At 37.0% G+C, this 57671-nt stretch carries 62 protein-coding genes and 1 pseudogene (2 of these 63 running past the window's edge); 28 read left to right on the forward strand and 35 right to left on the reverse strand.

Features of this window, described 5'->3' with window-relative positions; genetic code table 11:
• From mfd to AC2G3J_RS10345, 7 genes are all read right to left on the reverse strand, one after another.
• Nucleotides 1-2771: the 5' portion of a transcription-repair coupling factor gene (gene mfd, locus AC2G3J_RS10315; protein ID WP_336951475.1), read on the reverse strand. It extends 691 nt beyond the left edge of the window; only the first 2771 of its 3462 coding nucleotides appear in the window; its start codon is at nt 2769-2771; its stop codon lies beyond the left edge, outside the window.
• A gap of 296 nt (nt 2772-3067) precedes the next feature.
• Nucleotides 3068-3424, reverse strand: coding sequence for a hypothetical protein (locus AC2G3J_RS10320; protein WP_336951332.1), 357 nt, complete (start codon nt 3422-3424; stop codon nt 3068-3070).
• Between the two features lie 106 nt (nt 3425-3530).
• Nucleotides 3531-4472, reverse strand: coding sequence for a Dyp-type peroxidase (locus AC2G3J_RS10325; RefSeq protein ID WP_419360420.1), 942 nt, complete (start codon nt 4470-4472; stop codon nt 3531-3533).
• Between the two features lie 183 nt (nt 4473-4655).
• Nucleotides 4656-5138: a DUF6678 family protein gene (locus tag AC2G3J_RS10330; RefSeq protein WP_419327504.1), complete on the reverse strand. Its 483-nt coding sequence runs from the start codon at nt 5136-5138 to the stop codon at nt 4656-4658.
• A gap of 50 nt (nt 5139-5188) precedes the next feature.
• On the reverse strand, nt 5189-5974 hold the full coding sequence (locus tag AC2G3J_RS10335; RefSeq protein ID WP_419327502.1) for a glutathione S-transferase N-terminal domain-containing protein: 786 nt from the start codon (nt 5972-5974) through the stop codon (nt 5189-5191).
• A gap of 42 nt (nt 5975-6016) precedes the next feature.
• Nucleotides 6017-6529: a ribonuclease E activity regulator RraA gene (gene rraA, locus AC2G3J_RS10340; protein WP_419360416.1), complete on the reverse strand. Its 513-nt coding sequence runs from the start codon at nt 6527-6529 to the stop codon at nt 6017-6019.
• A gap of 12 nt (nt 6530-6541) precedes the next feature.
• Entirely contained in the window at nt 6542-7207 is a 666-nt protein-coding gene (locus AC2G3J_RS10345; RefSeq protein WP_483769944.1) for a Rossmann-fold NAD(P)-binding domain-containing protein, read from the reverse strand.
• A 213-nt stretch (nt 7208-7420) separates the two neighbouring features.
• On the opposite strand from AC2G3J_RS10345, the gene rpsT reads away from it, so the two are divergent.
• The gene (gene rpsT / locus AC2G3J_RS10350; protein WP_004720657.1) at nt 7421-7687 is read left to right on the forward strand and encodes a 30S ribosomal protein S20; all 267 of its coding nucleotides are present in this window, start codon (nt 7421-7423) and stop codon (nt 7685-7687) included.
• A 153-nt stretch (nt 7688-7840) separates the two neighbouring features.
• Here the strand turns inward: rpsT and ispF are convergent, their stop codons facing one another.
• Nucleotides 7841-8332, reverse strand: coding sequence for a 2-C-methyl-D-erythritol 2,4-cyclodiphosphate synthase (ispF, locus tag AC2G3J_RS10355; protein WP_004720660.1), 492 nt, complete (start codon nt 8330-8332; stop codon nt 7841-7843).
• Nucleotides 8333-8432: 100 nt separating this feature from the next.
• Between ispF and AC2G3J_RS10360 the strand changes: the two genes are divergently transcribed.
• The 6 genes from AC2G3J_RS10360 (at nt 8433) to AC2G3J_RS10385 (ending at nt 12924) form a co-directional block, all read left to right on the forward strand.
• Nucleotides 8433-9083 carry an A1S_1983 family putative colistin resistance protein gene (locus AC2G3J_RS10360; RefSeq protein ID WP_004720662.1) on the forward strand — a complete coding sequence of 217 codons (651 nt, stop codon included), beginning with the start codon at nt 8433-8435 and terminating at the stop codon, nt 9081-9083.
• A gap of 26 nt (nt 9084-9109) precedes the next feature.
• Entirely contained in the window at nt 9110-9793 is a 684-nt protein-coding gene (locus tag AC2G3J_RS10365; RefSeq protein ID WP_483769945.1) for a hypothetical protein, read from the forward strand.
• 45 nt (nt 9794-9838) lie between these two features.
• The gene (locus tag AC2G3J_RS10370; RefSeq protein ID WP_224965442.1) at nt 9839-10438 is read left to right on the forward strand and encodes a hypothetical protein; all 600 of its coding nucleotides are present in this window, start codon (nt 9839-9841) and stop codon (nt 10436-10438) included.
• Between the two features lie 21 nt (nt 10439-10459).
• Entirely contained in the window at nt 10460-11098 is a 639-nt protein-coding gene (locus AC2G3J_RS10375; RefSeq protein ID WP_419327496.1) for a DUF4304 domain-containing protein, read from the forward strand.
• Between the two features lie 201 nt (nt 11099-11299).
• Entirely contained in the window at nt 11300-12340 is a 1041-nt protein-coding gene (locus AC2G3J_RS10380) for an AlbA family DNA-binding domain-containing protein (RefSeq protein ID WP_419327494.1), read from the forward strand.
• A 41-nt stretch (nt 12341-12381) separates the two neighbouring features.
• Entirely contained in the window at nt 12382-12924 is a 543-nt protein-coding gene (locus AC2G3J_RS10385; RefSeq protein ID WP_336951351.1) for a CbrC family protein, read from the forward strand.
• Between the two features lie 22 nt (nt 12925-12946).
• Here the strand turns inward: AC2G3J_RS10385 and AC2G3J_RS10390 are convergent.
• From AC2G3J_RS10390 to AC2G3J_RS10420, 7 genes and pseudogenes are all read right to left on the reverse strand, one after another.
• Nucleotides 12947-13553: pseudogene (locus AC2G3J_RS10390) on the reverse strand (GNAT family N-acetyltransferase).
• Between the two features lie 148 nt (nt 13554-13701).
• The gene (locus AC2G3J_RS10395; protein ID WP_336951353.1) at nt 13702-14310 is read right to left on the reverse strand and encodes a GNAT family N-acetyltransferase; all 609 of its coding nucleotides are present in this window, start codon (nt 14308-14310) and stop codon (nt 13702-13704) included.
• Between the two features lie 61 nt (nt 14311-14371).
• On the reverse strand, nt 14372-14803 hold the full coding sequence (locus AC2G3J_RS10400) for a hypothetical protein (RefSeq protein ID WP_336951355.1): 432 nt from the start codon (nt 14801-14803) through the stop codon (nt 14372-14374).
• A 64-nt stretch (nt 14804-14867) separates the two neighbouring features.
• Nucleotides 14868-15719 carry an EamA family transporter gene (locus AC2G3J_RS10405; protein ID WP_419327490.1) on the reverse strand — a complete coding sequence of 284 codons (852 nt, stop codon included), beginning with the start codon at nt 15717-15719 and terminating at the stop codon, nt 14868-14870.
• Nucleotides 15720-15835: 116 nt separating this feature from the next.
• A complete protein-coding gene (fba, locus tag AC2G3J_RS10410) occupies nt 15836-16873 on the reverse strand; it encodes a class II fructose-bisphosphate aldolase (protein WP_004720677.1) in 1038 nt (345 codons plus the stop codon).
• Nucleotides 16874-17001: 128 nt separating this feature from the next.
• Nucleotides 17002-17280, reverse strand: a complete 279-nt coding sequence (locus tag AC2G3J_RS10415) for a hypothetical protein (RefSeq protein WP_004821354.1) — start codon at nt 17278-17280, stop codon at nt 17002-17004.
• 148 nt (nt 17281-17428) lie between these two features.
• On the reverse strand, nt 17429-18616 hold the full coding sequence (locus AC2G3J_RS10420; protein ID WP_336951360.1) for a phosphoglycerate kinase: 1188 nt from the start codon (nt 18614-18616) through the stop codon (nt 17429-17431).
• A 139-nt stretch (nt 18617-18755) separates the two neighbouring features.
• On the opposite strand from AC2G3J_RS10420, the gene AC2G3J_RS10425 reads away from it, so the two are divergent.
• The 3 genes from AC2G3J_RS10425 (at nt 18756) to AC2G3J_RS10435 (ending at nt 21557) form a co-directional block, all read left to right on the forward strand.
• On the forward strand, nt 18756-19139 hold the full coding sequence (locus AC2G3J_RS10425) for a DUF2237 family protein (RefSeq protein ID WP_004720680.1): 384 nt from the start codon (nt 18756-18758) through the stop codon (nt 19137-19139).
• 21 nt (nt 19140-19160) lie between these two features.
• A complete protein-coding gene (locus AC2G3J_RS10430) occupies nt 19161-19754 on the forward strand; it encodes a Maf family protein (protein WP_419327545.1) in 594 nt (197 codons plus the stop codon).
• A gap of 639 nt (nt 19755-20393) precedes the next feature.
• Nucleotides 20394-21557: a ribosomal protein uL16 3-hydroxylase gene (locus AC2G3J_RS10435; RefSeq protein ID WP_483769946.1), complete on the forward strand. Its 1164-nt coding sequence runs from the start codon at nt 20394-20396 to the stop codon at nt 21555-21557.
• Nucleotides 21558-21837: 280 nt separating this feature from the next.
• Here the strand turns inward: AC2G3J_RS10435 and AC2G3J_RS10440 are convergent, their stop codons facing one another.
• Together AC2G3J_RS10440 and AC2G3J_RS10445 are read right to left on the reverse strand one after the other, a co-directional pair.
• Nucleotides 21838-22293: a DUF6896 domain-containing protein gene (locus AC2G3J_RS10440; protein ID WP_419327488.1), complete on the reverse strand. Its 456-nt coding sequence runs from the start codon at nt 22291-22293 to the stop codon at nt 21838-21840.
• A gap of 99 nt (nt 22294-22392) precedes the next feature.
• Nucleotides 22393-22608: a hypothetical protein gene (locus AC2G3J_RS10445; protein WP_336951366.1), complete on the reverse strand. Its 216-nt coding sequence runs from the start codon at nt 22606-22608 to the stop codon at nt 22393-22395.
• A gap of 186 nt (nt 22609-22794) precedes the next feature.
• On the opposite strand from AC2G3J_RS10445, the gene AC2G3J_RS10450 reads away from it, so the two are divergent.
• The 3 genes from AC2G3J_RS10450 to AC2G3J_RS10460 all read left to right on the forward strand — a co-directional run bounded on the left by AC2G3J_RS10450 (nt 22795) and on the right by AC2G3J_RS10460 (nt 25901).
• Nucleotides 22795-24465 (forward strand): FMN-binding glutamate synthase family protein, encoded by a 1671-nt coding sequence (locus AC2G3J_RS10450; RefSeq protein WP_419360402.1) that lies wholly within the window; start codon nt 22795-22797, stop codon nt 24463-24465.
• Between the two features lie 212 nt (nt 24466-24677).
• A complete protein-coding gene (locus tag AC2G3J_RS10455; protein ID WP_419360401.1) occupies nt 24678-25301 on the forward strand; it encodes a hypothetical protein in 624 nt (207 codons plus the stop codon).
• A 12-nt stretch (nt 25302-25313) separates the two neighbouring features.
• Nucleotides 25314-25901 carry a hypothetical protein gene (locus AC2G3J_RS10460; RefSeq protein WP_336951371.1) on the forward strand — a complete coding sequence of 196 codons (588 nt, stop codon included), beginning with the start codon at nt 25314-25316 and terminating at the stop codon, nt 25899-25901.
• Nucleotides 25902-25955: 54 nt separating this feature from the next.
• On the opposite strand, the gene prpC is transcribed toward AC2G3J_RS10460, so the two are convergent.
• Both prpC and prpB read right to left on the reverse strand, forming a co-directional pair.
• Nucleotides 25956-27092, reverse strand: coding sequence for a bifunctional 2-methylcitrate synthase/citrate synthase (prpC, locus tag AC2G3J_RS10465; protein WP_483769947.1), 1137 nt, complete (start codon nt 27090-27092; stop codon nt 25956-25958).
• Nucleotides 27093-27096: 4 nt separating this feature from the next.
• Complete coding sequence (gene prpB, locus AC2G3J_RS10470; RefSeq protein ID WP_419820463.1) at nt 27097-27981, reverse strand: methylisocitrate lyase; 885 nt, start codon at nt 27979-27981, stop codon at nt 27097-27099.
• A gap of 236 nt (nt 27982-28217) precedes the next feature.
• Here prpB and AC2G3J_RS10475 point away from each other — a divergent pair, with 236 nt between their 5' ends.
• From AC2G3J_RS10475 to ppk1, 4 genes are all read left to right on the forward strand, one after another.
• Nucleotides 28218-28871 carry a TetR/AcrR family transcriptional regulator gene (locus AC2G3J_RS10475; RefSeq protein WP_336951375.1) on the forward strand — a complete coding sequence of 218 codons (654 nt, stop codon included), beginning with the start codon at nt 28218-28220 and terminating at the stop codon, nt 28869-28871.
• 128 nt (nt 28872-28999) lie between these two features.
• Entirely contained in the window at nt 29000-29920 is a 921-nt protein-coding gene (argF, locus tag AC2G3J_RS10480) for an ornithine carbamoyltransferase (RefSeq protein WP_336951376.1), read from the forward strand.
• A gap of 95 nt (nt 29921-30015) precedes the next feature.
• Entirely contained in the window at nt 30016-30486 is a 471-nt protein-coding gene (locus tag AC2G3J_RS10485; protein ID WP_336951377.1) for a hypothetical protein, read from the forward strand.
• A 206-nt stretch (nt 30487-30692) separates the two neighbouring features.
• Nucleotides 30693-32798: a polyphosphate kinase 1 gene (gene ppk1 / locus AC2G3J_RS10490; protein WP_336951378.1), complete on the forward strand. Its 2106-nt coding sequence runs from the start codon at nt 30693-30695 to the stop codon at nt 32796-32798.
• Nucleotides 32799-32948: 150 nt separating this feature from the next.
• On the opposite strand, the gene AC2G3J_RS10495 is transcribed toward ppk1, so the two are convergent.
• The 3 genes from AC2G3J_RS10495 to AC2G3J_RS10505 all read right to left on the reverse strand — a co-directional run bounded on the left by AC2G3J_RS10495 (nt 32949) and on the right by AC2G3J_RS10505 (nt 37044).
• Nucleotides 32949-34178: a CaiB/BaiF CoA transferase family protein gene (locus AC2G3J_RS10495; protein ID WP_483769948.1), complete on the reverse strand. Its 1230-nt coding sequence runs from the start codon at nt 34176-34178 to the stop codon at nt 32949-32951.
• Between the two features lie 78 nt (nt 34179-34256).
• Complete coding sequence (locus AC2G3J_RS10500; protein ID WP_483769949.1) at nt 34257-35573, reverse strand: MFS transporter; 1317 nt, start codon at nt 35571-35573, stop codon at nt 34257-34259.
• Between the two features lie 247 nt (nt 35574-35820).
• Nucleotides 35821-37044 carry an acyl-CoA dehydrogenase gene (locus tag AC2G3J_RS10505; RefSeq protein ID WP_336951382.1) on the reverse strand — a complete coding sequence of 408 codons (1224 nt, stop codon included), beginning with the start codon at nt 37042-37044 and terminating at the stop codon, nt 35821-35823.
• Nucleotides 37045-37389: 345 nt separating this feature from the next.
• On the opposite strand from AC2G3J_RS10505, the gene AC2G3J_RS10510 reads away from it, so the two are divergent.
• On the forward strand, nt 37390-38343 hold the full coding sequence (locus AC2G3J_RS10510) for a LysR substrate-binding domain-containing protein (RefSeq protein WP_483769950.1): 954 nt from the start codon (nt 37390-37392) through the stop codon (nt 38341-38343).
• Between the two features lie 235 nt (nt 38344-38578).
• Here AC2G3J_RS10510 and AC2G3J_RS10515 read toward each other — a convergent pair whose 3' ends face one another.
• The gene (locus tag AC2G3J_RS10515) at nt 38579-38914 is read right to left on the reverse strand and encodes a hypothetical protein (protein ID WP_419327483.1); all 336 of its coding nucleotides are present in this window, start codon (nt 38912-38914) and stop codon (nt 38579-38581) included.
• Nucleotides 38915-39035: 121 nt separating this feature from the next.
• Here AC2G3J_RS10515 and AC2G3J_RS10520 point away from each other — a divergent pair, with 121 nt between their 5' ends.
• The 5 genes from AC2G3J_RS10520 (at nt 39036) to AC2G3J_RS10540 (ending at nt 43369) form a co-directional block, all read left to right on the forward strand.
• A complete protein-coding gene (locus tag AC2G3J_RS10520) occupies nt 39036-39464 on the forward strand; it encodes a guanosine-3',5'-bis(diphosphate) 3'-pyrophosphohydrolase (RefSeq protein ID WP_419360392.1) in 429 nt (142 codons plus the stop codon).
• Nucleotides 39465-39552: 88 nt separating this feature from the next.
• Nucleotides 39553-40452 (forward strand): LysR family transcriptional regulator, encoded by a 900-nt coding sequence (locus AC2G3J_RS10525; RefSeq protein WP_336951387.1) that lies wholly within the window; start codon nt 39553-39555, stop codon nt 40450-40452.
• Between the two features lie 161 nt (nt 40453-40613).
• The gene (gene trmA, locus AC2G3J_RS10530; RefSeq protein WP_419327482.1) at nt 40614-41696 is read left to right on the forward strand and encodes a tRNA (uridine(54)-C5)-methyltransferase TrmA; all 1083 of its coding nucleotides are present in this window, start codon (nt 40614-40616) and stop codon (nt 41694-41696) included.
• Nucleotides 41697-41938: 242 nt separating this feature from the next.
• Nucleotides 41939-42169, forward strand: coding sequence for a hypothetical protein (locus AC2G3J_RS10535; protein ID WP_336951389.1), 231 nt, complete (start codon nt 41939-41941; stop codon nt 42167-42169).
• 132 nt (nt 42170-42301) lie between these two features.
• On the forward strand, nt 42302-43369 hold the full coding sequence (locus tag AC2G3J_RS10540; RefSeq protein ID WP_483769951.1) for a hypothetical protein: 1068 nt from the start codon (nt 42302-42304) through the stop codon (nt 43367-43369).
• 13 nt (nt 43370-43382) lie between these two features.
• On the opposite strand, the gene AC2G3J_RS10545 is transcribed toward AC2G3J_RS10540, so the two are convergent.
• Nucleotides 43383-43736 carry a YnfA family protein gene (locus AC2G3J_RS10545; protein WP_004720731.1) on the reverse strand — a complete coding sequence of 118 codons (354 nt, stop codon included), beginning with the start codon at nt 43734-43736 and terminating at the stop codon, nt 43383-43385.
• A 220-nt stretch (nt 43737-43956) separates the two neighbouring features.
• Here AC2G3J_RS10545 and AC2G3J_RS10550 point away from each other — a divergent pair, with 220 nt between their 5' ends.
• Nucleotides 43957-44865, forward strand: coding sequence for an alpha/beta hydrolase (locus AC2G3J_RS10550; RefSeq protein ID WP_483769952.1), 909 nt, complete (start codon nt 43957-43959; stop codon nt 44863-44865).
• A 59-nt stretch (nt 44866-44924) separates the two neighbouring features.
• Here the strand turns inward: AC2G3J_RS10550 and clpA are convergent, their stop codons facing one another.
• The 5 genes from clpA to AC2G3J_RS10575 form a co-directional block, all read right to left on the reverse strand.
• The gene (clpA, locus tag AC2G3J_RS10555; protein ID WP_336951392.1) at nt 44925-47201 is read right to left on the reverse strand and encodes an ATP-dependent Clp protease ATP-binding subunit ClpA; all 2277 of its coding nucleotides are present in this window, start codon (nt 47199-47201) and stop codon (nt 44925-44927) included.
• A 9-nt stretch (nt 47202-47210) separates the two neighbouring features.
• Nucleotides 47211-47636, reverse strand: a complete 426-nt coding sequence (clpS, locus tag AC2G3J_RS10560) for an ATP-dependent Clp protease adapter ClpS (protein ID WP_004720737.1) — start codon at nt 47634-47636, stop codon at nt 47211-47213.
• A 21-nt stretch (nt 47637-47657) separates the two neighbouring features.
• Nucleotides 47658-48401 carry a DUF6776 family protein gene (locus tag AC2G3J_RS10565; RefSeq protein WP_336951393.1) on the reverse strand — a complete coding sequence of 248 codons (744 nt, stop codon included), beginning with the start codon at nt 48399-48401 and terminating at the stop codon, nt 47658-47660.
• 82 nt (nt 48402-48483) lie between these two features.
• Complete coding sequence (gene argC, locus AC2G3J_RS10570) at nt 48484-49533, reverse strand: N-acetyl-gamma-glutamyl-phosphate reductase (protein WP_483769953.1); 1050 nt, start codon at nt 49531-49533, stop codon at nt 48484-48486.
• Between the two features lie 135 nt (nt 49534-49668).
• On the reverse strand, nt 49669-50754 hold the full coding sequence (locus tag AC2G3J_RS10575) for a GGDEF domain-containing protein (protein WP_483771073.1): 1086 nt from the start codon (nt 50752-50754) through the stop codon (nt 49669-49671).
• Between the two features lie 332 nt (nt 50755-51086).
• Here AC2G3J_RS10575 and AC2G3J_RS10580 point away from each other — a divergent pair, with 332 nt between their 5' ends.
• From AC2G3J_RS10580 to AC2G3J_RS10590, 3 genes are all read left to right on the forward strand, one after another.
• Nucleotides 51087-51224 carry a hypothetical protein gene (locus AC2G3J_RS10580; RefSeq protein WP_336951395.1) on the forward strand — a complete coding sequence of 46 codons (138 nt, stop codon included), beginning with the start codon at nt 51087-51089 and terminating at the stop codon, nt 51222-51224.
• A 298-nt stretch (nt 51225-51522) separates the two neighbouring features.
• The gene (locus AC2G3J_RS10585) at nt 51523-52275 is read left to right on the forward strand and encodes an HD domain-containing protein (RefSeq protein ID WP_483769954.1); all 753 of its coding nucleotides are present in this window, start codon (nt 51523-51525) and stop codon (nt 52273-52275) included.
• Between the two features lie 3 nt (nt 52276-52278).
• Nucleotides 52279-53100, forward strand: coding sequence for an alpha/beta fold hydrolase (locus tag AC2G3J_RS10590; RefSeq protein ID WP_336951398.1), 822 nt, complete (start codon nt 52279-52281; stop codon nt 53098-53100).
• Here AC2G3J_RS10590 and AC2G3J_RS10595 read toward each other — a convergent pair.
• The 5 genes from AC2G3J_RS10595 to rpiA all read right to left on the reverse strand — a co-directional run bounded on the left by AC2G3J_RS10595 (nt 53090) and on the right by rpiA (nt 55875).
• Nucleotides 53090-53521, reverse strand: a complete 432-nt coding sequence (locus tag AC2G3J_RS10595; protein WP_336951399.1) for a GNAT family N-acetyltransferase — start codon at nt 53519-53521, stop codon at nt 53090-53092. The genes AC2G3J_RS10590 and AC2G3J_RS10595 overlap by 11 nt on opposite strands.
• A gap of 55 nt (nt 53522-53576) precedes the next feature.
• A complete protein-coding gene (locus tag AC2G3J_RS10600) occupies nt 53577-53999 on the reverse strand; it encodes a bleomycin resistance protein (RefSeq protein WP_336951401.1) in 423 nt (140 codons plus the stop codon).
• A gap of 29 nt (nt 54000-54028) precedes the next feature.
• Entirely contained in the window at nt 54029-54385 is a 357-nt protein-coding gene (locus tag AC2G3J_RS10605) for a VOC family protein (RefSeq protein WP_336951402.1), read from the reverse strand.
• 52 nt (nt 54386-54437) lie between these two features.
• Complete coding sequence (locus tag AC2G3J_RS10610) at nt 54438-55112, reverse strand: M48 family metallopeptidase (protein WP_336951403.1); 675 nt, start codon at nt 55110-55112, stop codon at nt 54438-54440.
• A 91-nt stretch (nt 55113-55203) separates the two neighbouring features.
• Nucleotides 55204-55875, reverse strand: a complete 672-nt coding sequence (gene rpiA, locus AC2G3J_RS10615; RefSeq protein ID WP_336951404.1) for a ribose-5-phosphate isomerase RpiA — start codon at nt 55873-55875, stop codon at nt 55204-55206.
• 115 nt (nt 55876-55990) lie between these two features.
• Here rpiA and ilvA point away from each other — a divergent pair, with 115 nt between their 5' ends.
• Nucleotides 55991-57529, forward strand: coding sequence for a threonine ammonia-lyase, biosynthetic (ilvA, locus tag AC2G3J_RS10620; RefSeq protein WP_336951405.1), 1539 nt, complete (start codon nt 55991-55993; stop codon nt 57527-57529).
• A gap of 81 nt (nt 57530-57610) precedes the next feature.
• Here the strand turns inward: ilvA and AC2G3J_RS10625 are convergent, their stop codons facing one another.
• Nucleotides 57611-57671, reverse strand: the 3' end of a protein-coding gene (locus tag AC2G3J_RS10625; RefSeq protein WP_336951407.1) for a hypothetical protein. 440 nt of this gene lie beyond the right edge of the window; the window shows 61 of its 501 coding nt (coding positions 441-501); the start codon falls outside the window, past its right edge; it ends in the stop codon at nt 57611-57613.

Raw genomic sequence — 57671 nt, forward strand, 5'->3', positions numbered from 1 at the left:
ATCGATGGCACCATCAAATATGCATAGGCTTGATGATGTGAACGTCCAACACGACCACGCAATTGATGTAATTGAGCTAGGCCAAGTTTGTCTGCACGTTCAATAATAATCGTATTGGCATTAGGAACATCAATCCCCGTTTCAATAATCGTTGAACAGACCAGCACGTTAAATTCTTTGTGATAGAACTGTTGCATGATTTGCTCAAGTTCACGTTCACGCATTTGACCATGTGCAACAGCGACACGAGCCTCTGGTACAAGTTGACGAATATTTTCCGCAGCACGCTCTATGGTATCCACTTCATTGTGCAATATATAAACCTGCCCACCACGTAACAATTCCCTTAGAATTGCCTCTTTCATGGTTTCATTGGTTTGTTCATTGACAAAAGTTTTAACGGCTAAACGACGTGCTGGTGGTGTAGCAATAATCGAGAGATCACGCATCCCACCAAAAGCCATATTCAATGTACGAGGAATTGGTGTTGCAGTTAACGTTAACATATCAACATCTGCGCGCATGGCTTTAATACGCTCTTTATCACGTACCCCAAAACGATGTTCTTCATCAACAATCATTAAACCTAAGTTTTTAAACTGCACATTTTCCTGAAGAATTTTATGCGTACCGATAACAATATCGACTTTACCATCGATTAAATCATCAATGATTTTGGTATGACTTTTATTAGTTCCAAAACGAGAAAGTACCTCTATACGAATTGGCCAATCGGCAAAGCGATCTTTAAATGATTCAAAATGTTGTTGCGCCAATAAGGTGGTAGGTACCAAGACAGCCACTTGCCTATTATTTTGAACAGCAACAAATGCCGCCCGCATCGCCACTTCCGTTTTACCAAAGCCAACATCACCACAAACCAGTCGATCCATTGGTTTGGCTTGTTGCATATCATATAAGGTCGCTTCGATGGCATTGGCCTGATCCAGTGTTTCCTCATAAGCAAAACCACTGGAAAATTGCATATATGCACTTTGATCCAACTCGAAACTAATCCCAGGTTTAGACTGACGACGTGCTTGGATATGCAACAATTCAGCTGCCACATCATGAATCTGTTCAAGTGCTTTACGTTTTGCTTTATTCCATGCATCTGTACCCAATTTATGTAAAGGCGCTAAATCAGGATCACCTCCACTAAAACGGCTAATCAGGTGTAAATTGGTCACAGGAACATACACTTTTGCATCATCTGCATAGTTTAATTGCAGAAACTCATAGTCTTGTTCATCAATATTTAAGGTAACTAAACCTGCATAACGCCCAACACCATGATCAATATGCACCACTGGCGCACCAATATTAAGTTCCGTCAGACTTCGAATAAGAAACTCTTCTGAAACCTCTTGTTGACGTTTTCTACGGCGCTGTACTACACGGTGTTCATATAGTTGGTTTTCAGAAATAACCGATAGATCATTGCTGATGACCAACCCACGATCCAAAGGTGCATTGGTGATCGCCACAGAGAAATTAGATTGTTGAAATACAGCAAAACTTTCGACAACTGGAATTTCACCTAAACTTGCACGTAAAGCATCTTTTAATGTTTCACGACGTCCAGCACTTTCAGCCACCAACAACACTGGATGATTGGCCTCATCCACGTACTGTTTAACGGCTTTAAATGGCTGCTCTTGTTTAGGGTCTACAGGCAATCTTGGCGGTAATTCAACCGACAAATTGATACAACCTGCTTTTAATTCAATGGCTTCTGTTGAGGCAATAATTCTTGAAAATTGATTTAAATATTCGAATAGTTGATTCGGTTGTATAAAAATTTCTTCAGGTGGTAATAACGGCTGATCAGCATTATGGCGTCGGTCTTCGTAACGACGAATTACATCTGTCCAAAAACTCAACAATCCTTCATCAATGTGCTTATCTGTAATGACAATAGAATTACTTGGGAAGTACGAAACCAAACAACTTTGTGTTTGCATGGCTTGCTTTGAGAAGAATAATGGGAAGTAGAAATCTAATCCCGGAGAAGCAATACCTTCTAACACATCTTGATAAATTGGATTTTTTTTAGGATTTGCTGTTGGAAAACTTTCGGCATAGCGATCACGAAATGTTGAACGCGCTTCTTTCAACGGAAATTCTTTTGCAGGAAGTACAGTAAAACGTTCTAACTTTGTCGTTGTTCTTTGCGTTTCAGGATCAAAGAATTTTAAACTGTCTATTTCATCATCAAATAAGTCAATACGAATGGGTGCATTCTGCCCAGAGGCATAAATATCCATAATACTACCACGTACCGCAAACTCACCATGGTCATAAACAGTATCAACCAAATGATAACCCGCTTGAACTAATTTTAATTTTTGTTGTTCTAAAGCAAATTTCTGACCAACACGGATATCAAAATGCTCACCCAATACCCATGATGTAGGGGCAACACGTTGTGCCAAAGTGGTTGCTGATACCAATAAAATACCTTTTTGTGGCATATTGGAAAGTATCGACAGTCTTTCAGAGACAATATCTTGGTGTGGAGATAAACGATCGTATGGCAATATCTCCCAATCTGGAAATATTGTTGGTTTTACCCCATAGAATTCTAATTCACTTTCCAACTGCCCTAAGTGCTGATTATTTTTCGCAACCAAAACAAAGAGCTGATCCGATTTCTCTGCAATCTCCTTAAACAATAAGGCAGCAGATGAACCGAGCATTGTGCCGATCCAGCGTTTTTCGCCTGCTTTCAGTTGTTTTAAATTGAGGTCAGAGATTTCTTGTTTAAACATAATCGCATAGGGTCTAAAAGACATGAGCAATAGTTTAACATGATGACTTTATTCAGTTGAGTGATTTTATTTATTCTATTTGTCTAAGTAATGACTCAACTACAGTATTTTTCCCATCAGAACAAAATCCACGCTTACTATAAGACAAACTAGCAGGATCACGAACCTGTGGAAGCTCTTGCCAAATGAGTTGCTAATAACCATTTAATAACAATTAAAAATCTAAGCAACATCACATATGATTCTTTGATGAAATATTCTGATTCCATCAAATATTATCCATGCCTTAAGTTGATTTATTTTTCTCGTTTAAATTGTTTATAATAATCATTGAGTTTTTGAATAATTTTTTTGAATTGTTTTAAATTTTCTTCTGTATTGCCAAGCCTTTGCACATAGTTGTTTGTTGCGATTTCTAAATCAATCTTTTCATTGATCAAAATTGTTTTATAAAACAAGGCCTTTAAATCATCAAAATTATTGAGTTTTCGGTTAGAAAAGTATTCCAGCCTTTCAGATAACTCACGATTTAAAACAATACCATCTACAATAAAACCGTGCTCAGCATCAATTTGAATATTATTTTCTTGTAGAAAAACTTGCTCAGGACCGTTTTTACTACCCTTAAATAAGGTCGCAATTTTATCAAACATCATTAAAACCCAATTAAATCAATGATTCATCATAACAAAGATGACTCAAGTTCGCAGTAAAAGGCCACTTTAAAGCGACCATTTACCTAAACATAAACCATCAGCGTTATTCGTCACCCAAATCATCTAAGAAATCGACAGTAGGCACAAAGAATAAAGTTCCTGTCACTGCTGTACTAAAATCTAATAAACGATCTAAATTACCCTCTTCATCACCTTGAAACATGTGCTCTAACATTTGTCGAGTCACACTAAATTTGCGTGCATAACCAATAAAGAAAGTACCATACTCATTTTTAGATGGATTTGAAAACGGCATATTTGCACGCATGATTTTAATTTCATTACCATCCGCATCATGTGCCTTACTTACTACATTGTGTGCTGTTTTAGGTTTTACATCATCACTCAACTCAAGATCATTAAACTTTTTTCGTCCGATGACTTTTTCTTGTTCTTCATCACTTAGCGCGCGCCACTTGTCCATATCATGCATATATTTTTGAATAAATGCATAACTGCCACCTTTAAAGTCTGGATCTTCATCACCCACTAGTGCATATTCAGCCGCAATTTCAGGCTCTGGGTTTTCGGTCCCATCGACAAAGCCAATAATCGCTCTACCGTCAAAATATCGAAAACCATTCACTTCATCTACTGGGTAACTTACAGCTTTTAATTCAGTATTGATCATATCTGCCATTTCAAAACACAACGCTTGGCGATCAGCGCGAATATGGAAAAACAAATCACCTTCCGTTGAAACAGCCGTATATTTTGGCCCTTTAATTTCTTTAAACTGTTCTAATTCTTGTGGTTTAGCCTGATCAGGAAATAAACGCTCCCACGCATTTGCCCCAAATCCCATGACCGCACTAAATTGTGCATCTGGATAACGGTTGGTTAAACTACGCGTCAATGCAGAAAAATTTGCCGCAAAATCAATTACTGTATCAATTACTTCAGCCCCAAGCCTTAATCCTAAAACAATAAATAAGGCATTTTCCCCTGGACGATTCATAACAGGTTGAATTCGAGTTGAAGTCATAATATATCTCAAAATATTCTATTGGTTACAATCTAACATAGGCTGTTTTAAAGCTTAAGTTTTTATCGTTAACAATCCACTAATTCACAATATTTATATCGATATAAATGTTATGGAAAATAATTAAAGCAATAAGTTTTGACTTATTTTGTTTAGGCACATCGATTGTAAGTATTTTTAAAACTACTTTAGGTGATAAGCATAAATTTTAAAATAACAGTCTTTCTGATCAAACACGATATTCAAATGCTGCAACAAAGTACGAAATTGATCTGTTTGATCTAAAATCAAATCACTGATCAATCTCCCCCTCGACTTGCTCAGCATAGGCTTTACAATTAAATATTCAATTCCAATAAATACAGGCATAGCATCGTGATAGAAAGGATGCCAATCACCTATATACCACGGAATTTTCTTCACAAATTTATCTTCAGCTTGTTGATCTTTATTTTCAGTCACCAATTTGACAATAAATGCAGGTGGAAAATCCAAGTCTTTCATTGCATGTAGAAGTTTGAGCCATTTTGAATCACTCATACAAGATACCAACTGCCGTTGATGCACGACCTGTTGAATTTTCAAAATATACTTTAAATAGGCTTGTTCAGTCTTTAAAGCATTTATATGATTTCGATATTCAAGATAATTTTCTTGTAAACCCATATTTATCCTTCAATTAAAAGCACCTGTTTAGATGCTTTTAATACATAGAGTTAACCATATTGTTTCTGTAAATAACGTACGATTACTGCTGACTCAAAGAGTTTTTCACCTGTATTTGGATCTTCTAAATAAGGCACTTGAATATCTTGCTTTGCACGCCCCATAACAGGAATAATTTTTTCACGTTTTCCGCCCACCAAAGCAACATATTTACCAGGTTTTAAACGCAAAACTGCTGGTCCTAGATCTTGCCAACACTCTTTAGCCACATTATGAAAGATAAATGGAATTTCTAATTCAGTTAACTCAGCACGCACAACACGTGTATAGGGACTTGCTTCAAACCCCCATAACTCCAATAATTGCGCTGGGCTTATACGATCAACAATTTTTTTATTTACCCAAACCCCTCGCGCACCATTAATAATAGTTCCCACCATGGCGACCGTTGGATATTTAGGATAATGAGAATATTTCTTTGGCGTTTTGCCGGTTTTACCATAGTGCTTAAATAAGTAATCAACAATCTTTTTTGATTCATACATTGCTGTTCCCGTGTTTTCATCAACGAAATACGGAAAACGCAATTTCCCCCCTTTTTCTTTTACAACCTGACGATATTTAGTCCCACCTTTAGGGCATGGATAGACTTCATAATCCAAATTGAGCAAGGTCATTACTTCTCGTACACGGCGGCAAAATGGTGAACCTTCAAACTCATATAACTTTAAGGCCTTTTCTGGCTGGTTTGGAAATGGTGTTCCAGTTACACCACGGCCTCCCTCAGTCAGTGATGAAGCCAAAGCTTGTACAACTTTAATTTGATGATGTACCATTTTATACCCCCTAGATGATTGTTTTCGCTTAAATAAAGCTTTTTATAAATCCACTAATTTTTCTTTTGAAACCACAATTCCATTGTTATCTACATAGATAAATTCACCAGAATTGAAAGTGACACTACCAAAATACACAGGAATATCGACCTCACCTATGCCTTTACGATTGCTTTTTTGTGGAATTGTAGCCAATGCATGAACGCCTAGATCAAGTTCAACTAGTGCATCTACATCACGTACACAGCCATAAATCACTACACCATTCCAGTGATGCTTAACCGCTGATTCAGCAATCATGTCACCCATCAAGGCACAACGCATGGATGCTCCACCATCGACAACCAAAACCTTGCCTGTTCCATCTGTAGCAAGTAACTCTTTCACTCGTGAGTTATCTTCAAAACACTTGACTGTCACGATTTGACCACCAAAGGTTTTACGAGCTCCATAACTTTTAAAAAATTTGCCATCGAGAGATGGAATCAGGGTTTGGATGTCTTGGTCTGGGTGATCATCTAATAAATCACAAGTTACAAAAGGTACTTTAGTCACGTTATCACTCCATTATTTGCTATTTTGTATACGTAAATTATCATAAATTTCAATTTTTTGAGTTTGTGCTTGAGCAGCCTCGACCATAGTATGAGCCACTTGTTGTGCTGTCACTGGCTTATATTTAAAAGAATTGGGTACCAAATGCGAAAATTTACCATATAACTTTTGCGCTACATCTTCCAAGAATCGCTTTTCATTCCGATTACCAAGGAGTAATGATGGGCGAATAATAGAAAAACGATATAAGTTCAACTTTTGTATATAGTCCTCAAGTTCACCTTTGACTTGATTATAAAAAATTGGCGAGCTGGCTTTTGCCCCCATCGCACTGACTAAAAGTAAATGAGTTTCAGTCATTTTAAATAAATCTGCAAAATGTGCATTGATCTCAAAATCAATATTATAGAAAGCTTCTTTAGAACCTGCCTTTTTAATGGTCGTTCCCAAACAACTGAATGCATGAGTGTAACCGCTGACATCTTGATCATTGAGTAGAAGTAAGTCATCCAATACAAATTGTTCAACTTTTTTAAATTTTGAAAAGTCTGGATTTTCTCGTCGCACAATAACTGTAATTTTTTCACAATCAGCCAATAAATTGAGCTGCTCAATGAGACGCTGTCCCACTAAACCTGTTGCTCCAATCACAATCGCATTTTTTATCGAATTAGTCATTTTTTAAACAATCTCCTAGATTTATTACTAATCTAACGTTTTATTTCAAATTTTTCTTCAACAAAAATGTTGTCAAAGCATGTCAACACTTGACTTTACTGGCCTCTTTAATCACAATATGGCACTTGTTTACGGGCTGGTGATAATCCTCTGATGTGGTTTTCAGATGTGGTTTCAGCCCGCCCAGACCCATCTAATTCAAGGAGTGCACGAGTGGCAAACTCTGCTCAAGCAAAAAAACGTGCTCGTCAAAACGTTAAAGCACGTAAACACAACGCAAGCTTGCGTTCAATGGTACGTACTTATATCAAACGCACAATCGCTGCTATCGCTACTGGTGAATATGCTGCCGCAACTGAAGCTTATAAAGCTGCAGTTCCAGTTATTGACCGTATGGCGGATAAAGGTATCATCCATAAAAACAAAGCTGCTCGTCACAAGAGCCGCTTGAATGCACAAGTTAAAGCGTTAGCTAACTAATTTTTGCATGTAAAAAGAGCCCTTTAAAGGGCTTTTTTTGTATGTAAAATTTGACTATAACGCTTTAAAATTAGAAAACATCAAAACTTATCTACCACTTCATCATTATTTCTCAGCAGATAGATAAGTAAGAGTTCTAAACTGTAAAAATAATTACTTTGCTAAATGTGAAATTAAGACTGTTGCAGTGGATAAAATACCTTCCTGACGACCAGTAAAACCCAATTTCTCTGTGGTTGTTGCTTTAACGCTAATTTGAGTCACATCAACATCTAACACATCTGCAATACTTTGACGCATTTCCAAATTGTGTTTGGCTAATTTAGGCCGTTCACATGCCACAGTAATATCGGCATTATTTAATTTATAACCACGGTCTAAAATTAATTGATAAACATGTTTTAAAAGTTTACGGCTATCCGCACCTTTAAATTCAGCATCTGTGTCTGGGAAATGCTGTCCAATATCCCCTAAAGCCAATGCACCCAATAAAGCATCACATAATGCGTGTAACACAACATCACCATCAGAATGTGCTTTTAAACCATGCGTATGTGGAATTTGAACGCCTGCCAAAGTTACAAAATCACCTTCTTCAAAAGCATGTACATCCATTCCCTGCCCAATACGAATCGGTATGATCATTCTTAGCTCCTTTTGCAGTTTTTAAAATTTAAAAATCTTGTATTCGTACTTTCTCTTTCGCTATAGTACGTATGCAAACATTGTGAAAGTATAAGCGATCATGCTGTTGAATACAGAATTTAATCAAATTAAAACACTCTTGTCTGGTCTCATTTTGAGCTGTATCAGTACATCAGCTGTTTATGCCCTGCCTCTTGACTGTAAGCATCAAGATTCATCACTTTTAAAAAAGTTATGTGGTTCACAGTATAGTGAACTACGCGCTCAATTGAATGAGAGCTATCTCACTGCATATCTGGTCACAGACGCACCAATACGCTTAATCAATGATACGCATCGTTTGTGGCTCAACCGTTTAAGCCAATGTAAAAGCAACGATTGTTTTAAACAACAGTTCGATATTCGCCTAGAAGACTTAAATTTTTACACCTCAATGAATCAAAGTTTAACCCAACATTTCATCAAATATGAACATGGTAAAATTTCGAAGCAACCCGCCCATTTACAAATCCATCAACTGACTAAAGATCGGATTAAAGTTGAAGGCATCGCCTATCGAAATCCCAATAACCGTAAAGATAGTCAAATCGTCTCATTGTTGGCTTACACCACGCCTGAAAAAAAGAATCAAATTTTGGACAATGAACATGACTGTAAATATGTGCTTAATTTCCAAAAAGCAATTTTGTCTGTGACAACAACACAAAAAGGCTGTGAGCGCTTTACTGGAATTTACCGTTTATATGATTAAGATTTATAATTAAATTTGGCAAAACCATGAGTACAAAACTAGCGTTAAGTGAAGAAAGATTAAAAATATTATCTGAATGTATGCAGAATTATGATGTGGGTGCTGATACAGATGAATGGCCTAACAATATTATTTCGCGCTTTACTAGCGTTTATAATGATGGTTCTATCTCAAAGCACAATATCCCATTGCAGCATGAAATTGATCCCGATGAATTAAAACTTTGTCAAAAACTAAGCGCTGAAATCGCCAATATCATGACAAATGTTGAAGTTGGTATGGATTCAAACTCGGGTGATTATTTTCAAGATTTTTATATCATGCATTCACAAAACTCAGCTAGCCAAAAAATTACGCCTCAGCTGATTCAACAATACTTTGCCAATACTATTTTTCCTTTGGCGAACATTACGACTGAACCGCTTACAACAAATACACAGTGGTGGAAAGAAGTTGAACAAGATGGTGAAGAATCTCCAGCAGAATATTTTCAGCCTTGGCACAAGATGATAAATTGGTTTGCAGCACAACACGATTTTATCGACTGTGCATTTGTTCGGATTGGAGACTCAGCACTTTTAGAACAAATCGATTCTGATGATTACCCGAAAGGAACAATCATTACAGGTTGTGTCTTGCCTCGACTTGCATTGGGCTTAACCCAGAATAGCAATTTGGTTGGAATCTTTGGATATGTTGTACACAGTTAAGATCTAACTAGCTTAATTAAAATATAAATAAAATAGGGAATAACAATGACTCAACTTTTAATTTTAGACCAAGTCTCACAACACCTTGATCAAACCTCTTTTGGTGGTCTTCCTGTTAAAACGATTGGCTTACAGGTTGAATGGCCTTGCTGCACAAATTGTGATGGTGCAATGCAATACCTTGGCAAAGTAAAAACTGATCTCGGTTTAGAATTGATCTTTATGTGTAGCCAAGATCCGGGGATGTGTGATGACTGGGATGCAGATGGTGGTGGTAATAAAGTGATTGTCATTACAGAGATTCATGCTCTTGAAAAATTCCAACCTTTAGAACCTGAAAATACCTTACGTGAAACGGAATATGGCGCCAAGATTTTCCAAGATTCGCAAGAAGAATATTCACAATCACGTGAACTTTGGCAAGGACCCAAGAGAGAAATTTTAGGTCAGCTTTCTGGCTCAGCTGAGTGGCTGCAAAATGATGAAACACCTGAATGTGATTGCTGCCAAAAGCCTATGCGCTTTGTTGCTCAACTAGAGACCGGACCTGATCATAGAACTGAGATGAATTTTGGTGGAGGAGGTTCCGCCTACCTATTTGATTGCCCTCAGGGTAAAACTGCTAAATTTCTATGGCAATGCTAGCCTCTACCATGGATATATCGAATGGATAAAAAAGTCATTTCCAAACTATTACAAAGCCAGTTTTATCCCATTTTAAAAGCACAGGGCTTTATAAAAAAAGGCGATGTATTTAGACAGGTTGAGGGGGAAGTTATTCGAATCGTCGATATACAACACTCCATTAAAAGACATTGTTTTCAAGTTAATCTCGGTATTCACCTCATCACATTAGGTGAATATGTTATGCGATGTACAGGTAACGCTTTAGATATTGAAAAAATGCGTGATTTCGATTGTGCATGGCGTAGTTCGATCCTGCCTTATTTGATCAATGATCATGACAACGACTGGTCATATACCTCAAATGAACAAGATGCCAACGAAATGGTGCAATTTCTAATATCTGAGTGGAATCGTCAAAGCCAAAATTTCTTTAATCAATTAGCACATTGGCCTGAAGATTTTCTCAAGAAAGCGCATCAGGCCTGTATAAATCCCTTACATCCCGCACACATGTGTACCCTCTGCTATGTGGCTGCTGCAGCTGGTGATTTACAATTGGTCAAGAGGCTCGCTGAGATTGCAATTGATGCTGTTCCTGAACGAGCCACCTCATTAAAAGAACGATTAGCATCATTTATCCAAAATCCAAGTTTAGCGATTCCGCAAATTATCGATTAATGACGAAATGAAGCAGTCAAATGCGCTATTCACCAAATTGAAATATTTGTTATATTTTCTAACAACTTTCACGATCCGATTTAAAGTTTTACGCTTTATTTCCTGACTTAATTAACTTATAAATAACTATATATAAATAGTCTGATGACATATTTGTTGTAAATACCGAACACCAAACAATAGAGGATCAAAGGTGTTGCTATGGATTTGAACATGTATCTCACCAATAAATTTAAGAATTTTAATGAGTTTCTAGAAACGCATTGGCATGACTACCCCAAGAAATACAAAGAAATCCAAACCCTGCTGTTTTTTCAAGCTTATACCACTAAGCCACTTTCTGAGAAATTTGAAATCAATATTGATCAGGCCTTAAAGTATCCAACCTTAAGATATTATTTCCAACAGATTGAAAAATATATCCATATACCGCCCAAGCAACTGTTTCCTAACTCATTTCATCGCCCTTATGAACATATTTTAAATGAGTTTAAATATTTAAGCTTTTACCAAGAAGCTTTTGAATTTCACAAAAATTTAGAAAAAATTAGAAATACTTTTAATAAAATTTCCATTCCAATTGCCAGTCATGCTATTTACACAGAAATTTTACAATATCTCAATTTGAGCTTTGAATACCTTGCTGATCCAAACTTAACAAACGATCTAAAGATTAAATTAATTTACCAATGGCAAGATATTCATAATTTAGAAACTGTTGCCGCATATAAATCATTAGAGAAAATTAAAACCACACTCAATCATTATCGGCAAAATTCCTGTTCAGAGTACTATTTTAATTTAATTCAACTGGGTGAAAATCAACGGATTGAATTTAAAGAACGTACCACAGACCTATTAACCAACCGCAAATCAGATAAATGGGTCAAAGCCTGCTTTGCATTTATGAATACCCGCAATGGCTATGTCTTTATAGGTATTGCTGATGATTTAACCATTGTAGGGATTGAAAATGAACTTGCGGAACACTTTAATAATTCACTCGACTTAATGAAGCGGAGTTTGATTGATAAACTGGCACACGAAAGTAACAAAATTTCAAATATTTATACCACACTAGAAGAAATACAGATTCAAGGAAAAACCATATTGGTCTTTAAATGTAATAAATCGGACCGTCCGTTGTATTACAAAGGCGAATTGTTTATGCGTACCAATGGACAAACAACACGCGTTCCACCTGAACTGATTGAAAGTTTTCGTGTAGAATTTTATTGTTAGCATTCAATACTTAAAAATCTTTACCTAGAAGAATCAAAAATATGGATTATCCTCAGTTTAAATATCATCCCAACGCATACACACTTGATCTGTTTAAAAAAGAAGACGGTATTTGTTCGATTTGCAATCAACAACGTGATTTAAAGTACGTAAGTTCTTTTTATAGTGTAGATGAACCCGAGTATATCTGTCCGTGGTGTATTGCCAATGGTGCAGCAGCGCAAAAATACGATGGAGAATACAATGACTATTGTGGCATTGAAGGTATTTCTTCAAACCCAAATGTTCCATCCGAAAAAATCAACCCTGAATTTTTAGATGAAATCTGCTTCAAAACGCCAAGTTATCATAGTTGGCAACAAGAAGTTTGGCTCGTGCATTGCAATGAACCATGTCAGTTCATCGCTTATGCGGATAGTGAAAGGCTTAAACCAATTTGGGATGAGGTTAAAGCCGATATCGAAGAAAATGGTTATCCAGTAGAGCTTATCCAAGATCACCTCAGTATCGACGGTGATTTAACAGGCTATCTGTTTCAATGCATTCATTGCCAACAACATCGCTTACATATAGATTGTAGTTAAATACATAATTAAACCTTATAAGTTAAAGCTTATAGCTTTGGCTAAGTAACTGGCTTAAATGCTGTTTAATGCCCTGCCATTTATCTTTGATTATGCTATATAACAGTATCTCGAACAGTTCCATCTTTTCGTAGCTCATCTTGATGTTGCACATCATCATAATGCGCACCTAGACGCTCAATGGCGCCTTGACTTTTAACATTGCGAATATCCGTCCTTAATACAACCGAGTTGGCTGGTAGTTTTTCAAATGCTTACTAAAGTAATAACAACTTACAACGGGTATTGATATGACTGCACTGTGCTGATTCTGCATACCATATATAGCCAATCTGACCACGGCGCACCTCCCAAATCAAATCGCGAAAACTGGTGGTTCTTACAATACGACCATTCCGCTGATTTAAAACAACAAAAGGTACGTGTATTCCCAAAGATTTTTGTTCAAGTGCCTTGGCAATATAATCCTTGATCTGAGAATAATGTGGAACTAATGTATATTCTAATTCCCACAATCGGCCATCTTTACATACCTCAATTAAAGCATTTTCATGTTCTATTTGTAGTGGTGAAAGCTGCACTTGATGGGTTTGTAATGATGTATGCGTTGAAAAGATATCTTGATTCATAGCAATTACACCATTGTAAAGAATGCTCCTCCATTGTCCGCTATGTTTGAAAGTTTTATGATCAAAATATGAAATCACCATGACGATCTTTCAAATGATTTCAAGGGCATTTGCATGCCCTTGAATCGAATAAAATTCAATAAAATAGTTATTTTTTATAGTGTGCCAACATGTCTTGTAAATGTGCTTTTACATTGTTCCACTCACCTTGAGCAATACTGTACAACACTGTATCTCGAATAGTGCCATCTTTACGCATTTGATCGCCCCGAATAATGCCATCTTTTTTAGCACCTAAACGTTCAATGGCTTTTTGGCTTTTAAAATTAAATTGGTCAGTCCGCAACGCCACGGTATTGGCTTGAAGTTGTTCAAAAGCGAAACCTAATAGTAATAGTTTACAAGTTGTATTGACATGAGTCCTCTGTACAGATTGTGCATACCATGTATAGCCGATTTCAAAACGTTTTACGTTTAATAAAATATCGTGATAACTAGTCGTTCCCAAGACTTTCCCTGAGCTTTGCTCTATGACAACAAAGGGATAACGACTACCTTGTGCTTTTTGTATTAATGCTTTTTCAATATAATTTTTAACTTCTGTGTAATGTGGTGTTGAGGTAATTCGTAGATTCCACAATTCACCATCACGACACGCTTCAGCAAGTCCTTGCTCATGTTCAAGAGATAATGGTACTAAGCGAATATTATTTAGTTGTAAATCTAAATGAATAAATAATTGTTCAAATGCATCCATCTCATATCCACCAATTTAATCAATAAAGTTACCGTTTAATTTTATTGTAAAGTGATCAACATCAATATATATCACACTTTAATTTTACATCTGATAATGGTTTTATATTCTTAATAAAAGCACTCCCAGATGATGAACTGCTTAAATCATTTCTAGAAACGAAAACATCATCAAGAAAAATCTCTGCCTGAGCTTGATAAAAGCATCCATGTTTTAACGGAACACTGGGTAATTTTAATAATTTAACGTATTTTTTTGACTCATCATCAACTAAAAAACGTGTATGACCTAAATATGTTCCTTGAGTATCTTGATCTAAAAATTGAATTTTTAAATTATTCTCACCATAATCTGCATCATATCCATATAAATACTCAACAACTAAAGGAGATATTGCTTTATAGGTATAAGTCGTCATGGAAGGATTATCGCGATCTCCTTTTTCTTGTTCAGTCTTCACCAATGTTAAATTAGCTGCAAAAACATCTATCATGATAAATGTACCCAGTATTATGAATAGTATTCTTATCATTTTAATCTTTCATTCTCTTAAATCATTATATTGCCAAGGCTAAACATACCACTCCAGCCAAACCTAAAACCAGTCCTAGAGCTGTAATCACTTTAAGCTTTTCTTTAAAAATTAACAGCCCTGCAATTACTCCAAATAACACCACAAGGATATTCATCCCTGCAAAAACAATCGCTGGAGAATCTTTTAATAAAATATGCGCTTTGACATATAAAGCAATATTGGCAAAATTTAAAATCCCCAACGCCAAACCAGCAAAAAAGTTCTGAAGCTTCCACTGAGTTTTTCGAATCAGTAAATAACCTACAGATAATAGGAATGAACAGATAAACATCAAGGTTAATGTAACAGGAAACTGTAAACCAAGGCTGGTTGTATATTTTAATAAAACATCAACCAAAGCATAACCCACCCAAACACTGAGTAAAGAAAGGATACCTTTCTGATTGAGTAATGAATTTGATGGACTCGACTGAGAAAGTACAATACATAAAACTGCCACGATACCCAAACCGATACCAAGCATTTTTAATTGGTTAAATTGTTCTTGGAATAAAAAATATGCAGCCAATAATGATAAAACCACAGATAATCGCTGTGCAATTTCAGTTTTTAAAATTCCTGCACTATGTAATGATTTTGCTAAGCATAAAAAAATACTGGGTAATACAACACCTAAACCAAGAATCAACCACCACGGTGTATTTGAGATTGAAATATGGGCCAAATCAGGCTTAAACCAAATATAGCTCAATACACTGGCGATTGCATAATTCCAAGCAATCATTTGCAATGCATCAAAACCTTTTTGTTTGGTCCATTTTAAAAGCATTGAAACCAGCACACTACAAAGTGCTGCTAAAAATATGAGTTCCATAATTTACTTCTTATCTCACCAATCATTGCAAAATTTATGCGAAACCGAGTTCCTATGATTCAAGAAAAAGCCCACTAGCATGAGTGGGCTTTTAGGTGATCAACAACCATCAAAGATTATTTATAACGATCAACCATTTTTTCTAAAGAAATTGGGCGAATCTTGTCTGCATTACCCGCAGTACCAAATGCTGTATAACGATCTACACAGATTTGTTTCATTGCTTCAACCGTTTCACCGAAGAATTTACGTGGGTCGAATTCACTTGGTTTTTCAGCCATCATACGGCGCATTGCACCTGTAGATGCTAAACGTAAATCTGTATCAATATTGATTTTACGTACACCATGCTTAATTGCTTCAACCAACTGTTCAACTGGAACACCATAAGTCTCTTTGATGTCACCACCATATTGGTTAATGATCGCTAACCATTCTTGTGGTACTGAGCTTGAACCATGCATAACAAGGTGAGTATTTGGAAGCGCCGCATGAATTTCTTTAATACGGTCAATTGCCAAAATATCGCCTGTAGGTGGACGAGTAAACTTGTACGCACCATGAGAAGTACCGACTGCAATTGCTAAAGCATCTACATTGGTATCTGCAACGAATTGACGAGCTTCTTCAACAGAAGTGAGAAGTTGAGAATGATCAAGTACACCTTCTGCACCAACACCATCTTCTTCACCAGCCAAACCTGTTTCAAGACTACCCAAACAGCCAATTTCGCCTTCTACAGAAACACCACATGCATGTGCCATTTCAACAGTACGACGTGTTACATCAACGTTATACTCATAAGACGTTGGTGTTTTACCATCTGCACCTAAAGAACCATCCATCATTACAGATGAAAATCCAAGCTGGATCGAACGTTGACAAACATCTGGGCTTGTACCGTGGTCTTGATGCATTACCACTGGAATATGTGGCCATTCTTCAATTGCAGCTAAAATTAAATGACGTAAAAATGGAGCACCTGCATATTTTCGTGCACCAGCAGAAGCTTGCACAATTACAGGTGAATTTGTTGCGTCAGCGGCTAACATAATTGCGCGCATTTGTTCTAAGTTGTTCACATTAAACGCTGGAACGCCGTAACTATGTTCACCGGCATGATCCAAGAGTTGGCGCAATGAGATAAGAGCCATAATATCCTCCCAAGTAATGCCCCATATTCTACATGTTGCTTTATTTCAATTCAGCAACAATATTGACTATTTCATAAAAAATCCCCGCGTTTGCGGGGACTTTTAACAAATAACAACATTTAGAAAGATTATTGAGCTTTAGGTGCTTCTTCTTCAGTCGCTGGCGTAGCCGCATCTGCTGGAGCATTTGCTTTTTCAGCAGCTACATCTGTATTTTTTTCATCCAAAACAGGCTGATCAAGCGCATCAATCACAGCTTGTTGTTCTGCAGATGTATTTGCTGATTCTGCTGAAGCAGCTTCAGAAGAAGATGTTTGTTCTGAGGCTGGTGCTTTTTCTTGTTTAGAACATGCAGTAAATGCCAAAGGAGCAATAAGAAGTGCTGCAAGTGTAAATTTAAATTTCATCACATTTCCCAGTGTTGGTGATTGGATTTGATCTAGTTTATTGCAGTTATATTTCATTTTTATTACTTTAAAATGAATCTCTCAGATAAAAAAGGCTGACACGAGGTCAGCCTTTCATATAAACGTCATAATTAAAATAATTTTTCAATTAAGCACGTTCAAGCAATACCGCTACAGCTGGAAGTGTCTTGCCCTCAACAAATTCAAGGAATGCACCACCACCAGTTGAAATATAACCAATTTTGTCTGCAACATGGTATTTATCAATTGCAGCCAAAGTATCACCACCACCAGCAATAGAGAATCCTTCAGATTCAGCAATCGCTAAAGAAAGTGTTTTTGTACCTTCGCCAAATTGATCCACTTCAAACACACCAACTGGACCATTCCAAAGGATCGTTTTAGACGTTTTTAAGATTTCAGCAAAAGCTTTCGCCGTTTCAGGACCGACATCCAAAATCATGTCATTGTCTGCAACATCTTCAACTTTTTTTACTGTTGCTTTAGCATTTGCCAATGAACCTAAGAAATCTGCAAAATCGATTGCAGAAGCATCTGCTACAACAACATCTGTTGGAAGTGGAACAGATACTTTTGCTGCAATCGCTTTAGCTGTATCAATCAAATCATTTTCACACAAGGATTTACCGACATTGAAACCAGCTGCGGCTAAGAATGTATTGGCGATACCACCACCAACGATCAATTGATCACAAATATCAGAAAGTGAAGTTAAAACATCAAGCTTAGTAGAAACTTTAGAACCAGCAACAATTGCGACCATTGGTTTTTCTGGTGTTTGCAGCGCACGACCTAAAGCATCTAATTCAGCTGCAAGCAAAGGGCCCGCTGCTGCGACTTTTGCTAAACGTGCTACGCCTTCAGTTGATGCTTCTGCACGATGCGCTGTACCAAATGCATCCATCACAAAAACATCACAAAGTGCTGCATATTTTGCTGAAAGTTCAGCATTATTTTTCTTTTCACCCACATTGAAACGACAGTTTTCAAGTAATACAACTTGGCCTGCTGCAACTTCAACCCCATCTAAATAATCTGTGAATAATTTAACGTCTTGACCAAGTGCCTCAGTTAAATAAGCAGCAACAGGAGCTAATGATTGTTCCGCTTTTGGTTCACCTTCAACGGGACGACCAAGATGAGAATACACCATGACCGCAGCACCCTTCTCAAGTGCCAATTTAATTGTCGGTAATGCAGCACGTAAACGTGCATCACTTGTAATCACACCATTTTTAACAGGTACGTTTAAGTCTTCACGAATAAGTACACGCTTGCCTGCTAAATCGAGGTCAGTCATACGCTGAAAATTCATGTATAGCTCTCTTATAGATATTAAAAATCGCGTAGATTCTAAATGATTACACAAAAAAAGGTTAGATACTTTTGTAGAAAAGCTGTAGAAAAGTTGAGATTTGATTATTATAGGGCGAACTTTTAAATTCTATACGCTTATGTCTTTTCATCCCGATCCTAAAATCAATGGTTTAAATGTCTTAGGTGAACCTTTAGCAAGTTGTTGTTTTTCTCCAATCACAGGTTATTTTCGTAACGGTTTCTGTCATACAGCAACAACCGACCTTGGTCAGCACACTGTATGCGCTGAAATGACTTCAGAATTTTTAAATTTTTCACAAAAAGTAGGAAATGACTTAATTACACCACTGCCAGAACACGGCTTTCCGGGACTACAACCTGGTGATTTTTGGTGTTTATGTGTGACGCGTTGGGTTGAGGCCTATCAAAATGACATGGCACCTCGTGTAAAACTACAAGCCTGTCATCAAGCAGTTTTGGCGTATGTTCCCTTAGATCTCTTGATGGAATATGCAGTATAACTAGGCATGAATTATTCAAAGATGAATCACCATGAAATTATTTTGGCTTCATCGAGCCAAACCCGTAAAGATTTAATGAATCGTTTACGCTTAGACTATCATTGTATTTCACCTGAAATCGATGAATCACCACGGGGTGAATCTCATGCCGATGATTTGGCTAAACGCTTGGCTTTTGAAAAAGCTCAAGTCATTGTACAAGACCATCCAAATGCCATTGTGATTGGGTCAGATCAGGTGGCTTGGCGTGAACATGCACCACAAGATTTTATTGGTAAACCTTTATCTGTAGAAAAAGCCATTCAACAGCTACAAGCCAATTCAGGAAAAAATGTCTTTTTTAGTACTGCCTTAAGTGTGCAACATTTAGCTTCTGGTTTTGAACAAACCTTGGTCGAGCATTATCATGTTAAATTTCGTGACTTAACTTTGGCTGAAATTGAGCGTTATATCGAAATTGATCAACCTTTGCATTGTGCGGGTAGCTTTAAGTGTGAAAGTCTTGGTATTGGTTTATTTGAGCAAATGATTGGGCAAGACCAAACCACTTTGATGGGTATGCCAATGATTCAGTTATGTGGAATTTTAAGGAAGTTGGGAATCCCGCTACCTTAATTTCCACACTGTATAATAAGCTCGATCTTATTATAAATTTCCATAATTACATGGGATTTGTGTTATTTGCTCATGCATTAAAAAGGATGAAGACTTTTTGAGTTAATCCCATAAATCCTGATAATGCGTTGCAAATAACATCAACCCTTCTTTAATCTTAGCCTTAGATTCTGTTTAGCAGTCCCCAATCAAGACCAACTCAAAAGCAAGAATCATCTTGTTTAAATACTCTAACCCAATTTGATTTAATTGCGCCTCACTAAAATCATTCACTTGCGCTTCATTCACCACCCAAGTTGGAATAGAAATATTTTTGCCCTAGATAATCAATTATCGATACGAACGCAATACTAAAAGTGTTTTGTCTGCAATTTCTTTTTTTGGATCAGAATAATACGAAATAGGAAAAAATCTATATTCCTCAACCCAATTGAAAATGCTTTCTTTTAAATTAGGCAAATCTCGGATATATTATGAGATATTTTATAAAATCATGAATTTACAACTCCTTTAATTTTTCAAAAAGCAGGGCTGTTTTTATATAAATATATTTTGAATAAATTTACAAATACTTGCACCACCTGTCATCTCATAAGACAATAGCCGTATTATAGATTCAAATTTGCTTAGGCTATTTTCATGTCCCTACCTTTAGATGTTCTTGGCGGAATTACTGCTGAACAATTCCTCTCAGAATACTGGCAAAAAAAACCATTATTGGTTCGTAACGCTTTACCTGAAATTGCCAATATCCTTGTTCCAGACGATGTCCTGGAGCTTGCTCTGGATGAAAACATCACAGCACGCCTAATTAAGCAAAAAGACAAAGATCCAAATCAATGGTCAGTAAAATCATCACCACTCATCAAAGGTGATTTTCAGAAAATGCCAAAGCTTTGGACTTTATTGATTCAAGCTGTAGATCATTATTCATTTGATTTAGCTGAACTTTGGAAGAAATTTCCTTTTATTCCACAGTGGCGTCGTGATGACATTATGGTCTCTTATGCTGCTAAAGGTGGCTCTGTAGGTCAGCATTTTGACTTTTATGATGTATTTCTTGTACAAGGATATGGACATCGTCGTTGGCAACTTGGACAAATGTGTGATGCTGAATCTGAGCTTGTCGAAGGACAGCCGTTAAAGCTACTTCCAGAAATGGAGATCCATTTTGATGAAGTTTTAGCGCCAGGCGATTTACTTTATGTTCCACCAGGATTGTCGCATTACGGAGTAGCAGAAGACGATTGCCTAACCTACTCTTTTGGTTTCCGTATGCCAAATATTGCCGACATGATGGATCGTGTCAGCGATAAATTTATCGAAGATCAACAACTACGCAATCCGCTTCTCGACATATTGCGAAATAAACAAACCCCGATTGGGCAAGTAACACAAGCTGAACTCGATTATTTAAAAGCTGAATTGTTGGCGAAATTAAATAATTCTAAAGTGTTAGAAGATGCCATTATGAGTTTAATGGCTGAAGCAAAGTACCCTGAAAATATTCCAGATGCTGAAGCGATTGGCACTGGCGATATAGCAGAAGTTCTTGAACAAGGCTATTTACTACAAATTGAGCCAGCCTCTCGCTTAATTTATCTTGAACAGGATCGTGAATTATTATTCTGGGCAAATGGTGAATCGATCTGTATTTCTGAACAATTTGCACTACATTTAAAGCAGATTGCAGATGGACAAAGTGTCAAACTCAATCATGAATTGTCTGATGATGAAATATTAGAAGACATTGCTGGATTGTTGAATGAATCTATCTTGATGCTTGTTCCCACTGACGAATAAAATTCGCAATCTAACAGAATAACACTCAAATAAAGCCTGAAAATTCAGGCTTTATTTCTATCAATTTATTTTCAGCATAATTTTAAGAAATAATTCATTCATCCTTGCTCAAGCTGATATTTGAATGAGCTTGAGGACTTAACCGAAGTATTGAGTTTAAGTCACTTCAGTTCTGCTAAAGTATAAATTTTCATAGGCATTAGAAAAGTAAACACTTCATCCCACTAGAGATGAAGACTTTGCTGTGACTTTATTGTCCTTTTATCAGACTGTTTTATACTCATAGTTTTCGATAAACTCCGAAATCTATTATCAATATTTTTTGTCGTTCAAGTTTTTCAAAAAAGTCTAAAGTACTACTAAAGGGATTAACGAAGTATTTTGTTAAGTGATTGAATTCAACTGTTGTCTTAAGAAAATTATAAAAAAAATATGGATCAAGATTACCAATACTTTCTTTGTTTCCAAGCGAAACTTCAAGAATTTGCCCTGTTATTAAATTCTCAAACATACAATGCTCTCCATGCACAAAAAAAGACCAATCTCCCGATAGCGTTTTTTGTCCATTTAAAAAATCAGCATCTTGTATTTCGTAATAGTGTCCCGCGTTAATTTTTACTTTTTCAGGTTGGTCTGTTTCTGTAATTAATTTATCAATAAGCACTTCAGCAATGGCTTTATAGTTGTCCATTGCTGTTAATAATTCCTGTTCTACATCAGAAGTAAGGTTGATCATATAATTACTGTCAAAATTTCAAAGCTAAATAATTAAAACTTATCCAATAAAGCCTGAAAATTCAGGCTTTATTTGTATCAATTTACTTTCAGCATAATTTTAAGAAATAATTCCTTCACCCTTGCTCAGGCTGATATTTGAGTGAGCTTGAGAACTTAGCTGATGTTTTAACGTCTCATTTTCCTGCTTTAGATTTTTAATTTTAAAAAACTGGAAGAACAGCCCGATATACGCAATGATAACGATCACAGAAACATAAATGGCTAAAAAACTGATACTAGGGTTTAACAATTTTGTCAGAAACTCTTCAAACATTTTCGATTCCTTTTTGTTTTCATCGCATATTGAATAAATATTTCAGTTAAATTAACTCATATTGTTTAGAAAATAAATATTTCAATTATTAATCTAGAACCATTCTCAAGTCTAACAAATCATTACTTGAGCTTTTTCATCAATTTGGGCAATTTAGCGCTATATAAAGAATGAGATATTCACTTCATGGCAAGTCCTGCTCAAGCAATTCGACATCAACTTCTCAATACTTTTTTCTCCCGTTATTCTGTTTGGTTCCTATGTATATTTATATCTTTATATTTGACTTGGATTATTTTCTTTAACGAAGGTCATTATATTTATTACTTTTTTTCAGATACTGTACTGAATTTAGCTTGGATTATTTCATCCATACTGGCCGCAATTGGCTTTGCCGATATCATCCAAACACAACATTCTATTTTAAGAAATTACCCTTTAATGGGACATTTTCGATTTTTCTTTGAAGATATACGTCCTGAAATTCGTCAATATTTCATTGAATCTGATGATGATGCCTTACCTTTTTCACGTGCACAAAGAAGTTTAGTTTACCAACGTGCTAAAAATGAAAATGCAGATAAGCCTTTTGGTTCAATTATTGATGTCTATCAAGATGACTATCGTTTTTTAACCCATTCGATGACACCCAAAACACCTGCTGATTTTAATACATTTAGAATTAGTATTGGTAATGATCAATGCTCACAGCCTTATAGTGCTTCGATTATGAATATCTCAGCGATGAGTTTTGGTAGTTTGAGTGCAAATGCTATTCTTGCTTTAAATACTGGTGCAAAAAAAGGTAACTTTTATCATGATACAGGTGAAGGGAGCTTAAGCCCTTATCATCTGGAACCAGGTGGTGATATTGTTTGGGAAATTGCTAGTGGCTATTTTGGATGCCGTACTCTAGATGGTAAGTTTGATCCTGAAAAATTTAAACAACAAGCAGCTCTGCCACAGATCAAAATGATCGAAATCAAACTGTCACAAGGAGCAAAACCAGGGCACGGTGGTATCCTTCCCAAAGATAAAATCACCAAAGAAATTGCCGAAATACGCGGTGTTTCTATGGACGTGGATTGTATTTCTCCAGCGACACATTCTGCTTTTAGCAATCCTATTGAAATGATGCACTTTATTCAGCAATTACGTGAGCTATCCAACGGCAAACCAGTTGGTTTTAAATTGTGTATTGGGCAGCCTTGGCAATTTATGAGTATTGTAAAAGCTATGCTACTGACTAAAATCATTCCAGATTTTATCGTGGTTGATGGTTCCGAAGGCGGTACAGGTGCTGCCCCTATTGAACTGATAGATCATATGGGTACGCCTTTACGTGAAGGCTTGCTTTTTGTAAACAATACCTTGATTGGCGCAGGTCTACGTTCTCAAATCAAGATTGGTGCAAGTGGTAAGATTATTAGTGCCTTTGATATTGCCAGTACTATGGCTATGGGTGCCGACTGGGTCAATTCCGCACGTGGCTTTATGTTTGCAGTGGGTTGTATCCAAGCACAAAGTTGTCATACCAACCAATGTCCTGTTGGCGTTGCAACGCAGAACAAAGAACGTCAAAAAGCACTTGATGTGCCATCTAAAGCAGACCGAGTGTTTAGTTTCCAAAAAAATACCTTAAAAGCGCTCGCGGAAATGATTGCTGCAGCTGGTTTACAACATCCTGCTGAGATTAAAGCACATCATTTAGCACAACGAGTCAATGACCGTGAAATCAAGAACTATGCTCAATTGCACTTTTGGATGAAAGACGGCGAATTGCTCAGTTGTGAAAATAAAGATGAAGAAAACTTCTATTTTAGAATGTGGAATTTAGCAACTGCTGAACATTTTTAATTATTCGTAAGCGAAGTTTAATTAAGGAGATCAATACGATCTCCTTTTGTTATATCTAGTATTTATGGAATTAAAAGAAGCCTAATCATGTGCTTTTTTATTCTTCAGTATTTTATTTAAGTTTGTATTGTCATTTATTTTTACTCAAACACCATTTTAATCTAAACAATATTTAAGCAAGATACATTAAAACATATTAAGAATATTTGCGGATGAAATTTCTACAACATATAATCACCACCACTATCCTTACAACGTCATTACATTGTTATGCAACTGTCGGTGGTGGACAAACAATAGAAGTATTAGGTTATGAAGTAAAACAACAAAAACTTTATCTGTTACGACATTATGAAGATGGGCGTGGACGCTTGCCGCAGTTATATTATTATCAGCTCAACAGCAAAATACCAGATCATCTGATCGAAGTGCGATCCTTATATATCAATCCCAAAACGCATAAAATTGACTATGATCAAGATGGTATCCAGTTTGAAAAAGATCTAAACAAAATTAAAAAGCGTTTAATACCTTTACTCGCAGGAAATGCCAATAAAGCAAAAATTCAAATGGTGAAAAATCAAACTCATTACATTCCTGCTTGGCATGATCCATCCCAAAAGGTTCCTCAATATAAAACCATATACAAAGTTACAACAGCTTCTTTAAAAAGTAAAAATGAACAAGCTGTGCAATATGCTAAAACAATAAAAATCACTCAGAATTACGTCGTGCCACATCAGAATAAGATGTTAGTTATTGTCAAATACTTCGGAATCCCTGAGGAAACGGGTTATGATATTGAAGATGCTGTTTTGCTCTTACCAATAAAATAATGAGGATAAATCGTGTTAAAAATAATCACATCGACGCTCTTATTCAGTTTTAGCTCTCTCGCTTTTGCAAAAAGTTATAGCAATATTTCACTTGAAGTCCTCGGCTATGATTCAAATAAAAAAGCGGTTTTAATTCTTGAAAATTCAGCAAGCTATGAGATTCCAAGAGTTTATCGCTATTCACTGAGTGAAAAACGCTATGATCTTCTCAAATACGATGAAAATTTTACAGGTATTACAGATCAACAAGCCTTCCAGCAAAAACTTTTAAACATAAAGACTCAGCTTAAACCACTTAAAAATATCGTGCTTCAAGACGTTAATGTTAATCTACTCGAACAAAGATCTTCTGATACTCAAAGCTCTGCCCCATTTAAAACAATTTATGGCTCGATATTTACAATATCCACTCCGCAATATCAAAGTCTTCAACAGAATTTAACCAGTTACAGTCCAGAGATTAAACTTAAACAGGCTTTTGAACTGCCAAAAAACAAAGGGGTGCTGATTACCTTTGAATCACTCAGCTTACCTTTTGATGAAGGATATAGCCGTGAAGAAGCTGTGGTTTTATTTCCTGCGGGTCAGCCTCCCAAATAAAAAAAGCCTCTTAGGAGGCTTTTTTTACTGCTTTTATCAATCTTGATCAACTTATTACGCCGCAGAACGCTCAGTGATCGGTACAACTTTGCGGAGTTCAGGACCAGTATAATCCGCGCTTGGACGAATAATACGATTGTCAGCACGTTGTTCCATTACATGCGCAGCCCATCCTGTAACACGAGACATCACAAAAATTGGTGTGAATAGTTTTGTTGCAATATCCATGAAATGATATGCAGATGCGTGGAAGAAATCCGCATTACAGAACAACTTCTTCTCACGCCACATCACTTCTTCACAGCGTACTGAAACTGGGTAAAGCACTGTATCACCAACATCATTTGCTAAACGCTCAGCCCAAATTTTAATAATGCCATTACGCGGGTCATTGTCTTTATAAATCGCATGACCAAAGCCCATGATCTTTTCTTTACGCTCAAGTTTACCCAACATTTCACGTTCAGCTTGTTCTGGAGATGTCCAGTTTTCAATCATTTCCATCGCAGCTTCATTTGCACCACCATGCAATGGTCCACGCAATGAACCAATTGCGCCAGTAATACACGAATGCATATCAGACAATGTTGAAGCACAAACACGCGCAGTAAATGTTGAAGCGTTAAACTCATGCTCAGCATAAAGAATTAACGAAACATTCATCACTTGTTCATGTAATTCATTTGGCTTTTCACCACGCAGTAAATGCAAGAATTGTGCACCGATTGAATCGTCATCAGTATTTTCTTCAATACGTACACCATCATGACTAAAACGGTACCAATAACAAATGATCGCTGGCAAAGTTGCAAGAATACGATCTGCCAAATCTTGCTGTTGATCAAATGATTTTTCAGTTTCCAGATTACCTAACATTGAAACACCTGTACGCATCACATCCATTGGGTGTGAATCAGCAGGTATACGCTCCAACACTTCTTTTAAAGCTAGTGGTAACTGGCGAAGTGATTTTAATTTGGCTTTATATGTCGCCAACTGTTCTGCTGTAGGCAATTCACCAAAGAAAATAAGATATGCAACTTCTTCAAATTGGCAATTTTCCGCAAGGTCTTGCACATCATAACCACGATAAGTTAAGCCTGCGCCACTCTTACCTACTGTAGAAAGTGCTGTTTTACCTGCAACTTGACCGCGCAATCCTGCGCCTGTAAGTACTTTTCCTTCAGCCATTTTATTATTTCTCCTGGGTGAACAGTTTATCTAGAGTGTTTTCGAAAGTGTGATAATCAAGGAATTCGTAAAGTTCTTTTCGTTGTTGCATGCTATCCAGTACATTGACTTGTGTACCATTTTCACGAATTGAACGGAAGACTTCTAGGGCAGCCTTTTGCATTGCACGTGTTGCAGACAGTGGATACAACACCATGCTAATGCCCTGTTCAGCTAACTCTTGAGTGGTGTAATAAGGTGTATCACCAAACTCTGTAATATTTGCAAGAACAGGAACACCTACTGCATCACAGACTGTTTTATACATGGTAATGTCCGTCATTGCTTCAGCAAAGATCGCATCTGCGCCAGCCTCGACACATGCACAAGCACGATCAATCACGGCTTGCAACCCTTCTTTTTGCAATGCATCTGTACGTGCCATCACGACAAAGTTAGAATCTGTTTTTGCATCAACTGCTGCTTTAATGCGGTCAACCATTTCTTGTTGAGAAACAATTTCTTTATTTGGACGATGACCACAACGCTTTTGTGCAACTTGGTCCTCAATATGGACAGCTGCCGCACCAGCACCAATCATTTGTTTAATTGTACGTGCAATATTAAATGCACCACCCCAACCTGTATCAATATCAACAAGTAAGGGTGTATCTACACGTTCTGTAATACGACGAACATCTTCCAATACGTTGTCTAAGCTGGTCATACCTAAATCAGGTAAACCATAAGAATAGTTTGCCACACCAGCACCAGAAAGATAGATGGCCTTATAACCCACCTGTTTCGCCATCATCGCTGCATAAGCGTTGACTGTACCAATAATTTGTAATGGTTTTTCCACTTCTAGAGCTTGTCTAAATCTTAAGCCTGCAGACGTCTGTTGTGTCATATTCCCTTCCACAGTGGTCACTTGTTTATTGAGTTTTGAGTATAGTCATAATTTATATTTCGCATATGACCATTTAGGTATATTACTCTAAAACTTTAGTCAAAGAAAAATGAATTTTGATTCATTTTTTCATTTTTATACACTTTTTTTAATCATTTTTTCCAATAGCATGTTTGCTAAGAAATTTATTGACATCTTTGATATAATAGTTACAACCCATTTTTCATCAGTAATTTATGAACGAAGATTTAGCACAAGTTGAAGCTACAGGATGTGATTTTCCACAAACTAAACGTGGGCATGAACGTCGCTTGGCATTACTGATTAGTGCAAACGATCTTTTTTTAGAGAACGGTTATGATGCAGTATCTTTAGATGACATCGTGAATCATGCAGGCGGATCAAAAGCCTCGATTTACAAATATTTTGGCAGTAAAGAAGGTCTATTTACAGCGATCTGTGACTATCGTCGTGATTTATTTTTTAAGGATATCTGTATTCCATTTAACCCCGCGTTGAATGAGCTCAGAGCATATTTGATCAATACCTTAATTAACTTTTATAAGCATATGATCATTCCTGAAAATATTGCTTTCATACGCTTGGTTTTAGAGCGCTCCCAAAAGGATCCACAATTAGCTGTCTATATTCATGAGAAGGGACCAAAGCAAGTACAACTTTCTATTGCATGCGCCTTAGAGCGTTGTGTAGAAAATCAAATACTCACTTGCCCAAACCCCTTATTTTCAGCACAATTTTATTTTGGAATTCTCAGAAATTTAGAATGGCGGATTTTAATGGGGATTGAAATCAAAGATTCTGATCAAGAAATACTCAACTGCGTAAGTTATTGTGTAGATCGCTTCTTAGAGGGACATCAAAAGGTCTAATTTTTTTGCGTTTTCATATTCATATAGTATATTAGCTGATTCTCCTTTTTATTTTCATCAACCACCAACAATGAATTGTTGGTCAATTTCCCTATTGGTTTTGACTAAACAATTATTGTGGAGTAACCATGGCTCTACGACATTTTCTTACTTTACGTGATTTATCCACTGCTGAACTTAACCGTATCATTGAACGTGCTCAAGAGTTAAAGCGAAAACAACACAACAACGAAGTATTTCAACCCTTTGTTGGAAAAGTCATGGGGATGATTTTTGAAAAGTCGAGTACCCGTACTCGTGTATCTTTCGAAGCTGGTATGAGCCAATTTGGAGGCAGTGCAATTTTCCTTTCATCACGCGACACTCAATTGGGTCGTGGTGAGCCAATTGAAGATTCTGCACGAGTAATATCCAGCATGCTTGATATCGTGATGATTCGTACATTTGGTCATGATATTGTTGAACGTTTTGCTGAATACTCAACAGTCCCTGTTATCAATGCGTTAACTGATGACCACCACCCTTGCCAGCTACTTGCAGATGTACAAACATTTGTTGAACATCGTGGTTCGATCAATGGCAAAACGGTAGCATGGATTGGTGATGGCAATAACATGTGTAATTCATATATTGAAGCTGCGCACATGTGGGGCTTCAAGTTAAAAATTGCTTCACCGAAAGGCTATGAACCAAAACCTGAATTTCTTTCTGAATTTGCACATTGCGTTGAACTTTTTGAATCGGCAGAAGACGCAGCAGTGAATGCAGATTTGATCGTGACTGATGTTTGGGCAAGTATGGGCCAAGAAGAAGAACAAAAAATTCGTGAAAAAGCCTTTTCCGCTTACCAAGTCAATGAAAAACTAATGGATTTAGCACATCCAGATTGTCTATTTATGCATTGTCTACCTGCCCATCGTGGTGAAGAAGTTTCAGAAAATATGCTGGATCACAAAAATGCGGTGGTTTGGGATGAAGCAGAAAACCGCTTACATGCACAAAAAGCCTTGGTTGAATTTTTAATCAATGAAAATTTAAACAAAGACTAAACTATATTCTTTCAATAAAAATAAGCACCGACTATGGTGCTTATTTTTTGTTTCAGTATAATAAAATCCATACTTTTAATATGTGTATAATTCAAATGAAATTTAAAATAATTCCTTTATTCGCAATGTCAGTATACTTACTCATTTCTCAGAATAGTTATGCAACTGAATTAGATGATTATTTGATTCAAAAGAAGTTGATTGGGCAGCATTATAAAATTATAGATCAACAAAATTTAGATGATGTTTTAACTGCGTTAAGTGAAGAAGACTCTCGCGTACTTCCTGTACAAATTGATCAAAACACGGTGATTGAGAAAATTCATATGTATCATGATCATGTTGATTTGCAAGGCTTAATTACATCAGCAGATTTTAACCAATTTTCAAACAGCGTGGGTAAAGAAAAGACCCTGCAACTTTTAATGGAAGGTATGCTTGAAAATTGTCATTTACTTTTTGAAAATGAGTTCCAACGCCAAAATCCCTATTATGTAAAAATAAAACTGATGTCTGAACAGAAAACATATGAGCTCAAACTCAAAAATGAGCAATGCAAATTTTAATTTGTAATAATATTGTCTTGGTACATCGTATCAATTGGCATTTTGTCTAAACAGATTTTATTTTTTTCTACATGATTAAACGATTAAAAAATTAATATTTTTTAATCGTTTAAGTTTAAGACAATTTTCAACATTTTAGCTATCTGTAACAAATTTGTCATGTAGAATACTTACTATGCCCTTCAAGGTCGTTAAGACAGTTTCAAATGACGCAGATCATGCCCGCTTCAAAAAGTTTAACCACGCCTGAATTTCAACATAGCTCAAGCAGCTATATTAATCGTGAAATTTCCTTACTAGAATTTCATAAACGTGTGTTAGCCCAAGCAAAAGATGAAGCTCATCCTTTGCTTGAACGGTTGAATTTTCTCATTATTTTTTCACGTAATTTAGATGAGTTTTTTGAAATTCGTGTCGCTGGATTAATGAAACAACTGGATTTCAAAACCCTTACCACGGCACCGGATGGTATTCCAAACGAAGTGATTCTTGAGCAAATTTCGCATAACGCACATCTTGCGATTCAAGAGCAATACGACACTTTAAATCATGTGTTATTGCCTGCATTAGAAAACTATGGCGTCAAATTCATCCAATATAATGACATTTTAGAAAAACACGCGGAATGGATTAAAAATTACTTTTTTAAGCAAGTACAACCTGTTGTAACACCAATTAGCTTAGATCCTGCTCACCCTTTCCCGCGTTTAGTCAATAAAAGTTTAAACTTTATTGTCACCTTAGAAGGAAAAGATGCTTTTGGTCGTCAAATAGAATTGGCCATTGTACCCGCTCCGCGTTCTTTACCGCGTGTAGTGCGCTTACCGAACGAGCTCACAGACGGTGCAGAACATTACATTTTATTGTCAGCCATTATCCAACAACATATCAGTGATTTATTTCCCGGTATGACAGCAACAGGGTGCTACCAATTCCGTGTCACCCGTAATGCTGATTTAACCTTGGCAGAAGATGTCGATGATTTGGCAGTGGCATTGAAAGATGAATTATCTTCACGTCGTTTTGGTCGCGCAGTTCGTTTAGAAATCGCAGATAATTGCCCAAACTCAATTAATGATTATTTATTAGAACAATTTGATTTAGATCCACAACATCTTTATCAAGTAAATGGTCCTGTCAATTTAACGCGACTGATTACCGATTTTGATATTCCAGAATTAAGATTTAAGCCTTATCAAGCTGTTATTCCAAAAGCCCTAAGAAATTCAAATAAAATATTTGAAATATTAAGCAAGCAAGATTTACTCTTACACCATCCATTTGATTCTTTCCAGCCCGTTATCAATCTACTCAAAGAAGCGGCAAAAGACCCCAATGTTTTAGCAATTAAACAAACCTTATATCGTAGTGGCCCAGACTCGGAAATTGTACAAGTGCTGGCAGAAGCTGCTCGCAATGGGAAAGAAGTTACAGCGATTATCGAGTTACGTGCGCGTTTTGATGAAGAATCCAATATTATCGTCGCAAATCTTCTGCAAGAAGCTGGCGCAGTTGTGGTGTATGGTATTGTCGGTTATAAAACCCATGCCAAAATGATTTTAATTGTGCGACGAGAAATCGATAAACTTAAACGTTATGTACATCTTGGTACAGGCAACTATCATGCGGGAAATGCACGAATGTATACCGACTATGGTTTACTCACCACAAATGATGAAATTTGTGAAGATGTACATAAGATCTTCCAAGAGCTGACTGGTATGGGTAAATTGTTAAAGTTAAAAAAACTCTTTCATGCTCCCTTCACCTTACACTCTCAGCTGTTACATTTGATTGAGCAAGAAACGGCACATGCAAAAGCAGGTAAAAAAGCCCGTATCATCATTAAAGTCAATGCATTGACTGAACCTAAACTCATTACAGCTTTGTATAAAGCATCTCAAGCTGGGGTTAAAATAGAGCTGATTATCCGTTCAATCTGTTGTTTAAGACCACAAATTGAAGGGCTTTCTGAAAATATTAAAGTTCGTTCGATTGTTGGGCGCTTCCTAGAACATACTCGTGTTTATTATTTTTATAATGATGCGAATGAGGACTTATACTGCGCAAGTGCTGACTGGATGGGTCGCAACTTATTTTCTCGGGTCGAAACTTGCTTCCCGATTGAAGATAAAAAGCTTAAAAAACAGATTATTGAATATGGGCTACTCAGTTATTTAAAGGACAACATTCGTGCTTGGGAACTCAATGCCAATGATCAATGGCATGCAATTCAACCCAAAGATAACGAAAAACCTTATATTGCACAACAGGTGCTGATGCAACAACGGATTATTCCCACTACAGCGTAATTCTTTCATATTGTTATTTTAAATGATTCAGGATAGCCCTCCTTAAAAAAGGAGGGTTTGAATGATTAATGCGGCATTGAAGAACTCCAATTAAGACATAACTTTGATTGATCATATGCCTTGATTTCAATATTTCTTAAAATCAGCCGATTATAAGCCAATACCCTCAATAACCCCTTGTTGCTTTAATTGTAATAATTCATCATCTGAACAAAATTCTTCTAAAATCACTTTGGTATGTTCTCCTAAGCGTGGTGGCGCATTGCGATATTCAACAGGTGTTCCTGTCATTTTAATCGGTGAACCAATCACATTAAAATTAGGATTATCTGAATGTGGAATATTGACTACCATTTTACGATATTGAATTTGAGGTTCATCTAAAGCATCAGCAACTGAATTAATCACGCCAACAGGTACTTTTACCGCATGAATTACATCGACCCAATGCTTTGCGGTATTTGATAAAAAATATTCGGACAACAAACTGACCAATTCTTGACGATACTTCACTCGATCTTGATTACGGAGATAATTGGGTTGATCTAACAATTCAGGTTTTCCAATAGCAATACATAAGTCTTTAAATTGTTTATCATTACCACAAGCTAGAATAAATTCCTTATCTTGCGCTTTAAAAGTCTGATAAGGCACAATATTGGGATGATGATTGCCCATTCTTTGGGGAGCGACACCTGAACTTAAATAGTTCATACCTTGGTTGGCGAGTCCAGCAACCTGTACATCCAGCAAAGACATATCAATATATTGCCCCACACCAGTTTGCTGACGAGAAATCAGTGCTGCCTGAATCGCAATTGTTGCATATAGCCCTGTTTGGATATCGACCACTGCTACACCAACTTTTTGTGCGCTTGCCCCAACCTCACCTTCTTTTTCGCCAGTAATACTCATCAAGCCAGACATACCTTGAATGATAAAGTCATAACCCGGTTCTTCTGCACGCGGTCCATCTTGACCAAAACCAGTGATAGAGCAATAGATCAATTTTGGATTAATGTGCTTGAGGGTTTCATAATCCAATCCATATTTTTTCAAGGATCCTGCTTTAAAGTTTTCAATCAAAATATCTGCGGTTTTCACCATTTGTTGTAATAATCGCTGTCCATCTTGCGTTGCCATATCAATTGCCACTGAGGATTTATTGCGATTCGCAGATTGGTAATACCCAGATTCTCGTGTCGCTTTACCCTGTTGATCACGCATCCAAGGCGGACCCCACATACGGGTATCATCACCCACTTTAGGGCGTTCAATCTTAATCACTTCGGCGCCTAGATCTGCAAGAACTTGTCCACACCACGGACCTGCCAGTACTCGACTCAAATCTAAAACTCGAACTCCTTGTAATGCACCCATATGTTCTACCTCTATGTAAGGAGTAAGTGAATACTCCTCAATTTTGCGATTTATTAAATCTGTTTAAACAAGCGTTGACTAATGTTGTTGTGGGTCATATTGACGATCTTTGATAAATAAGCCAGGCAGTACCCCTGCAACAAAGTAAGCTGCGCCCATCACGATAAATGCCGTCATAAATGTTCCGCCCGAAGCAAGGAAACCAATGGTTGCTGGGGCAATAGCTGCACCCACTCGCCCAATGTTATATGCACCACCAATTGCTGTACCTCGCACATCAGTAGAAAATGATTCCGCCATATAGGTCGCATTTACGCCATAAGGAATGCCATATAAGAAACCAAAAGTGATCAATAAGTACAAAATATTGTCTGGTGTATTAAAGATAATAATCACAGGTAAGAAGACAGCGCTGGCTATAGTACCGAACACAAATACTGCACGACGATTAAATTTATCAGCCAGATATCCCGCTAAGATCTTACCTAAAATCATTGCTGTGTATGAACCCACCATATAACTGGTCATATTCTTAAAGTTCATATGCACTTCTGTTTCTAGATAACTTGGCATCCAATTGTTGATTCCGTAGTAACCAAATTGTAAGAAGAATGCCGTAGTCATCCACAATAAAAACATTTTACGATGCTTAAAGTTGGCAAAAATTTGTTTATAAATACTGCCACTTTTCGGTTTCTCTGGTACTGTGGCTTCAACTGGTTTTTTGCCTTGAAGCTGATTGATTTTGTTGAGCTGCCAAGACTTTGGTTCAGGTACAAAGCGTTGCAAGAAAATATTGATAAAAGCTGGAATAACCGTGATAAAAAACAAAACTCGCCAACCATGCTCAGGAATAATTGCACCAGCTAATAATGTGGCAACAATATATCCAACGGTTTGCCCTGTTTGTAATGTACCCAATACCGTAGTTCGATACGTTGTAGGAACGTATTCAGCCATAAGGGTATTGCATGCCATATAAAGGGCCCCAATCCCTAATGCGCCAATAAATCGTAATGCCATAAATTGTTCAAAACTTTGGGTAAAGCCTAACAAACATGTTGCAACTGAAAAAAACGATACAGAATTGGCAATGGTACGTACTCGGCCAAACTTATCACATGCCCATCCACCTAAAATCCCACCAATCCCCATGCCTGCTAGAGATGCACTGCCTAAAGCCCCTGCCTGAAAAGTAGATAATGCAAACTCACCTTTTAAACTGGTTAAGCTATAGGATAACAACATGATATCTACGCCATCGACGACCATAGCGAAATAAGCGAATAAAAGTGCCCATTTCCAAGTATTTGGGCCTATTTTTTCAAAAGTTCCAATATTGGATGGCATGGATAATTTTGTTGAAGTTGTAACTGATCGAACATCATTGTTCATTTTCCTCTACCTCATTTTCCCAAATGAGTCATCGGTCACTTTTTATCTTTCTCTCTACTTATTTCTTTGTTATTTTTATTGCATGAATCTAGAGTTAAGTATGAGAGTTAAAAGAATAATCAGATATTTTTCACGATGAATCCTTTTATCATTGATTTATTTTTACCTTAGTTTTTATAAAATTTAAGGCAAAAAATCCTATAAGGGATGCTAACTTTAAGCATCCCTGTTTTAAAACAGTTGATTTTTAGTTACTAAAGGCAGCAATACCTGTTTGTGCACGCCCGAGAATTAAGGCATGTACATCATGTGTACCTTCATAAGTGTTGACGACTTCAAGATTGACCAGATGGCGAGCAACACCAAATTCATCACTGATGCCATTGCCACCCATCATGTCACGAGCAACACGTGCGATATCTAAGGCTTTACCACAATTGTTTCGCTTAATCAGTGAAGTTCCTTCTACAGAAGCGATGCCTTCATCTTTCATACGTCCAAAGCGTAATGCGATCTGCAGTCCTAAAGCAATTTCAGTTTGCATATCTGCAAGTTTCTTTTGCACCAATTGATTTGCGGCCAGTGGACGTCCAAATTGTTTACGATCCATCGTATATTGATGTGCTGTATGCCAGCAAAACTCTGCCGCCCCCATCGCGCCCCATGCAATACCGTAACGTGCACTATTTAAACAAGTAAATGGTCCACGCAAACCACGAATTTCGGGAAATGCATTTTCTTCAGGAACAAAAACATTGTCCATTACAATTTCACCGGTAATCGATGCACGCAAACCGACCTTGCCGTGAATCGCAGGTGCAGAAAGTCCTTCCCAACCCTTTTCTAGAATAAAACCACGAATCTCACCAACATTGCCTTCAGCAGAAACTTCTTTAGCCCAGACCACAAATACATCAGCGATTGGACTATTGGTGATCCACATTTTTGCACCAGTCAAACGATAACCACCTTCGACCTTTTTGGCACGGGTAATCATACTGCCTGGATCTGAACCATGATCAGGTTCTGTTAAACCGAAACATCCAATAAACTCGCCAGAAGCTAATTTTGGTAAGTACTTTTGTTTTTGCTCTTCATTACCAAATTCATTGATAGGCACCATCACTAATGAGCTTTGTACACTTGCCATTGAACGATAACCCGAATCTACACGTTCAATTTCACGGGCAATGAGACCGTAGCTGACATAGTTTAAACCTGCGCCCCCATATTCTTCAGGGATTGTCGGTCCCAACAAACCCAATTCACCCATTTCACGAAAAATAGAAGCATCTGTTTTTTCATGGCGGAATTGTTCCAAAACTCTTGGCATCAGTTTGTCTTGAGAATAGGCATAAGCAGCATCACGAATCATGCGTTCTTCAGAAGTAAGTTGCTGTTCCAATAAAAATGGATCTTGCCAGTTAAATTGAACTCGTGCCGTTTTTGTAGAATTAACCATTTGATTCATAGCATCCTTTGCTGAACATATCTTGTTGTCTTAGTACTGATGTTAGGTGTGAAAATTCATACTTTCAAACGATTAATACTCACTCAGATATTCCATTTACGCATATCTTGTGTTTTTATAACATGGCTCGCTCAATGACTACTGTTCAATTATGTTGGTATTAAACGAGGCTTTTTAGCGAACTTTTATCACCTTTACGTCCTCTTATAAATTTTTATTTTAGATAAAACCAAGTGGTTTGATGAAAGTTTCATTGCAAACATCTACTTTGGTTTAAGCTCTTTTTGCTAGATATAAATAGATTAAATTTAGCCATTATTTAACTTTGATATTCAAGGAATGAATATGCGTAGAATGATTCCTTCATTACAATCACTGATATGTTTTGAAGCGGCTGCCAAGCACCTAAGTTATACCTTTGCAGCTCAGGAGCTGCATCTTACTCAAAGTGCCATATCTCGCCAAGTACAACAACTCGAAGATTTTTTAGGACTCAATTTATTTAACAGAACACGGCATGGCGTTGAATTAACCCAGGCAGGTGAGCATTATTATAAAAACATCAAAACTCATTTATTGGGTATTGAGCAAAGCACACTCGATTTAATGAGTCATAAGGGTTTAGGTGGTACTCTAAAATTGGGGGTTGTACCGACATTTGCAACACGCTGGCTCTTACCCCGACTGTATAAATTCAATGAAATATACCCTGAAATTACCATTCATTTAGAAACCAGTACCAAACCTTTTTTGTTCAGTGAGCATATTTTTGACGCTGCAATATATACAGGTACGCCTGCACAAATTGAAAATTGGCCAGGTGCAAAAGTCCACTATCTAATGAATGAAGATGTTGTTCCTGTGTGTTCTGCTGAGTTAATTTTTAAGCATTTTCCAGAGCTAAGAGAACCTTCTGGAGATTTACGTCGCAGCTTATCGGCGGAAGAGATTGCCACGCTGCCCTTACTTCAACAAACCACACGCCCCTATATTTGGAAAGAGTGGTTTGAAGTTTCTGGTTATGAGCATCCTTTTACATTAGAAGGACAACGTCATGAATTATTTTCGATGCTTGCGGTGGCAGCAATACATCATATGGGGGTTGCACTTATTCCACAAAAACTCCTGGAAAAAGAACTGCGCTCAGGTGATTTAATTATCGCATCAGAAATAAAACTAAAAGGTTCACGTGCCTATTATTTTGTCTATGCAGAACAACAGCAAACGCCTCTCATTGCTAAATTTGTTGAATGGTTATTGAATGAAGTTGAGCGTTCAAAAAGTGCTTTTTTAAAATAACGCGATTTCGAGTTAAACAATAGCTTATTCAAGATTTATAGAATGTAGCTTAATTTCTATATTGTGATGATAAAACTCAAGTTGTAGGAGGTGAAATCAACAGCGCCTACAACAGAAAATATAAGCCTACTCCACTATTTTTAATTACTATTTGGAATTTTAATAAGAGTAGGCTAAAAGAAACACGATATTCAATTGCGCAGTATTTAAACCGAATAACTACCAATCTTAAAATTTAAGCGCCAAATCCAATATAACGATAAAAACCTTGATCCCCTACAACACCTAAGCTTATTTTATAAATCAGATAATGAGGATAACTACTCTCAGATAATTCATTGAAAATATTCAATCCCTGATCATCATGAGCATGGATTTCATCGACGCTACGCTGCATGGTCGCTTCAAATGCATCTGAAATATATTCAAAGCCCAAATCCATCGCAATAAACAAGGTATGCATACATGGTTGTAGATATTGTTCTTCATTCCAATCAATGACCGCATGTCGGCAATGCGGGCATGTAACATTTTCTTGAGAATTTTCTAAAGTGATCAGTTGAAATGGCATACGCTTTGGAACAGAATAAAATTGTATTTTAAACGAGTTAGAGAAATTTAACACTCGTTTTAGATAAATCTAAAACTGCTTTTAATATTTAATAAATACACGAAACAAAGCTAAGGATATTATGTCAACGATTGAAAAAGCGATTGCTTTAGCAGCTCGTAAACACGCAGGCCAAAAAGATAAAGCACAACAGCCTTATATTTTTCACCCTCTGAGGTTGATGTTCAAAGTTAAAACACCCAATCAACAGATTGTTGCTGTATTACACGACATCTTGGAAGATACCGATACCACTGTGGTCGATTTAATCTCACTTGGCTTTAGTCAAGAAATTGTCGATGCCGTTGTTGCCTTAACCAAAAAAGAAGGCGAATCTAGAATCGAAGCTGCCTACCGTACAGTAAAGAATCCAATTGCACGTGTGGTAAAACTGGCAGATGTTGCTGATAACATGGATATCACCCGTATTCCACACCCGACGACTAAAGACCTTTTGAGATTAGAAGAATATAAGCAAGTTCAGAATATTCTCATGACAGGCAATGCCTAATCTTAGAAAATTTTCACAATTAATAAGTTGACTTGATGCAACAGTTAAGTTTAATAGTGCATCATTGTTGCAATTATGGAATGTATTTATGCTCACTGATTTGGATGACTTTTACTGCTTTGGTTTGGTTGTAGAGCATGGGGGATTCAGTGCGGCTGAACGTGCAACGGATATCCCTAAATCCAAGCTCAGTCGCCGTGTATATAATTTAGAAGAAAAATTAGGAGTTCGTTTAATTCAGCGGAGTTCTCGTCATTTTGCTGTTACTGACATTGGTATGAATATTTACCGCCATGCCCAAGTGATGATGAATGCTGCACAATCAGCGCATGATTTGGTCGATCATCTTAGCGAACAACCTCGTGGTGTTATTAAAGTAAGTGTCCCTGTAACTGTTGCACAAAGTGAATTATCCAAAATTCTTCCCGATTTTTTAAAAGCTTACCCTGAAATCAGAGTACAACTTCTAGTGAGTAATCGCCGAGTAGATATTATCAATGAAGGTTTTGATGTTGCCTTGCGTGTTCGCGCAAATCTAGATGATGACCCTAGCTTAGTGCTGAGAAAATTTGGACAAATTGAACAGCATCTCCTTGCAAGTCAAGCATATTTAAATGAATTTGGCATGCTGAAAAAACCTGAAGACTTGTCTGAACACCGCATTTTAAGTATGGTTGATGAACATTTAGACCAACAAATGGTGTTACATGACAGTGAAAACCAGCAGAAAAAAATTAAAGTTAACCCTATACTCATGGGTTCCGATTTAATGATGTTGGCAAAATTAGCCAGTCAAAATTGTGGTATTGCCTTACTTCCAGACACCATTGCCAATGATTTTGTCGCAACAGGCGAATTGGTCCGTGTCTTACCTAACTGGAAAGCACCGCATGGGATCTTTCATGCTGTTTATCCTTCGCGCCGTGGCTTACTTCCTGCAGTAAGAGTTTTTATTGATTATTTGGTTAAGCACTTAAGCAAGTGTTAAACAGTTGCTCCACATTATCGTTTTGCTAAAGAAAACTTAGTATTATTAAATACACAAGCCATTCTCAATAAATTGACAAAGATGGACTGCAATATTGTGTCCATCTGTTCCTATTTTTGATACCATCGCTACTGCTTAATTCCAATGTTTTTCTGATTTATATGACTTCATCTTATCAACAACAGCTTGATGCCAAAATTGAACGAATCCAAACTCAATTCGCAGAATTTAATCCACCATCATTAGAAGTATTTGCTTCACCTGAACAAAACTTTCGTATGCGTGCAGAATTCAGAATTTGGCATACCGAAGATGATATGTTCTATGCCATGTTTGAACGAGATGAAAATCAACAAAAAACCGTTGCTCGCATTGATGAATTTCCGATTGCAGATCGAAGTATAAATCAGCTCATGCCAGTTTTATTGGCTGAGCTAAAAGCCGATTTAGTCTTATCAAAACGTCTTTTTGAAGTGCATTTTTTAGCAACGCTCAAGGGCGAAATGCTGGTTTCATTGATTTATCGTGCACCACTCAGTGAAGAATGGGAAGTTTTAGCAAAACAATTGGCTGATAAGTTGAATGTTAAAATCATTGGCCGCAGTCGCGGACAAAAAGTTATCTTAACCGATGAATTTGTTGTTGAAGAATTAAAAGTCTTTGAGCGTAAATTTCAATATAAGCAAATTGAAAGTAGCTTTACTCAACCCAATGCACAAGTTTGCCAAAAAATGTTGCAATGGGCTTGTCAGTCAGTAGAGGGCAAAAATAAAGACTTACTCGAGTTATACTGTGGTAATGGTAACTTTACCCTACCCTTATCCTTGAGCTTTAACCGTGTTTTGGCAACTGAATTAGCAAAATCTTCGGTCTACGCGGCACAGTGGAATATTCAACAAAATCAGATCGACAATATTCAAGTTGCACGTCTTTCAGCAGAAGAGTTTACTCAGGCCTATAACGGAGAACGTGAATTCCGTCGTTTACAAGAAGCAGAAATAGACATTCAGGGTTATGAGTTTGATACAGTTTTTGTCGATCCACCGCGTGCAGGGATTGATGACGATACGTTAATGCTTTTGCAAGGTTTTCAACGTATTCTTTATATTTCATGCAATCCAGATACATTACACGACAATTTAAAAACCTTGCTTAAAACCCATAAGATTGTGAAATTTGCGATGTTTGATCAATTCCCTTACACCCATCATGTAGAATCTGGAGTTCTTCTCGAAAAAATTTAAACAATTTATTACAAGATTTGGCTGCCATGTAAATTGACATGGCAGCTATTTGTTTAAATTATTTATTGATATATCATTAAGTTATAATTCATTTAAATCATGGTCTTTTAACAAACCGTTTAAAACATCTCAAATCATCGAAAAAATCAGCCTATAACTCGATCATCTATTTCTCTCAGATCTTGTATTTTATTAAAAAACGGCTATATTTCGAACTATGTTAGGTTGTGTATGAAGGCTCTATGAGTTTTTGGCAAAAGCTGTTTACGGCTGAAGATACATTGCAAAATGAACATAAAAATCAAATTGCATGTGTTGAAAATGATTGCTCTTGTAAATCCAATGATCAACTTTTATCAGCTTTGATGAAAGCGACAGATCAGGATGTGATTACTGGGATTAAGAAGGTACTTGTCTCTAGAGGTTTCAGTAAAAAAGAGTTAAACCAATTACAGCATCCACCTATTCAATAGTCATGGATGACCGCTAAGAAAAAAAGCATTCAGTTTACTGGATGCTTTTTTAATTCCAATAGAACAATTTTTGATGTTTCTTCTTGGCTTGTATACAATTATTTCAAAGAATAGATAAACGCAGAATCAACAATGAAAATTAAAATTCTTATTTTTTTATTATCACTCAACGCTTCAATTAGCTATGCAGATATTAACGATGATGAAATTCAAGCCATAGAAGATTTAAGCGATCAAGTATTAGCAACCAAAAATCTGGCCAAAATTGAACCACAGATTAAGGCTCAAATCCAGAAGGCCCAACCCAATGTGCAAAAACTGTTAAAAGCCAAAGACATTGAATATAACGATTCCGTCTATTTACACAACTATGCGATTTTGACTTCTGGATATGCTGAATATTTGCTTGAACAACACTGCACCACGCTCTCTCAGCCTTTTCAAGAACTTACTGAGCAGGCGTATTTTGCGTTAAAAAAACGTGATCCTAAAGATACAATCGCAATCAATAACTTAGGTTTATTCTATGCACAAATGTCGGTGTATTATCGGAAAAACATAGACCCAACGCTACGTCTAAACTATTTGCTAAAGGCTGAACAATTATTTGAGACCTTAATGAAGTTGCAACCAGACAATGAGGAGTATGAGAAAAATTATTATGCTGTACTCAGTGACAAACTGATGCTGTTACAGAAATATCATCTTGAGGAGAATGAGCAAAAACGCCTCATTAATATACTTAAAAAGCCTTTATTTCACTATTTATCTGATCCCAATCAAGCTTTCGATGCAGGAAATTTTATTATTTTAGCGCAACAGTATTTTAAATATCTCAATCATGAAGACCCGAAGCTTGCTGAAAAATGGTTGCGTGATAATCAGGTTAAAATTGAAGCTGTGGTGAATAAGAACCGTAAGCAAACTCAACGAGAAAAGGAATACCTCGCTGAATTCTATGCGCTGCTTAGTCAAACGGATAGAGCACTCTCCTACTTAAAACAATTGGAATTTTCTGATGAGAACAATACAGAACCATCCTCTTTTGAAAATGAACCGAATCTTGCCAATTTAAGGCTGAATCCTGAATATCAGAAATGGTTTAAACAATATAAACAGGATTATGCTGCATATCGTAAAGCAATTCCCAAAGTATGTAAGATCAATCAACTTGAAGCAACACAAGATACTGTAAAATGATGCTGTTGAAGACTTAACGAATCAAACCTTGCGGTTGCAGAATAATCACCAAAGCCCCAATGATTACAATACAACCACCAAACAAATCCCAGCGAGTTAAACTGACTTGATCGACAAATTTCAGCCACATCAGTGCACTAAAGATATAGATACCGCCATATGCGGCATAAATACGCCCTGAAGCAGCAGGATGCAAGGTCAATAGCCAGACAAATACCGCCAAACTTAAAACGGTAGGTATCCATAACCAATGACTTTTATTTTGATTCAGAATCAAATAAGGAAAATAACAACCTAAAATTTCTGCAACAGCTGTGACAAGAAATAATAAAATCGTAGTTAAAATTTTAGTAAATGCAATGTCCATTGATACTCAAAGAATAATCATGAAGTTAGAGTATATGTGATTTTCACGCGAGCTAAGCAATAAAATTTTGAGCATACTAAAACGGCTAAGCTTTTATCTATAAATTGTACTTATTGTTTGCCTCATCAACAAAAGCATACATTTTTAAAATATATTGATGAGTTTGCCCTGTTTAAAACAGGATAAAATATCAGCATCTACAATTTTTGGCTTTTTATGGATGAAAATAAATCATTTCGTGTTTAATTTCTTCATTTTCTTATGGCTTAGCCAAAATGTAGATGCAGCAACACTGAGTCTTCCACTATGGCCCAATAGCGCGACACTGGCAACATCCAATGAAAAATTTACGATAAATAAGCATGGTGCTATTGAGCATATCAACTCTCCTCAACTGTGGGTATATTGCCCCAAACAGAGCAATCACATCGCTATTTTAGTCATTAGTGGTGGGGGTTATGCCATAGAGGAATTGGCCAAAGAAAGCACGCCAACTGCACAGTTTTTACAAGAACAGGGATTTACCGTATTTGAATTAATCTACCGCTTACCTAATCAGGATGGTAATAATCTGCTTGTGCCCTTTGAAGATGGCCAAAGAGCCCTGCGTATCATTCGTTATCATGCAAATCAATTCAACATTGATCCAGACAAAATTGGTGTACTGGGTTTCTCCGCAGGTGGGCATTTAGCTGGAATCATTGCGACACAATGGCAACAACAATTTTCGAGTTTAAATGATCCGATTGATCAAATTTCCGCTCAGCCTAATTTTGTGGCGCTACTCTATCCAATCATTAGTATGCAAGCGCCGCTAGATCATACCCATGCTTATAAAAGCTTATTTGGATCAAAACATGATTTAGCCAAACAAATCTTGTTTTCAGTAGATTTACAAGTCAAACAGAATACACCTCCAACCTTTTTAGCACACGCCATCGATGATCCGATTTCACCTGTTCAGAATAGCCTCAATATGCAAACCGCTTTGCAGCAACACAAGATCGCTTATGAATTACATCTTTTCAAAAATGGTGGACATGGTTGGGGCTTAGGCAAAGCCAATACTGAAACAACACAATGGCCGACATTATTCTTAACTTGGTTAAAGAAAATTGATATTTTATAAGCGCATAATTCAAAAAATAACCCGCAATCAATGCGGGTTATTTTAAAGCTCATTCACAACTATGCTGGTTCAGCAGTCTGATCTTCAAAGACTTCTAATGTCAGCCCTACAGCCTTACCATTTTCTTTCTTCACAGAGACAGCAACGTTACCACCATGATCTGCAAGCTCACCAAATAGAATCATCTCAGCAAGTGGTTTCTTCAAATGTTCTTGAATCAAACGTTGCATTGGGCGAGCACCCATTAAACGATCATAGCCATTCTCAGCCATCCAATCTCGAGCAGATTGATCGACTTCAAGTACCACTTTTTTATCATCTAACTGGGCTTGAAGTTCAGTTAAGAACTTATCAACAACAGACTCAATCACTGTGGTAGGCAATGCTTTAAACTGAATTACGCCATCTAAACGATTACGGAATTCTGGTGCAAATGCACGTTTCATCGCTTCCTGATTGTCATGACTGTTGTCTTGTTCAGTAAAGCCGATACTGTTACGAGAAATACTTTCAGCACCAATATTCGTAGTCAATACAATAATCACATTACGGAAATCAGACTTACGTCCATTATTGTCAGTTAAAGCTCCATGATCCATGACTTGCAATAGCAAGTTAAAAACATCTGGATGTGCTTTTTCAATTTCATCTAATAACAGGACACAGTGTGGATTCTTATGAATGGCGTCAGTCAGTAAACCACCTTGATCATAACCAACATAACCTGGAGGCGCACCAATCAAACGAGAAACCGCATGACGTTCCATATATTCAGACATATCGAAACGAACAAGCTCTACACCCAACTGTTTTGCCAACTGCTTGGTCACTTCTGTTTTACCAACACCTGTAGGACCAGCAAAAACAAAACTACCTACAGGTTTATCTGGTGCTTTCAAACCTGCACGTGACAGTTTAATCGCAGAAGCCAAAGCTGTAATCGCTTCATCTTGACCAAATACCACACGTTTAAGATCACGCTCTAGATATTCAAGTACCGATTTATCATCTTTAGATACTGTTTTTGGCGGGATACGTGCAATCTTCGAAATAATATCTTCGATATTTTCAACTGTAATCAAGGTATCATCTTGTTCAGCTTTTAAACGACGCTGTGCACCAGCTTCATCAATCACATCAATCGCCTTGTCTGGCAAGAAACGATCATTAATAAATTTAGCAGACAACTCAACCGCTGAAACTAGCGCAGTATCTTCATATTTAACATGATGGAAATCTTCAAACTTGCTTTTCAAACCACGCAAAATATCAATTGTCTCCGAAATAGAAGGCTCATTCACATCGATCTTTTGGAAACGGCGTGATAGTGCATGATCTTTTTCAAATACTTGGCGATATTCTTGGAATGTGGTTGAACCAATACAACGTAAACTACCATTTGCCAACGCAGGTTTGATTAAATTCGATGCGTCCATGGTACTGCCCATACTTGAGCCAGCACCAATGATCATATGAATTTCATCAATAAATAAAATTGCTTCTGGTTTCTTTTTCAAAGCATTGAGAAGCTGTTTCAAGCGTTTTTCAAAGTCACCACGGTATTTTGTACCCGCAACCAATGCACCGATGTCTAAACTAAACACTTCAGCAGTCGCAAGTGGCTTAGGCGCTTTACCATTCACAATCAACCATGCCAGACCTTCAGCAATCGATGTTTTACCCACACCAGGATCACCCACAAGCAATGGGTTGTTTTTACGGCGACGGCAAAGAATTTGAGCAGTTCGTTCAATTTCTTTTTCACGCCCAATTAAAGGATCAGTTTTGCCTTTTTGCGCTTCAATATTTAAATTCAAGGTATAAAGTTCAAGAGGTCCAGCATTTGCTGAAGCACTTGATTCACCTTCTAAATCATCAGATTCTTCTTCAACTTGAATTTCTTCTTTACGCGCACCGTGTGACAAATATTGGGTTAAAGTCAAACGATTGATTTGATGTCGTTTTAGTAAATAAACGGCAAAAGAATCTCGTTCAGAGTACATCGCAACCAGTACATCTGCACCCTCTACTGTGCGGTCACCACCACTTGACTGAACGTGGAAAATTGCACGTTGTAAGATACGGTCAAAACTTTCAGTTGGATGAGGGGCTTGGTCGTTGTTTTCTCCTAGTTTAGGCGTATGTTGTTCTACATACTCCTCTAACTCTTTGCGCAAACTGATAATCTCAGCACCACATGCTTTTAGTGCATTTACCGCTGAATCGTTATCAAGTAAAGCCAATAATAAATGTTCAACCGTAAGAAACTCATGTCTCTTTTGACGAGCCATGCTAACAGCCAAACGGAGTGAAACTTCTAATTGACGACTGAGCATGAAACCCCCTTATTCTTTTGGCTCAATCTGACAAAGCAATGGATGACCTTGAGATCGAGCGTAGTTATTAACTTGGTTGGCTTTAGTCTCCGCAATGTCTCTTGGATAAACACCAGCTTCACCTTTTCCTTCATAATGTACTGTTAACATTACTTGAGTGGCTTGGTCAAGATTCAAAGCAAAGTATTGTTGTAAAATTTCAATAACAAAGTCCATCGGAGTGTAATCATCGTTCAATAAAACGACAGAATACATCGGTGGTCGCTTCACTTCAGGTGGTGCAGTTTGTACTGCAACATCCGCTTGATCATGGTCTGGATGGTTTGGATCTTCTGAATTACTTATACGAATACTCAAGTGCCAATCTATAAATCCTGAATCACGGAATGATGATTTCACTTCATTTAAACTCATTTGACGTTTATTAGTTCGCATATTTTTCAAAATACTTATGATTTATTGAGAATTAGCCGCAGCTTGAGGAACCTCTGCAGCGAACGCTGCTGCACTGTCTACAGCTTGCCCACGTGACCAACTAAAACGTTTAACCACTGGTGTGGCACCATTTAGACGGATTTCGATAAATTGTGGATTAAAACCCTTAGGCATAGTCCAACGTCCCGTTAAACGCTCATAATCAGTAAAGTTATAATTCGCATCTGCCATTGGCACTGTTAACACCTCAGTACCACTAATCAAACGAATTTCAACGGAACCGGTCGCACGTCTTGGACTGACTTGAATAAGATCAAGCTGATATTCATAAGCGTTTTCAGGTAATGGCTTAACGGCCAAATTTTGAATTGTTAAACTCAAACCACCACGTTGTTTTAACACTTCACGATAAATTGCACTCATCACATCTACTTGTGATTTTTCAGCATTGGCTTTGTTCAATGACTCTAACAAATCGTTAGAATTCGAAACAGCCACGTCTCGTTCCTGCACAGCAGCATTTAAGCTTTTGTTTAAATTAGCCAGCGTTGTTTTTTGTTGCTTCACAACTTCTACCAACTGTTCTGCATCTGCATCAAAACCGACTACCGTTAGCCCTTGGCGATGTCCAACTGTATAACCTAAAATCACACTGCCAGCACATAATACAACCCCACCGATCACCAAAGGCATATTCCCTTTTAAAAAAGGCTTTTTCGGTGCTTGAGCTGGTTGTGACGCGGTATTTGTTTCTGTGTTCTGCATCATCATCTCTAAGTATTATTGATAGAATCAAAACACACATTTAACCGCAAAGTTATATGTGTGTGAAGCAATAAAGCGTTTTTTATGGTAATAATCCGATACCTTGTAGACCAGCATCTTCAGTAAAACCAAACATTAAGTTCATATTTTGTACAGCCTGTCCTGCCGCACCTTTGACTAAATTATCTTGAACAGACAAAACAATTAACTTGTTCGGATGCGGTTTATACAGTGCAATTCTGAGTTGGTTTGCACCACGTACAGAACGTGTTTCTGGTGAACTATTTGCAGGCATTACATCTACAAATATTTCATTTGCATAAAATTTTTCATAAAGACTTTGTAAATCTGCTGCTGCGCCTTGCTCTGTCAAATCAACATAGATTGTACTGAACATACCACGAATCATCGGAACCAAATGTGGTACAAAAAGAATCTGATCAAATACATTTTTTTGACCCGAAATATTTTCTAATGCTTCTACAATCTCAGGATGATGACGATGTCCAGCAACGCCATAGGCTTTAAAATTATCTGCATTTTCAGAATAAATCATGCCTAGACTAGCTTTACGCCCTGCACCTGATACACCAGATTTCGCATCAATGATAATACTTTCTGGTTTAACCAATGTTTCAGCTTGCTTAAAAAGTGGCGCTAATCCCAACTGAACAGTGGTTGGGTAACAACCCGGGTTACCGACAACATTGGCATTTTTAATTTGTTCACGATTAAGTTCCGATAAACCATAAACAGAGTCTTTCAGTATCTCTGGGCAGGCATGCTGCATCCCATACCATTTTTCAAACTGTGCTAAATTCTGCAAGCGAAAATCAGCGGCTAAATCGATAACTTTGGTATTTGCTGCCAAAAGTTGTTGTGCATGCTGCATTGCCACACCATGCGGGGTCGCAAAAAACACAACATCACATTTTTTTAATTCATCAATGTTTAAATCTGAATACTTAAGCTCTGTGTGCCCACGTAAGCTTGGAAATATATCATCCACACGGCGACCATCTTCGGTACGTGATGTCAGTACATTCACTTGAACATTTGGATGTCGTAGTAAAAGACGCAACAATTCAACGCCTGTATAACCTGTTCCACCGACAATACCCACTGAAATCACGTTTTTTACCTCGATTTAAAAGTATCCATTTTGTAGTGCTGTAGTATGACAGGAAGTTGATGCTTTCTAAACTATTTTACTGGGTTTTTATAATGTTTTAGCATTATGACAAAGTTAAATTCCCATAAATTTAATTCATGCATCGTGGGCAATACAGTTTCGTCCTCTACGTTTGGCCACATACAAAAGTTTGTCAGCAGCTTCTATACCACTCGCTAAATTACGATGTCTCACTTGTGTTAAGCCAAAGCTGGCTGTCAATAAGATGGATTGAGTTAAAAATTGCTCAGTTTCAATAGCAATCCGCATACGCTCAGCAATTTTATAAGCCTCACTGAGATCTTCAACTTGTAATAAAACAATAAACTCTTCACCACCAAAACGTCCAACTAAGCCCTTTTCACCGACATGCTGACTGACAAGACGACCTACACTTTGCAAAATCTGATCACCGACCAGATGTCCATAGGTATCATTAATTTTTTTAAAATGATCAACATCACACATTAACAAAAAATATTGTCTATCTGATAAATCAATTAAATTTATTTTAGCTGCATCATAAAATCCACGGCGATTGAGTAGATGCGTTAATGGATCTCTACAACGTTCATCATTTAATTTCAAAATAATGTCTCGAACTAATGTTCCTATAAGTACGATCGCAAACCACATGCTCAGGATAATACTGGCAGCAAGCATCATTAACCACCATACTGAATTTACAAGCATATTGGCTTGAATATTTTTCAAAAAAAAGAAAATAATAATGACGCGAAAAAAAGTATATAAAACAATAAAAAGGTAAGAATAATCGACCAGCTTATTTAACCAATCACTTTGCTTATCATTTTTAAAAATTGAAGCCAAAACCAAGGATTCAACTACGGCTATGCTAAGGTTTAAAATCAGCATCCGCATCCATAGCTGTTCATCAACAAAAGAATAATAGACCAACAAGCATATTGTGATGAAGATCAAGATAAAAGCGGCTAAAGTATGTGAACTGGCGTTCTTTCTTAATGCCATAGTATATGCACTGGCCCACGCGCCAAATAGGTATAAACCACCTAAAAGTGGAGCAGAAAATGTTAATTGTTGGTTAGACATAAAGCTTTGTGCAGCTAAAGAAAATGATGGCACGATATATCCGAGACCCAACCAAAATAAATATGTAGGTGCCTTAAAAAAATAATGGCAGATCAAAAGTAAACTGCCCATTAATATCAGGCAGAACGGTACAATCAAAATAAAGTAATGAGTATCTGCAAAATTCACGTCTGATATCTTTATGATAAGAAATAGGAAATATTGGCAATTCGCCAAGTTTAGAGTATTTTTTTATTCACTCCCAACTTATGCTTAAAATAATCAGACTATTTTGTAATTTAACAGTTTTTATTAAGAAATACTTTTAAGGCATTATACTCTTACTTAAAATTTATGATGATCAATATACACACGCAGACTATTCAATGACATTGTCTATAAATCTATCAATCCAAAAATAGTCAACCCACCTAATTATTAATTCGTTTTTGTGTTTTTAAATCATGGATGGTTATTCTACCACGGGGCGACATGGATGTCGCCGTTGGACGGGGGTACAGGACGTACCCTTCGCCCATGAGCAAAAACAAAGCACTGCTTTGTTTGCAGCGCAAGGTTTGGCATCACCTACGCAAAGGTAATTAAACCTTAAATGTAAGATGTGGCATTGCAAGTATTTTTATAACCATCTCGTTTATTTTTCTATATAATTGATTTAAATAAAAATATTAATTGAGAAAAATTATATTCTTATGTCTGAGTTTTTTGACAGATTGGCTATTTCAAAAAAAATAGTAAAAGGACAAACAATTTTAATTCTCATTTTTGGCATAAAAGACTATTCAAAAAATTCAAAGAAAACGGTCTTGTCTTGCTAAATGATTTATGCATAATAATTTAGAGTAATTACTCTAAATTCAACAAAAGGACCCATTGATCATGATTGGATCACGAGCGTGGATGAATACAAGCAATGGAAAACTTAGCTTTAAAGAAAAAACTCGGTTAATAAAACAAGTTCTAATCCCTGTCACATTGAACTATGGCAAGACATTTCTCAAAGCACCTCATGATTCAACTTTATTTACACTGGATAATTTTCATATTCCTGACACAGCAATTGCCAAAGAAGCGATGAACGAATTAGAACAAACGGCTTCACAAGCGATCATCAATCATTCTTGGCGGAGCTATTTTTGGGCTGTTGCTATTGCCCACACCAAACAATGGCAATTTGATCAAGAGAGCCTTTTTGTCTCATGTTTGATGCATGATTTAGGTCTAGTTGATCATTTGGATCAATATGCATGTCAATGTTTTAGCTTTGAAAGCGCCTTAAGAGCTGAAGCACTCTGTACCAAACACCATTATCCCAAAGTCAAAATAGATAATATTTCAGATGCGATTTGTTTACATATGAATGGGAATTTAGATGAGAATGATCCAAGCCTTACTAAAGAAGTTCTATTATTACAAAAAGCCACTTCATGTGATGTGATTGGAACTGATCTCAGCTTATTTTCAAACAATTTTAAAAACAAAATTTTAACCCAATATCCGCGGGTACATTTTAATTCAGAAATGCGTAAACTTATCTCAATTGAAGCAAAAAGAAACCCTCAATCACGGACTGCTTTAATGCACAAACTCGGACTTTCAAGCATGATTCAAATGAATATTTTTAAGGACTAAATCATGAAAAACACCTCATTTACCCAAAAGAAGATTGATTTTGGGCCATATCCAATTCTAGTCGATATTTATTCAAACACTGAAAATAGCCAGAGTGTTATTTTGCTGGCTGCGCTAGGTATAGCAATCAGTAAATACGAGGTACTCATTACAGCTTTAAGCCAAAGTGGCTTGAATGTTATTGTGGCTGATTATCCTCATTGCGGGCGCAATACTCCACCTGTTTCAGCAAAGGTTGATTATGGTTATGCTGATTTACTCAATGAATTTATTCCTCAACTGGAAAAGCTGGCCTTAGAATTAAACCAGCAAGCCCCAATCTTATTTGGACATAGCTTAGGCGGACATTTAGCAACACTTTATGCACAAAATCATGCAAATAAAGTCATTGGTGTTGCCACTGGCAATATCGGTTTAAAAAATTGGGACTTAAAAGGTAAAATCAATATTTTAAAAGCAGTCACAGCGATCAACGCCATGATTTTAAAAGATGGTTATTTTGCAGGCTATAAAATTGCTTTTGGGAATAAAGAGACAAAATCCTTAATGCGTGATTGGTCTAAAGTTATCTTTACAGGAAATTATGCACATATTATTGGGCAAGAAAACGTGGTGAATAACGCTGCCTTATTTGTCTATTTAAATGGCGATGATTTTGCACCAATGTCTTCAATGCTTGGCCTAAGTGGTTATTTTAAAAACCCACAAATAAACACGTTGGATTTAACCCATAAAACCAAAGGCAATCAACATAGTGCATGGATTAAACAGCCTGATGAAGTCGTCGAAATAATTATAGAATGGGTCAATAGTTTTACTGAATAAGTTTTGCTTTTGACATCAATATATATCCACCTTCTTCACTTTCTCCAGTGCTGATTGCTTCCCAGCCATGACCTAAATAAAAAGACAAAGCTTTTTTATTTTCAGATAAACATTTGAGATAGCCTGTACCCGTAAACAGTTGTTCTGCTGCGTGTAGCAATGCTGTCCCTACACCCTGATTTTGAGCATTTGGGGCAATAAATAGATGATGTAAAAAGTTCTCTTGCAGAAAAATAGATGCAAATCCCAAATATTCTTGGTCTTTTTCAGCTACTAAAATCATTTCATTTTGGGTGTATTTTTCAAAATCACTCAGCTCCCATTTTGAAGAATTCAACCACGGCCAACTTAATTTTCTGGTATTTAAAAAAAGTTCACTCAATGGTGCTCGGTCATAATACTGAAAAGATCTGATGTGCATCGCTGTACCTCAATTAAAGTCCCTATAACCTGACCTTATTTAAGCCAGCCTTAATTTAATCTAACGTTATCGCCCTTTCTCCAATCACCTCAACAATTCGTAATAAATAACCATCTGGATCTTGAACTAAAAATTGCTTTTGTCCATGCTCTATAGTTTCTGCACGGTACCAACGTTCTTCTAATGCTTCAAACAGCGGCCATTGTGCGACATCCAAACGATTTAAAATACTGTCGAGTTGGTCTACTTCGAACTGAAAGTTAATCCCTCTTCCCAATGGGTAGGCCAATACTCCTGTTAACCATTGCCCTTGTTGTTGTTGCTCCAACATAAACTGAACACCATCAAGTTCCACATAGATAAATTTTTCTTCAGTCCGTTGATACATTACAGAAAAACCCAATATTTCCACCCAAAAATGATAACTTTTATCCAAATCGGTGACGATCAGTTCTGGAACCAATTTATTCCACTGCATTTAAAAATCCTACTTAATTCATTAATTTTTTAATATTCAATATGTTGTAAAATATTTACAACCTTTCCAAATGGATCTTTGACATAGAATCGCCTAACGCCCCAATCCTCGTTAGTTAAGGGATAGAGGATGTCTAAATCTAATTTTTTGGCTTTTTCATAAAGTTCATCCACATTGTCGACCTCGATTGAAAAATCGGGTACATCTGTATTATTTCCCCCTTCGGAAGCAATACTGATTTGTGGATGCATCATTTCCTGACTGGCAAATGTTTTGATCCAGCCATGATCCATCACCAAGTCCATCGCTAAAAAATCACCATAAAAAGCTTGCGCACTGGCTAAATCTAAAGCTTTAATATTACCTATGATTCTTTTTACACTCATACGCTTTTCCTCATTTTTTGTTTTAATTCAATCTAGAAATTTACTTATTTTATTACGCCCACCACCAAGGCATTACGCTACCTTTTAAAACTTTACGATGCTGCTGATAGTGTTGATCATGCTTTTCAACTTCAAACCAAAAAGCAGCGCTATGATCAAAATGTTTGGTATGTGCCAATTCATGTACACAGACATAACGGGTAATTTGTTGATCAAATAAAACCAAGGCACTATTGAGCATAATATCATGACGGGCTGTACAACTTCCCCAACGTGTTTTTGGGTGTCGAACAGCACACTGTCCAAACTTTAAACGAGTTTCATCACTGACTTGCTTTAAATAGATTGGTAAATAATGCTTTGCATAAGCAATTACAAAAGCTTTTAAATAGTTTTCAGGCTGACGGTCGCTGACAAATAATTGAGGCTTTTGCTCATCTAAAATATAGCTATTTTTTTGAGTTTTATAAATAATTTCTATGGGGTGTTTTAAATTAAACAGTTGCAAGCTTGTCGGTAATATCTGATCAACTTGCTGTATTTTTTCCTGCTGTTTATGCCAGGTCTCAATCATCCATTGTTTAGACTCGTGTAAAAAATGCTGAATCTGACGTTGGCTACAATACTTAGGCACAGTTAAGCGAATCTGTGTTGGTTCAACACGTAAACGCAAGCGTGTTGCCCGTGCATGATGAGTGATTTTAATTTCAGGAAGATTTGCAGTCATAATACGCTTATTTTTAGAATCTCCCCCAACCGTTCTTTAAAGGCAAGGAGGAAGCCTCATCTTTACTCGAGCAGAAGTTAGGGGAAATTTTTTATCCTGCGGTACGCTCTTCAATACCGTTATTGGTCGCAACTACAGCAACATCAGCTTTATTGATCGCAAAAATACCGTTACACACCACTCCTGGAATATCGTTAATGGTTTTTTCGACCTCTAATGCATTCAAAATATTTAAGTTATACACATCTAGAATGACATTACCGTTATCCGTTACCACACCTTCACGATAAACTGGGTCACCGCCTAGTGATACAATTTTACGTGCTACTGCTGAACGTGCCATAGGAATCACTTCAATAGGCAAAGGAAATTCACGGCCTAACTGATCGACCCATTTCGAGTCATCAACAATACATACAAACTTTTTCGCAATAGATGCCACAATTTTTTCACGCGTGAGTGCAGCCCCCCCGCCTTTAATCATATGTAAATGACGGTCAATTTCATCAGCACCATCCACATAAGCATCTAAACCACTGACATGGTTCATATCAACCACCTCAATACCTAACTTCTTAAGACGTTGAGCCGTTGCTTCTGAACTGGCAACTGCTGCTTCGAGTTGTAACTGAGGTAATAATTCAATTAAGAAGTTCACTGTACTACCAGTACCAACTCCCAAAATGCCCCCTCTTGGTAAGTGTTTTAAAGCGGCTTGGGCTGCAGCTTGTTTTTTCTCGTCCTGGGTTGCATAAAGGCTCATGACATCTCTCAATAAAATTTCAATTTCCTGCACATTTTGCATAATTTTAAAACGCAAAGGTACAACGGTTTGTTACAATGAGCGCTCATTTTAAACTGTTAGATGGAAAATTAACATGCTGTCTCGTTTGGTTCGACAAATATTACAGGCAACGGTGTATGACGTTGCAATCGAAACCCCACTCGAAGCAGCACCACGAATTAGTGAAAAACTAAACAATAACATTCGCTTTAAACGCGAAGATTTACAACCTGTCTTTTCCTTCAAACTACGCGGTGCGTATAACCGTATTAGTCAATTACCGAAATCTCAGTTGGAACGTGGCGTTATTACTGCTTCAGCAGGTAACCATGCTCAGGGCGTGGCTTTATCTGGTCAAAAGTTAGGTATTCGCGCCATTATTGTGATGCCAAAAACCACCCCTGACATTAAAGTTCAAGCAGTAAAGCGTTTGGGTGGTGATGTTGTGCTTCACGGCGACTCATTTGATGTTGCTAACAAATATGCGATTCAACGTGCAAACGACGAAGGTTTAACCTTTATTCCGCCTTATGATGATGAACTGGTCATGGCCGGCCAAGGTACAATTGCCAATGAAATATTGCGTCAATGGCGTGATGTTGAATACGTATTTGTTGCTGTGGGCGGTGGTGGTTTAATTGCAGGTGTAGCAGCATATCTTGGTGATGTTGCTCCGCATGTCAAAATTATTCCTGTCGAATATGATGAATCTGCATGTTTAAAAGCAGCATTTGAAGCGAATCAACGTGTGGTACTCCCTTCTGTAGGATTATTTGCAGATGGTACAGCTGTTGCTCAAATTGGTGAAAAGCCATTTGAAGTGATTCAACTACAAAAATCTGATAACTCAGGTCCAATTGTTGAACGTGATGTCGTCTTGGTCAACACAGATGAAATCTGTACAGCAATCAAAGATACCTATGATGAATGTCGTAGTATTGTAGAACCATCAGGTGCGATGGCACTTGCAGGTATCAAAAAGTACGTCGCTGAGCATGGTCTTGAAGGCAAAAATATGGTGTCAATTGTTTGTGGTGCCAATATGAACTTTGACCGTTTACGTTATATTGCTGAACGTACCGAACTTGGTGAACGTAAAGAAGCTATTTTTGCAGTGACCATTCCAGAAGAAAAAGGTTCTTTCCTTAATTTCTGTCGTGCTTTGCAAGGACGTAATATCACTGAGTTTAACTATCGTGCCAGTGATGCATCTGCCGCTCAAGTCTTTGTCGGTATTAGCTTAAAGGCTGGTGAAAAAGAACGTCATGACATCTATGAAGCAATGAAATTACATTATGATGTCGATGATTTATCGGATGATGAAGTTGCAAAATTGCATATCCGTTATTTGATTGGTGGTCATGCTGATATTGCCAATGAACGTTTGTTCCGTGTTGAGTTTCCAGAACGCCCAGGTGCTTTATTAACATTCTTAGAGCGTCTTGGTCCAACCCATAACATTAGCCTATTCCATTATCGTAATCACGGTGCAGCAGAAGGCCGTGTTTTGGTTGGCTTGGATGCAGAAGATGCGGTACAGAATCCAGATGGACTGATTGAGACTTTGGAAAATATCAATTACCCATATCAAGAAATTACCAATAACTTAGGTTATCAACGTTTCTTAAAATAGAAAGAGCTTCAAAATAGAAATAGCCTATAAATTTTTTATGGGCTATTTTTTATAAAATCAGAACAATTCGAAAAAGTTAACTTAATAAATCGCCATATTTAAATCACCATCATCATTAAATGCGTCATTAAAAGCATCCACA

It is taken from the genome of Acinetobacter legionensis (genome assembly GCF_057165765.1).

Excerpts from the sequence above, each read along its gene's own strand:
- AC2G3J_RS10595 (WP_336951399.1), bottom strand. The coding sequence starts at position 53,521 with ATGCACATCAGATCTTTTCAGTATTATGACCGAGCACCATTGAGTGAA.
- AC2G3J_RS10335 (WP_419327502.1), bottom strand. The coding sequence starts at position 5,974 with ATGGTACATCATCAAATTAAAGTTGTACAAGCTTTGGCTTCATCACTG.
- AC2G3J_RS10430 (WP_419327545.1), top strand. The coding sequence starts at position 19,161 with ATGAATCACCATGAAATTATTTTGGCTTCATCGAGCCAAACCCGTAAA.
- ispF (WP_004720660.1), bottom strand. The coding sequence starts at position 8,332 with ATGATCATACCGATTCGTATTGGGCAGGGAATGGATGTACATGCTTTT.
- AC2G3J_RS10535 (WP_336951389.1), top strand. The coding sequence starts at position 41,939 with ATGAGTTTTTGGCAAAAGCTGTTTACGGCTGAAGATACATTGCAAAAT.
- AC2G3J_RS10360 (WP_004720662.1), top strand. The coding sequence starts at position 8,433 with ATGCTGTTGAATACAGAATTTAATCAAATTAAAACACTCTTGTCTGGT.
- AC2G3J_RS10345 (WP_483769944.1), bottom strand. The coding sequence starts at position 7,207 with ATGACTAATTCGATAAAAAATGCGATTGTGATTGGAGCAACAGGTTTA.
- ppk1 (WP_336951378.1), top strand. The coding sequence starts at position 30,693 with ATGACGCAGATCATGCCCGCTTCAAAAAGTTTAACCACGCCTGAATTT.
- AC2G3J_RS10485 (WP_336951377.1), top strand. The coding sequence starts at position 30,016 with ATGAAATTTAAAATAATTCCTTTATTCGCAATGTCAGTATACTTACTC.
- AC2G3J_RS10510 (WP_483769950.1), top strand. The coding sequence starts at position 37,390 with ATGCGTAGAATGATTCCTTCATTACAATCACTGATATGTTTTGAAGCG.
- clpA (WP_336951392.1), bottom strand. The coding sequence starts at position 47,201 with ATGCTCAGTCGTCAATTAGAAGTTTCACTCCGTTTGGCTGTTAGCATG.
- AC2G3J_RS10520 (WP_419360392.1), top strand. The coding sequence starts at position 39,036 with ATGTCAACGATTGAAAAAGCGATTGCTTTAGCAGCTCGTAAACACGCA.
- AC2G3J_RS10385 (WP_336951351.1), top strand. The coding sequence starts at position 12,382 with ATGGATTATCCTCAGTTTAAATATCATCCCAACGCATACACACTTGAT.
- AC2G3J_RS10565 (WP_336951393.1), bottom strand. The coding sequence starts at position 48,401 with ATGCAGAACACAGAAACAAATACCGCGTCACAACCAGCTCAAGCACCG.
- AC2G3J_RS10500 (WP_483769949.1), bottom strand. The coding sequence starts at position 35,573 with ATGAACAATGATGTTCGATCAGTTACAACTTCAACAAAATTATCCATG.
- AC2G3J_RS10330 (WP_419327504.1), bottom strand. The coding sequence starts at position 5,138 with ATGGGTTTACAAGAAAATTATCTTGAATATCGAAATCATATAAATGCT.
- AC2G3J_RS10380 (WP_419327494.1), top strand. The coding sequence starts at position 11,300 with ATGGATTTGAACATGTATCTCACCAATAAATTTAAGAATTTTAATGAG.
- AC2G3J_RS10415 (WP_004821354.1), bottom strand. The coding sequence starts at position 17,280 with ATGAAATTTAAATTTACACTTGCAGCACTTCTTATTGCTCCTTTGGCA.
- clpS (WP_004720737.1), bottom strand. The coding sequence starts at position 47,636 with ATGCGAACTAATAAACGTCAAATGAGTTTAAATGAAGTGAAATCATCA.
- AC2G3J_RS10320 (WP_336951332.1), bottom strand. The coding sequence starts at position 3,424 with ATGTTTGATAAAATTGCGACCTTATTTAAGGGTAGTAAAAACGGTCCT.
- AC2G3J_RS10580 (WP_336951395.1), top strand. The coding sequence starts at position 51,087 with ATGGATGGTTATTCTACCACGGGGCGACATGGATGTCGCCGTTGGACG.
- AC2G3J_RS10370 (WP_224965442.1), top strand. The coding sequence starts at position 9,839 with ATGACTCAACTTTTAATTTTAGACCAAGTCTCACAACACCTTGATCAA.
- AC2G3J_RS10395 (WP_336951353.1), bottom strand. The coding sequence starts at position 14,310 with ATGGATGCATTTGAACAATTATTTATTCATTTAGATTTACAACTAAAT.
- AC2G3J_RS10420 (WP_336951360.1), bottom strand. The coding sequence starts at position 18,616 with ATGAATTTTCAGCGTATGACTGACCTCGATTTAGCAGGCAAGCGTGTA.
- AC2G3J_RS10550 (WP_483769952.1), top strand. The coding sequence starts at position 43,957 with ATGAAAATAAATCATTTCGTGTTTAATTTCTTCATTTTCTTATGGCTT.
- ilvA (WP_336951405.1), top strand. The coding sequence starts at position 55,991 with ATGCTGTCTCGTTTGGTTCGACAAATATTACAGGCAACGGTGTATGAC.
- AC2G3J_RS10585 (WP_483769954.1), top strand. The coding sequence starts at position 51,523 with ATGATTGGATCACGAGCGTGGATGAATACAAGCAATGGAAAACTTAGC.
- fba (WP_004720677.1), bottom strand. The coding sequence starts at position 16,873 with ATGGCTCTTATCTCATTGCGCCAACTCTTGGATCATGCCGGTGAACAT.
- trmA (WP_419327482.1), top strand. The coding sequence starts at position 40,614 with ATGACTTCATCTTATCAACAACAGCTTGATGCCAAAATTGAACGAATC.
- AC2G3J_RS10375 (WP_419327496.1), top strand. The coding sequence starts at position 10,460 with ATGGATAAAAAAGTCATTTCCAAACTATTACAAAGCCAGTTTTATCCC.
- argF (WP_336951376.1), top strand. The coding sequence starts at position 29,000 with ATGGCTCTACGACATTTTCTTACTTTACGTGATTTATCCACTGCTGAA.
- AC2G3J_RS10575 (WP_483771073.1), bottom strand. The coding sequence starts at position 50,754 with ATGGGCAGTTTACTTTTGATCTGCCATTATTTTTTTAAGGCACCTACA.
- AC2G3J_RS10445 (WP_336951366.1), bottom strand. The coding sequence starts at position 22,608 with ATGTTTGAAGAGTTTCTGACAAAATTGTTAAACCCTAGTATCAGTTTT.
- AC2G3J_RS10545 (WP_004720731.1), bottom strand. The coding sequence starts at position 43,736 with ATGGACATTGCATTTACTAAAATTTTAACTACGATTTTATTATTTCTT.
- AC2G3J_RS10610 (WP_336951403.1), bottom strand. The coding sequence starts at position 55,112 with ATGACTGCAAATCTTCCTGAAATTAAAATCACTCATCATGCACGGGCA.
- AC2G3J_RS10405 (WP_419327490.1), bottom strand. The coding sequence starts at position 15,719 with ATGGAACTCATATTTTTAGCAGCACTTTGTAGTGTGCTGGTTTCAATG.
- AC2G3J_RS10600 (WP_336951401.1), bottom strand. The coding sequence starts at position 53,999 with ATGCAGTGGAATAAATTGGTTCCAGAACTGATCGTCACCGATTTGGAT.
- AC2G3J_RS10505 (WP_336951382.1), bottom strand. The coding sequence starts at position 37,044 with ATGAATCAAATGGTTAATTCTACAAAAACGGCACGAGTTCAATTTAAC.
- AC2G3J_RS10365 (WP_483769945.1), top strand. The coding sequence starts at position 9,110 with ATGAGTACAAAACTAGCGTTAAGTGAAGAAAGATTAAAAATATTATCT.
- AC2G3J_RS10515 (WP_419327483.1), bottom strand. The coding sequence starts at position 38,914 with ATGCCATTTCAACTGATCACTTTAGAAAATTCTCAAGAAAATGTTACA.
- AC2G3J_RS10540 (WP_483769951.1), top strand. The coding sequence starts at position 42,302 with ATGAAAATTAAAATTCTTATTTTTTTATTATCACTCAACGCTTCAATT.
- AC2G3J_RS10590 (WP_336951398.1), top strand. The coding sequence starts at position 52,279 with ATGAAAAACACCTCATTTACCCAAAAGAAGATTGATTTTGGGCCATAT.
- AC2G3J_RS10605 (WP_336951402.1), bottom strand. The coding sequence starts at position 54,385 with ATGAGTGTAAAAAGAATCATAGGTAATATTAAAGCTTTAGATTTAGCC.
- AC2G3J_RS10495 (WP_483769948.1), bottom strand. The coding sequence starts at position 34,178 with ATGGGTGCATTACAAGGAGTTCGAGTTTTAGATTTGAGTCGAGTACTG.
- AC2G3J_RS10475 (WP_336951375.1), top strand. The coding sequence starts at position 28,218 with ATGAACGAAGATTTAGCACAAGTTGAAGCTACAGGATGTGATTTTCCA.
- AC2G3J_RS10425 (WP_004720680.1), top strand. The coding sequence starts at position 18,756 with ATGTCTTTTCATCCCGATCCTAAAATCAATGGTTTAAATGTCTTAGGT.
- AC2G3J_RS10400 (WP_336951355.1), bottom strand. The coding sequence starts at position 14,803 with ATGATAGATGTTTTTGCAGCTAATTTAACATTGGTGAAGACTGAACAA.
- AC2G3J_RS10325 (WP_419360420.1), bottom strand. The coding sequence starts at position 4,472 with ATGACTTCAACTCGAATTCAACCTGTTATGAATCGTCCAGGGGAAAAT.
- rpiA (WP_336951404.1), bottom strand. The coding sequence starts at position 55,875 with ATGAGCCTTTATGCAACCCAGGACGAGAAAAAACAAGCTGCAGCCCAA.
- prpC (WP_483769947.1), bottom strand. The coding sequence starts at position 27,092 with ATGGCTGAAGGAAAAGTACTTACAGGCGCAGGATTGCGCGGTCAAGTT.
- AC2G3J_RS10435 (WP_483769946.1), top strand. The coding sequence starts at position 20,394 with ATGTCCCTACCTTTAGATGTTCTTGGCGGAATTACTGCTGAACAATTC.
- AC2G3J_RS10525 (WP_336951387.1), top strand. The coding sequence starts at position 39,553 with ATGCTCACTGATTTGGATGACTTTTACTGCTTTGGTTTGGTTGTAGAG.
- AC2G3J_RS10450 (WP_419360402.1), top strand. The coding sequence starts at position 22,795 with ATGGCAAGTCCTGCTCAAGCAATTCGACATCAACTTCTCAATACTTTT.
- AC2G3J_RS10440 (WP_419327488.1), bottom strand. The coding sequence starts at position 22,293 with ATGATCAACCTTACTTCTGATGTAGAACAGGAATTATTAACAGCAATG.
- AC2G3J_RS10455 (WP_419360401.1), top strand. The coding sequence starts at position 24,678 with ATGAAATTTCTACAACATATAATCACCACCACTATCCTTACAACGTCA.
- prpB (WP_419820463.1), bottom strand. The coding sequence starts at position 27,981 with ATGACACAACAGACGTCTGCAGGCTTAAGATTTAGACAAGCTCTAGAA.